The following is a 56,557-nucleotide window of genomic DNA, read 5'->3' as shown; positions in this document are numbered from 1 at the left end:
GGAACCAGCGGAGCGGGTATGAACGGTCAGGACTCCGTTCCAGCCTTCATGGTGGCTATGGCGACGCGTTTTGGGCTCTGGCACAGATCTTGGGGAGCGGTCGCGGAGCGTCACCGTTAGTAGGGTCATCTTACGGAAGTTGTTCGAATCCGATCAAAGTTACGGTTCACGGCTCCCGGGGCGGTTGGTGATGATGGCGCCGAAGTCGCGGACGAGCCCGACGGCGGCCTCCAGCCAGCTGGGGGAGGCTGCGCGTCCGGAGGAGTCCGAACGAGGCTCAGCCATGGATGGCTCGTGGTCGTACTGCTCCGGCGACGCTGGCGCTCTCTGAGCTGGCCGTGAAACGGCCGGTGAAAGACCCTTGGCAGCGCCCAAATTGCCATGCGGCCCCGTCCGTAGTGACAGGATGGAGACGCTGTCGATCAGCGCGGCGGGAGGGGGAGCGACGAGGTGACAGTGGTCGAGTACATGCTGATCGGAGGGGCGGGCGGGGCGCTGATCGAAGCAGTCGCCTTCTTCAACCGGCTGGGCGAATGGCGCGCGGCTCGGCTGACGCCAACGGGCAACATACGCAGGAACCCTCCCAGCTTTCTCAACTTCATTGACTTGCCGCCCGTGGTTGCCATCGCTGTGGCGCGACTGGTGCTCGGTGGCGCTGCTGCCACGGCGTACGGGACCAGTGGCCAGGCCACTGGGACATTGGGCGCCCTGACGGTTGGAGCCGCAGCACCCGCCCTGCTCCAACAGCTAGGTCAGATCCGCCAGATCCGCGAGGCGGTAACTCAGCCCGCGACTCAGCAGCCAGGCGTGCAGCAGACGCTTGCGGACACGTCGGCCAATACGATGGAAGAGCCAGCCCCGGAAGCTGCCGAAGAGGGTGGAATCGCATGAGCAGCAATAGCGGTGACGATCTGACCTTCAGCCGGAAGGTCGTCGGCGGCCTCATCGGGGCCATCACCAACACCCACAGTGTCGAGTCGTACGCCCGCGCCACGGGCCATGCCCATACTGCGGCTATGGATGAGGCCACCGCTGAACTGCTGCGCGCAGTGCGGGAACTGCAGGCTGATCTGCAACGGGTGCGCGCCACTGAGCAGACGGCCGCCCTGGTCGCGGCGCTGGCCGAAACCGAGGAGGAGATCACCATCACGGGGCAGGCGGGACCGATACGCCGGGAACGCCTGCGGGAACTGCTTTCGGACTCACAGGCGTTGATGAACATTTTGGCTTCAGCTGGTGCGTTGGCCGGGTTGCTGGGGATGTGAGCGGGTGTTCTGCGAGAGTTCGGTGGTTCTCGTCGCGCTGAGGGCGGTTTGTTCGGTCCAGGGCGGCTAGGGCGTCCATCGGGTGGCGCTCGGGGAGGCGGTGGGGCCGTCACTGGAGCAGGACCATTTTGCGGAGCAGTTCGAATCCGGCTCGTCCGTGCAACTGCCTCTTGATCTTTTTCACCCTGTTCACGGCGCCCTCGGTGCCGCCTGAGCTCCAGTGCACGGTGAGTCCTGCGATCACGGCTTCCAGGTCGGTGGCGAGTCCATGGGCGAAGCCGGTGATCCCGGGCACCTGTGCGAGACGGGCGGTGTCGATCCACTCCGGCAGGTCGCTGCCGGTGCGATGGGCGAGCATCTGCGTGAAGTCCCGTACCAGGCTGAGGCTTTGATCCAGCTCGGGGCAGCTGTCGAGAACGGCCTTCAGCTGAGCGGTTTCGTCTTCGGCGAGCGTGTCCGGGTGGCGGGTGATCCAACCGACGACGGTGCGTACAGATAGCGTTGCGGCGGCGGGCGCCGGTGAGTCGGGCCATTGCAGGCGTCTGCGGGCCCAGTCCCGCAGGCTGGTGTAGGGCACTCGGTAGCCACGGGCGGCAAGTTCCTCGCGCAGATCCTTGATGGTGATCGTGCCGTCCGTCTCGTCGATGCGCTGTTGCAGATAGGGCTGGTGCACGTCGAGGCGACTGGGGCGGGTCCGGCGCCCGGTGACCATGTCCTGCCAGCGGGCGGCCCGCGCATACCGCTGGACGGTGTGTCGTCCCCAGCCCAGGTGACGTGCGATGGCCCGCAACCCCATTCCCTCTCTCAACAGGCCGTGGACCAGGGCATGATGGGCGCACGTTCGCTCGGCGCGACTACCGGTCGGCACCAGAGTGCCGGGCAAATCGGCCTCGCTGTGGTCGGTCTTCGAGTCCACGGCCGCGTGGTCCACCGACAGAGGCACGACGGTGCGCAGGCAGTCGCGATGCGCTGCGGTCACCTTCTCGACAGCCTGGCCGAGGTTCTGGCAGTCGAGCTCAACAAGGTCGCGGCTGTAAACCAGAGGCGGTCTAGTCCGCCCGCCTTGCCCGTATTCCGGTGTTCGCGGCGGCCGTTCCTTGTGGGTCAAACGACCGGCACACTCAGCGGCCGAGCCGGGCTACGGTGCCCGTGGTACGGGGCTGACAGCGGAACGCAGGGTGGGCGGGTGTGTGATCCGGTGTTAACTCCGGTGTCGAGAATGTTTGTTGACACTTTGACCACCGCTGTCCGCCGCATGACAGTTATGCGGCCGCCTCCCGGGGGCCCACCGGCCCCTGTCTCATCGCAGCACGTTTCCGTTCCACCACATCAAGCGAGTGAGAGGAAACAGCAATGCGTCTCAGATCCATGATGGCCGCCACTGCCCTGGCGGGCGCGGCGGCGTTCGGGGCCGTTGCCCCGGCCGAGGCGGCGCCGAGCACCGCGTCCGGCAACGTCGGCGTCCAGTACGTCGTAAACGCGGTGTTCTACGAGCACAGGAACTATGGCGGTTCGACGTTGACGTCGGCCGGGGACTACGGCTGTGACACCAACAGCGACGTGGACTGGCAGCGCAGCTCGATGCCCAGCGCCTGGAATGACGAGGTCTCGTCCTGGCATGGTTTCTCGAACTGCCAGGCCAGAATCTACGAGTTCACCAACTTCGCCGGAGCGTCTTACGGGGCCTACACCAACTCCAACTACGTGGGCGACGCGATGAACGACGAAGCCTCCTCGTACAAGCACTACTGACGCATCCCGCAGCACACAGCCGATCCGCAGCTGAACCGTCCGGTCGTCCGGAGGGGGTAGTCGCGGTCGTGCACCGTAAGCGGTGGCGCCGACGGCCGATATCCGCCGGCGCCACTGGGCGGAAGTTTCCCAGAAGGTCTCCCACCCGGAGGATTGGAGTCCAGTGAGCCGGATCCGGTTCCGCAGTGCGTCGTCGGTCGTGGTCCTGGCCGCTCTTCTCTCCGGTTGCTCGGGGGACGGTGACGGGAACGGTGGGCCCGTACCCGATCTCGGGGAGATACCGCGGGTGCGGAGCAGCGCCGACATACCCGATCTGCCGATGGACGCGTACACGCTCACCAAGGAGCAGTACCAGACGTACCTGAAGACACAGCGGTCCCTCATCCGGCAGTGCATGTCCCGCTTCGGCTTCGACTTCCGGGCCATGGACGCCGTACTCGACTCCGGGGAGGTGCCGGACCTCCGCCCCGACAAGACCCGTTACTACTTCGTCATCGACGCGGACACGGCCGCTGCGTCCGGCTACAGGGCGCCCGACCGGGACCGTCGCGTCGAGGACGACGACGGCGAGGGTGAGGACACCACGCCCACCGAGGCCGAGCGTGGCGTGCTGGTGGGCAGCAACGCCGGCGAGCGGCTCGGCGGCGAGCAGGTCCCGAAGGGCGGCTGTCAGGGCGAGGCGAACCACGAGACCCTCGGTGAGGACGGGACGGATGCCTTTCTCCAGGTGCCCAACGACCGCGTCGGACCCCGGTCCCGCGCGGACGCCGACGAGCGGGTCAAGGAGGTCTTCCGCAAGTGGAGCGCCTGTATGAAGGATTCGGGCTACGACTACGACGACCCGATGCAAGCGAACGACGACGACCGGTGGGGCCCTGCCGCGCCCGCAGGCCAGGCGGAGATCCAGGTGGCCAAGGCGGATGTCGCCTGCAAGCACAAGACCAACCTCGTCGGAGTCTGGTGGGCGGTGCAGGCCGCCTATGAGAAGCAGTACGTCGAGGACAACGCCGAGCGTATGGCCGATGTGAAGCGGACCATCGACGTCGTGCTGCGCAATTCGGCGCGACTGGCGGGCAGCGGTGTCTGAACAGAAGACCGACACGTCCGCGGATGCGGATTCCGGCACGGTGCTCGCACGGCGGAGGCGTCTGCTGATCGTCGTGGCCGCGGGGGCGGTGCTGCTGTCGGCCGGAGGCATAGGCGCCGCCACGATGGTCAAGTCCCCCGCGGAGCGGGCGGCTTCGCAGGGGCCGCCCCCGGCGGACGTGCTCACCGCCCCCGTCGAACACCGGGTACTCGAGGACTCCGTGGTGCTGCGCGGCACCGTACAGGCTGATCAGACCTCTGAGATCACGGCAGTGTCGGGCGGGGGCGGGGACGCGGTTCGCGCGGTGGTGACCCGGACCCCGCTGCGGGAGGGCGCCACCGTACGAGCCGGCTCGGTGCTGGTCGAGATCTCCGGCCGGCCGCTTTTCGCCCTGCCGGGAACCCTCCCCGCCTACCGGGACCTGAAGCCCGGTGCGCGCGGCGCGGACGTCGCGCAACTACAGCGCGCGCTGGACGGCCTCGGGCACGGATCCGCCGCCGATGAAGAAGGCGTCTTCGGCGCGGGGACCAAGCGGGCACTCACGGCCTTCTATGCCTCCCGTGGCTACGAGCCGCTGCCCGCCGGAGCCGACGGCGGCGCTGAACTGACCGCCGCGCAGCGGGCAGTGACCCAGGCCGAACGCGCCTGGGAGGACGCCCCGAAGGGCAAGGAGAAGACCAGAGCAGCGGAGGACCTGGCCGCCGCACGCGCCGAACTCGCCGCACTGGCGGCGGCCGACGGTCCGATGCTGCCCGCCGCCGAGGTGGCATTCCTGCGGGGATTCCCCGCCCGGGTCGACCGGCTGCGGACGCGGGTCGGCGCCGAGACCGCGGCCGGTGCGGAATTCCTCACCGTCTCCGCCGGTGACCTCGTCGTCCAGGGTGAGCTCGGGCCGGAGCAACACGATCTCATCCGGGCGGGGCAGCACGTGGAGATCCTCTCGGAGGCCACCGGCGCCACGGCCGAGGGCACCCTCGCCACGGTGTCCGACGAGGCGAACCAGGATGACGGCGGCGAGGGCGACGGGGACGGCGCGGGGGAGGGCAGCGGGGGCGGGGGCGGCTACCGGGTACTGGTCAAGCCCGTGAAGAGGCTGCCCGCCGAGCTCGCCGGGCAGGATGTCCGGCTGACCGTGACCGCAGGCTCCTCGCGGGGAAAGGTACTGATCGTGCCGGTCGCCGCGATCTCCGCGGGCGCGGACGGCAAGACCGTCGTCACGGTGTACGGGGCGGGCGGACAGCGGCGCCGGACGGAGGTGGCCACGGGCACCGAAGGCGACGGATTCGTTGCCGTACGGCCGCTCAGCGGGGGCCGGCTGCGCGCGGGCGACCGTGTGATCGTCGGCGTGGCAGGCAGGGAGGGTGAGGGAGCCGGATGACCGTACCCGTACCCGCCGAAGCAACTGTGCCCGTTCTGGAACTGCGCGCCGCGGCGCTCACCTATCCGGGGCCGCCGCCGGTCGAGGCCCTCAAGCCGTGCGATCTGCGGATCGAGCGCGGCGAGTACGTCACCGTCGTCGGTCCCTCCGGCTCCGGGAAGTCGACCTTCCTCAACATCGCCGGGCTGCTCGACACCCCGACCGCGGGCGCCTGTCTGCTGGACGGCCATGACACGGGCTCGCTGAAGGACGCCGAGCGCACGGCACTGCGCGGGCGCCGGATCGGCTTCGTCTTCCAGTCCTTCCATCTGCTGCCCCACCGCAGTGCTCGCGAGAACGTCGAGCTGGCCATGGTGTATGGGGGACGCGTGCGGCGCGCCCAACGGGCGGCGCACGCACGGGAGGCGCTGGAGCGGGTCGGGCTCGGTCCGCGTGTCGACGCGCTGCCCACCCGGCTCTCGGGCGGCGAGCGACAGCGCGTGGCCGTCGCCCGGGCGCTCGTGGCCCGCCCCTCGCTGCTGCTGTGCGACGAGCCGACCGGGAATCTGGACACGGCGACCGCCGAGTCCGTGCTGCGGCTCCTCGACGAACTGCACGGCGACGGCATGACGCTGGTTGTGATCACCCATGACCCCGCCGTCGCTGCACGGGCGCGGCGCACCATCACCATCCGGGACGGCGTGCTGAGCGAGCAGAGTGAGCGTGCGGCATGAGGTTCCGCGTCAGAGCCGGCAAGTCCGGCAGAGCGTCCGAAGGGCCCGGGGAGCGGCCCGGGCAACGCGCCGGCGAGCCGCTGTCCGGAGATCTCCCGTCGGCCGTCGGCGCCGTCGGCGAGCGCTCCCGCTTCGCGCTGCGTGATCTGTTCGCCGAGGCCGTCGCCGGAGTCCTCCAGCGCCCCGGCCGCTCCGCCCTCACGGCGCTGGGAACCGTGCTGGGAGTCGGTACCTTCGTGGCCATTCTCGGTCTGACCGCGACAGCCTCCTCCCAGATCGACTCCCGCTTCAACTCCCTGACCGCGACCGAAGTGACCATCGAGGACACCGGTGGCGACCAGCCCGTCAAACCGGCCCTCTCGTTCCCCGGCGACGCCGACCGTCGTGTCGAACGCCTCCACGGCGTCGAGGCCGCCGGTGTCTACTGGACCGTCGATGCCCCCGCCGCCCGCCGGGTGCGTGCCGCACCGGTCGGGGACGGAGCACGGGGTGACGAGGTCCCGGTACTCGCCGCGTCCTCCGGCGTCCTCAGAGCCGCCCGGGCGACCCTCCAGCAGGGCAGGATCTTCGACTCCTGGCACGACAAGGAGCAGCAGCAGGTCGCCGTGATCGGCGCCGGCACGGCGGCCCGGCTCGGTATCACCACCCTCGACACCCGGCCCGCCGTCTTCATCGGCGAGATCCCCTTCTCGGTCATCGGCATCGTCGGCGATGTCGACCGCAAGGCAGATCTGCTGCTCTCCGTCGTCGTGCCGCGTTCGACGGCGACCGCGCTGTGGGGCCCTCCCACGCAGAGCCGGGCCGGCATGCTGATCTCCACCCGGGTCGGTGCGGCCGTCCAGATCGCCGAGGAGGCCCCGATCGCACTGCGCCCGGATCAGCCGGGCCACTTCAAGGCCGTTCCGCCCCCCGACCCGCGGTCCCTGCGCACCTCGGTCACCTCCGATCTGGACCAGCTCTTTCTCGTACTCGCCGCGATCTGTCTGGTCATCGGAGCCGTGGGGATCGCCAACACGACGCTCGTCGCCGTGCTGGAACGCACCGGGGAGATCGGCCTGCGGCGTTCACTGGGCGCCAGGGGCCGTCACATCCTGGGCCAGTTCCTCGCGGAGTCCGGGGCACTGGGCGTGCTGGGCGGACTGGTCGGTACCTCGCTCGGGGTGCTCACCGTGCTCACCGTCGCCCTCGTACGGAACTGGACGGCCGTCATCCATCCCGGCACCGTCGCCGCCGCTCCGCTGATCGGGCTCGCCACGGGCGTGCTCGCCGGGCTCTATCCGGCCTGGCGGGCCTCCCGTATCGAGCCTGCCGAGGCATTGCGCAGGTAACACGGCCCGGCTGAACCTGTCGTGACCCCTGGCGACCCGCTCGCAGAACGTGCACCGCTTCCGTCGCGGAATCGCCCCCCCGCCGCACCGGCTAGTACGCCATCAGCGTGCCGCTGCAGTCCATACTCGTCGTCACCCACAACTGACCGGAGCCGGACGTCTGGCCCTGGACGCCGCGGACACGCACTACCTCGCTCCGCTTCGACAAGCTTCCACAGCTCAGGCGGGCGCGGCATGCGTCACTCTTTGGCACAGGCATATTCGCGGCAGATTAACGGCAAGGGTCGCCTCCCGTCGGCCCGACTTCGTGGCGGCGCTTGGTGCCGGGGGTTGGCGTCCCGTCCCTGATCGAGGGGCATGATCCATGGCTTGCTAGTCTTCGGCCATGTTGCGCTTAGATCAGGCGTCGCGCGCCCGCGTCGTAGTCGCGGGGATGGGCGATGCCGGACTTTTGGCCGCCATCAACCTGGTCCGCCATCGACGCCTCGTCGACGTGGTGGGTGTCTCCAGCAAGCCGGGCCTGATCAGTGGACAGAGTCTGGGGTGGCGGCTGGCCCGGCCCGAAGAATGGGTGACCCGGTTCAACATCTCCTACGACCGCTTTCGGGTCCTGGACCGCGCGCGCTTGGTGCATGGCTCGCTGACCGGCCTCGATACGGATGCCCGTACGGTCACCGTGAGGTCGGCTGACGGCACTACGACACGCGAACCGTACGACGCGCTTGTGCTCGCCACAGGCGTGAGTAATGGTTTTTGGCGTCAGCCCGAGCTGCAGGACCAGAGTGAGATCGACAAGGGGCTGCGCGACATGCACGCCCGGTTCGCCGCCGCTGATTCCATCGCTATCGTCGGTGGGGGTGCGACAGCGGTGGGCAGCGCTGCGCAGCTCGCCGAGGCGTTTCCCGCCGCACGGATCGACCTGTATTTCCCCGGAGATCGTGCCCTCACCAGCCATCATCCCGACGTCTGGAACGCGGTGAGGGCGCGGCTCGAACGGCTCCGCGTTCATCTGTACCCAGGTCACCGTGCAGAGCTGCCGGCCGATCTGTCACCGGCGGCGGGGCCCGTTACCTTCGTCACCGGCCAGCCCCCCGCCGAGGCAGGACTCGTCCTCTGGGCAGTCGGCCGGGCCCGCCCGAACACCGCATGGCTGCCCGAGGACCTGCTCGACCCGCACGGATACGTCCGCGTGGGCGCAGACCTGCGAACGCCCGATCACGACCGCATCTGGGCCGTGGGCGACGTAGCAGCCAGCGATTCCCTGCGTGGTTCGGCCCGCAACGGAGGCCCCGCATTGGTCGCGCGCAACGTCGTGGCCGCACTGCGTGGAAAACCCGGCCGTGACTTGCAGATCCGGGGGCACGCACAAGGGGCCGTTCTCGGGCCCCTGCAGGACGGTCTTGAGATCTTCTCCTACGCCGGCCGCCGCGTCCGCATACCTCGTCGACCCTATTTCGCCTTGGAGCGTTATCTGGAGGGCCCGTTCGTTTACGGCGGGATTCGCCCGGCTTCTTCGCAGGTAGCGGACTCCGTGAAGCAATAGGTTCTCTGACCTGACGGTCGGTGGGGTCTGCCCTCTCATGGTGGGTTTGCGCGGGGCTCTGTGAAGTGCGCTTTTACTGAGCTTGAACTCATGATTGGCGTTGAGGTGAGGGACAGACCCCCTGCCGGTCGAGGACGGCGCGCTTGGCGGAGTGCTGTCCCACTACTCGATGATCCATACCCCACCTGGAGAATTGCCCGCGCTGCTCGCCGAGCAGGTGCGTGTCCTGGCACCAGGGGGCCTGCTCCGCCGCCCACATCGGACGTGCCGAACGAGCCCTCGGCCTGGACTTCGCCGACGTCCGCTCCCGCGCCGCCGTCCACCTGGCCCTCGCCCTCACCAACGCCTGCACCACACCCGAACCCGACGAGCCCCAACCACCGCCCAGCCTGGACGACTTGCTGCACACCGAACGCGCGGCGGTCTGGGCCCGAGGGTTCCGGCCCCTGCACGCTCCGCAGCGCCGCACTCTTCAAGCGTGGATCGACGCCAACACCGACGCCCAGCAGGCCGCCGCCCGCCTCGGCATCAACCGCTACACCGTCCGCGCCCACCTCCGCACCGCCGAGGCCCAGCTGGGCCGCGATCTGCTCACCTCTGGCGCCGGCATCCACGACGTCGTCCACGCCCTCCATATCGACGCCGCCCGGGTGATATGAGCATCGTGCACAACCGGCGCCCGCAATTGAGCACCCTGCACATTGGTCCGCGGATAAGGCGTCTCCTACGGTCGTAGTGACGGACCGTCGATTGCACGTGCGCACGCCTGCTGACCGATTTCGTTCAGAGGAGTTGGGATGACCCGAGTACGCCGTGTTCTCGCCACGTTTGCCGTAGCAGCGGCTTTCATGGGCGCTGCTGCTGTCCGTCGTTCACAACTTGGCCATTCTCGCGAGAACGTGTCTTCCATGAGTCGGACCAGGGGCTGATTTGCCCTCGGCCTTGGGCGTATGACCGCTCGGCGGGTGGTCGGATCTTTCACACCGTCGTGCTTGGAGAGCCGACTGCTGGCCAACCTGGTAGGCAGTCCCCGCGGAAGGGGTAATCATGGTGACGATGAGATCGCTGCGGCCTTCGGTGGCGGTCTCCGGTGAGCGTGAATGCCAAATCACTGGTTCCACAGGCCCGCTGTCCAGCGGCCCCTGCCGGGACATGAAGTGGGCCGGAGTTGCGTTACCTCGCCTGGCAATCTGCATGGTCCACCTGCCTCGTTACCGGGACTGCCCGGGCCGACCCGCTTGGCTTGGGAATCGAAGTGGTCATCGCCACCGACAGCTGCGGCACAGGCTCAGCGCGGCCAGAACAACGACCGGGGCGTCGACGGGATGCTCCGGCATCCGCATGATCAGCGGGGCGAGCCGAACGGCGCGCCGTCGCGGTACCTCCGAATGGGAGGCCTGCTCCGCGGCGGCGCAACAACTACGTCGCTCGGGCACGTTCGCTACTTGCCCGGCTCAGCCGCACATGCCTAGTCGTATGCGGGGCGTTGCCCGGTAGTCAGGAATGTTGTGACCAGGTCGCTCGCGCACTTGTTGCCGCCGGACGGGTAGACGCCGTGGCCGCCCTGGTCAACGGTCACCATCGTGGCCCGCTTGCCCAGTGCTCCGCGCAGCTTCCTGGCGCCGGCCAGCGGTGTCCCGGGGTCACGCTCGTTCTGCACGAGGAGGATGTTCGAAGGTCCCCGGCGTCCAACCTCCACCGGCGGCTCAAAGTCCTTGTCCGGCCAGAAGGCACAGGGTCCGATGTTGGCAGTAGACCCACCCAGCTTCGGATACAGCAGGCGGTCCACTGCGACGTCACGCTGGTACTCGCTCACCTTTGTCGGCCAGCGCCTGTCCGCGCACAGCACATAGAGACGGGCTGCCATGGAGTTCGCCGCGTTCGGCGGCGGAGGGGACGACACCGGCTTGCCCTGGTCGAGTGCTTGCCAGGTCTTCGCCCACGCCGGCATGAGCGCGTCGGAGTAGAGGTGATCCAACGTCCTCCCGCGGAACGATGTCCCGTTGATGCCGCTGACCGGTCGTTCATCCAGTCGCTTGGCGAGTTCGAAGAACTTGGCGGTCACCTGCCTGGGAGTGGCGCCCAGTCCGTATTCGGGATGCGCGGCCACGAACTCCGCAAATTCCGGGAAGCGCTCTTCCATTCCTCGGCCTACCAGCCGGAAAGCCGTCACGTCATAGCCACCGGGCCCCAGGTTGCTGTCGAGCACGATTCGGTCACCCCGCCCCGGGAAGAGAGTCCCGTAGACCGCACCAAGCGAGGTTCCGTATGAGGCACCCAGGTAGGAGATCTTGCTCTCGCCCAGAGCCGCCCGGATGCGGTCGATGTCCCGCGCGGTGTTCGCGGTCGTGGTGTGCGGCAGCATCCACGCGCTGTCTGACGCAGCGCACTGCCGGGCGATGGTGCGCGCGTACTTCGCCTCCCGGGTGACATCGGCGGCGGTATGGGCGTATGCCGGAAAGGCACCCCGTTCCTGTTGCTGCTGCGTCAGATCACAGCTCACCGGTGCGCTACGACCCGCGCCCCGAGGATCGAAGCCGATCACGTCGTAGGAGTCCAGCACCCGAGTGGGCAACCCGAAGGCCGCAAGGATGCCTGGATAGCTGAGTCCTCCCGCGCCGGGGCCGCCGGGATTGGTCAGTAGTACGCCTCGACGTTTGGAAGGCACTTGGCTGGCCAGCCTGGAGACTGCGATTTCGATCTGGCGACCGTCGGGCTTGCGATAGTCCAGCGGCACCTCGAGCGTCGCGCACTCCACACGCGGCATAGCAGCTTCCTTTGGACATGGACCCCACTCCAGGGAAGCCGGTTCCGCGGCCGATGCGTCCGGCGTCGCCGGGGACGCACACGCCATCGCGGTCACCGCGACCGTGGTGGCGGCGAGGACGAGAGCCAGTGTCTTCCTGTGTGGCCGGCGCCTGCTTCGGTGGACACGACGATGCTGGCAGGGCTCCCCTGCAGTGTCTGGGCCAGCAGTTGGAAGCCCGTGCCTGCTCGGTGAATCTTCTGGTGATGCCGACAGAGAAATGGTCGCCTCCGAGTTGCTTCAGGGTCTGTTCCGGTAGCGGGTATCCACGGAGCCACGGCAGTCCTAGAGGAGCACCGCCGGCAGGCCCATGTCCTGGCCGACGGGCACCGGACGAACGCAAGGCATCCGAGGCGGAAGTCCGTCGTGTCCCCGGCACCATCCCAGTTCAGTGAATGATGTCCCACAGCGAAAGACTGTCTCTTAGTGACACATCCGGCGCATCATCCTCCGGTCGGTTCCTCCACCGACTTTGGTCTAAGGGCTCGCAGAGAAGCACCATGTTGATTCTCTGCGAGCCCTTGGCGAACATTCGCTCGGACGGCCTCTTCGATTGGTGTCGAACCCGTGTTGAGTTCGAGGATCTGCCGACCGATAAGGGGTTCGTGGAGCAGTTCGGCGAGGGTACTGGCAACGTCGTCGCGCGTGATCTGGCCGTGGAACTCTGCGGGCCCCAGGGACACGGTGTCGGCTCCTGGGCCGTCGAGAAGCAGGGAGGGTCGGAGAATCAGCCAGTTCAGGTCACTGCGGCTGAGCGCGATGTCTGCGCCCTTCTTCACAGCGAAGTAGTACTCGACCTCCTCGCCGAGGTCGCGTTCCCGCCATGATTCCGGGAGCACTGAGACCAGGGCAAAGCGCTCGACACCGGCCAGGCGGGCCGCCTCGATCGCTTTCGCGACCCCATCGCCGTCAATGGCTTTCGTGACCTGCTTGCTACCGCCATTCGAACCGGCGCTGAAGACGATCGCGTCGACACCTCTGAACGATTCCGCCAGCTCTTCCACGGTCATGCTGGAGAGATCGCCGACTCGTGCGTTCATGCCTCGCGTCGCAAGCTCGGCCTGCTGGTCATCTCGGCGAACGAGCCCGCGGACGGCGTCTCCTCGCGAGCGCAGTTTCTGCGCGAGCAGGCTACCGACGCCGCCGGTGATGCCGATAATGAAAACGTCCACTATGGATGCTCCGTTCACTGAAAGCAACTCAAGTTTCGCGTGGAGCGGGTACCCCGTCCGCCTGTCCGCTCGCCTTTCGCATGGCACACACATGGTCTGCCGCAAGAGAGCTGGCACGGACAATCACGTCCAACTGAGCAGGGTTGTACAGCTCCGACATAGCATGCACAAATGTCTGCGCGGTGACGTATCCGCTCTTGGACAGGCGCGAAGCAGGGTCGCTTATCCAGGGATCGTCGATGAGATTCCGCGCGAGCCTTTCCACCAGAAGTTGCCGCGTCTCCTCGTCTGCGTCCGCCGGCAATCGATCGATGTCAGCACTGAGGTCATCGGTGTCCGCCTCCACCATCTTCTGAACGCCCGCCAATGCGTTCTGGTCGTGCAGATGTACGTAGATGTGGATCATCGAGCTGTCGGCCTCGGACAGCCGAGATGCCACGGACTCGAATCCGGCGGGGACGTCCGCCGGCGCGCCGTCGCGGAGGATTGCCGCGATGTCTGTCCGTGCCTTCTGGACGCGTTCGATGCGCCTCTGCAGTTCGGCGTCGAGGTCGCGCAGAACACCCGGTGTGCTGTCACTGCCAGCGCTGACGTCATCGATCTGTGAGAGCGGCACACCGAGCTCTGCGAGACGTCGGATGCGCAGCAGACTCACCAGGTGCCGCACCTCGTACTGCTTGTACCCGTTGTGCCGGCGCTCCGGTTCATCGAGCAGACCGAGACGGTGATAGTGGCGGATGGCGTTCACCGTAGTGTCCGCCAGATCAGCGAGCTGGCGAGTGCTCCACGGCATGTCGTATCCCTTCCGCGTTCGAGGGGGGTATGTGGCGCCTCAACATCAGTTCGGCGTCACATACGCCCCTCGTCGGTGGCGATGACGCGGTTCCGCGTCATGAGAAGCCGTCAGGGGAACAGCCGGTCATCCACCGTCACTTCGAGAGGAAGTCGCGCAGCGCGGTGTTGACCTCGTCGGCGTGTGTCCAGAGCAGGCCGTGCGGCGCTCCTTCGACCTCGACGTAGTCGGCCTCGGGGAGCGCCTTGTGGAATCGGCGCCCAGTGGCGTCGATCGGGAGGATGTTGTCCTTTGTTCCGTGCAGGATCAGTGCGGGCTTTCCGCTCGCGCGGACCGCCTCGACGTCGGCGCGGAAGTCCTCGATCCAGGCCGGAACCACAGCGTACGCAGCCACCGGAGCGCTGCGGATCGCGACGTTCCAGCTACCGGTCACGACCTCCTCGCTGATGCGGGTGCCGAGGTTCTCGTCGAGGTTGTAGAAGTCCGCGTAGAACTGCTTGTACCAGGCGTACCGATCCGCCTTCGCGGTCGCGGCGATGTCGTCGAAGACCTCCTGTGGCACCCCGTCGGGGTTGTCGTCGCGGGCGACGAGAAACGGTTCGAGCGAGGCGAGGAAGGCGAGCTTCGCGACACGCTCATGACCGTAGCGACTCACGTAGCGGGCGAGTTCCCCGGTTCCCATCGAGAAACCGACGAGGATGACATCCTGCAGGTCGAGGGTCTCAAGGACCGTGTTCAGGTCAGCGGCGAAGGTGTCGTAGTCGTAGCCGGAGTTCACCTTCGACGACTGGCCGAAGCCCCGACGGTCATAGGTGATGACCCGATAGCCCTGGGCCAGCAGCTCGCGCGTCTGACGTTCCCAGCTGTGCCCGTTCAGTGGGTAGCCGTGGATCAGGACGACCGGCTGCCCAGAACCCTGATCCTCGTAGTAGAGCTCGACCGGCGTACTGTTCTCCGTGCCGACGGTGATGTAACCCATGATTTCTTCCCCTTCTGGCCGACGAAACGAACGCCGACCGATCTCTGCATGTGGACTGTGTGTCATCGGAGGTGGGTCAGAGGTTTCGCGGCTCCGCATCGGCCTGCGGTGGGGCGCGAATCTCACCATGCGTGTTCAACCGATCTGACCTCCTCCCGCGGTCGCAGTGTGTAGGTCAGCGTGATCCACGTCGTCTACGACTGTGACTCGGCCACCATCGCCGGGGTCGGGATCGGGCATGATCGCTTCTGGGTCGACGAGGTAGACCTCGTGACCATTCAGCGTCAGTCGGCGTGCGACCTCCAGCAGCACGCGCCGTGCCACGTCGTCGATCGAATGGACCCGTGTCAGGTCCAAAGCCACCCTGACGGCCGAAGGCGAAATGCCCTCGGCTTCCTGCACAACTCTCTCGGCTCCGGCAAAGCCGATGCCACCTTGCAGTTGCAGGACCCGGAGCGCGTTCGGTCCGCTGCCGACGACATGGTTGGACCGCACGACGGCGCGCGCAGTGGCGGGGACCTCCATCACATGCAGACCCATGTCTGAAGAGAATCGTTCGAACAGTGACACCCCGCGAACGCTGTTCCCGTGACTGTCCAGTCGTGGTGAGAACGTGGCAATGCCGATCTGTCCGGGGAGCGCGCCTATCAGGCCCCCGGCCACCCCGCTCTTTGCCGGAATACCGACCTGGGTCGCCCAGTCGCCAGCGGCGTCATACATTCCACAGCTGAACATGACGCTCAGCACCTGACGCACCACCGGTTCCGGCACCACCTGCTCACCCGAGAGAGGGTTTATCCCACGGTTGGCCAACGTCGCGGCCATCATGGCCAGATCTCGCGTGGTTACGAGCACGGAACACTGGCGGGTGTAGCCGTCCACGACGGCCCTGGGATCCTCGGTGAGGATGTTGTGACTGCGGAGCATGTGCGCAATGGCGAGGTTGCGGTGCGCGTTCTCCATCTCTGACGCACATACAGCCTCATCCATCTTCAGTCGACGACCAGCGAACGCCGATAGGCCGTGGAGCACGCGTTCCACACGCTCTGCCGGATTTAGGTCCCCCGCGCCGACCAGCGAGTGTACGGTGATCGCACCGGCGTTGATCATGGGATTGAGAGGACGCCCCGTATCGCTTTCGAGAGAGATCTCGTTGAACGGCTCTCCGGACGGCTCGACACCGACCTTGGCGAGCACAGGGTCGAATCCGCGATCAGACAGGGCCAACGCGTATGCGAACGGCTTGGAGATCGATTGGATTGTGAACTCGATATCGATGTCACCGGCACCATAGACCTCTCCGCCAATCATGGCAAAGGTCGCTCCGAGGCGCTTGGGGTCCGCTGCTGCGAGCTCAGGAATGTATCCCGCCAGCTCTCCGGACGTGTCCGACTCCACATCTCCCAATACCTCGGCCAAATAGTCGGGAATGATTGGCCGCATTCATCCTCCATGCACAATTGCAATCTTCACGCTGTGGGAACCGCGTTGCGTGCGCCCTAGTATCGGGCTGCACCTGACAGCGCTTCGCGGCGTCACATTGTCGATGCGACCAGGGAGATGACCTCACGTTTCGCCGAGTGTGGCGCGCGTGATTACTCCTAAGAATGTGACGAGATCGAGCTCGTCCGTCACGGATGCGCCGGTTTTGGCAGTCAATTCCTGAGTCATCTGACTGTCTTTCTTCAGAGAGCGTCACGCAGTGGCCGCAGTGCTCCGGTCCGGCCGAGGTTCCGTTTTCGGTTACGAGCGCTCGAAGAGCTTTGTCGGAGCAGGGGTGGCGGTAAGAGCGCGAAGCTGATCGATGTCGACGTTGGCTCCGAAGGCGGGGGTTCCGGGCTCGAGCTGGACGCCCGCTGCGAGGTCGCCGATGGTGAGTGGGTCGAATCCGAGCGTGTCGATCAGTGCAGAGACGACGGTCAGATCCTCGGGCGAGTCACCGGCGATTGCGATCGCCTTGCGCTCGAGGCTGCCGGCTGGACGAGCCTCGTCCTCAAGGTCGTGGTAGCCCATGTGGTTGAGGGCTTTCACCACACGGGCGTTCGGTAGGAACCGCTGAACGACTTCGCTCGAAGCGGTATTGGGCGGGAGGATCGTGTCGGGGGGACCATCGATCTCCCACCAGTGGTTCATCGCGTCGATGACCAGCTTTCCTTCCAGCTCCGGGACGGGGAGGCTGCGGTGTTTGCCGAGCGGGAGAGCCAGGACCACCACGTCGGCGGCATCCGCGGCCTGGGCCGGCCACACGGCGGTCGCTCCGGGGGTGAGGATTCTGACGGTAAGCGCGATCTTGGAGGGGTCACCGGACCCTGAGATCAGAACCCGATAGCCGGCGGTGACCGCCAGGCGTGCCAGGACGGTGCCGACTTTCCCGGCTCCCAGGATCCCGATGGTGGTGACAGGGTTGGTCATCGCGTCGCTCCCGCCGTGGTCGCGGACTGCTCGGCCAGAAGTTCGCGGACCCGCGGGATGACCTGGGTGCCGTACAGCTCGACCGAACGCAGACGTGCGGAGGCTGAAACGGTGCCGGCGGCGGAGTAGATCAAGTCGAACCGGCCCGCGTTCAGGACCCGGATGGCATGGGCGATCTTGGTCGCGACCGTCTCGACCGAGCCGACGTACAGAGACCCGCGGTCCACTTCGGCGTTGAATTCTTCCCGGCGGAGCGGCGGCCAGCCGCGCTCCCCTCCGATCCGGTCGCGGATCTCCTTGTACCCGGGGTAGAAGAGTTCCTTGGCCTCTTCGTCGGTGGAGGCGACGAAGCCGGGCGAATGCGTCCCGACCGGCTGTGCGGTCGTGCCGAACTCGTCGCTGGCACGCCGGTACAGATCCACGTAGGGCGCGAACCGGTCAGGGGCGCCGCCGATGATCGCGAGCATGAGCCGGAAGCCGTACTGGGCGGTGCGGAGCACGGAGTGCGGTGTCCCGCCAACCCCTACCCAGGTGTTGAGACGTCCCGAATCCGTCTTCGGGTACACGTCCGCATTGTGCAGGGCGGCACGCGTGGTGCCGTCCCAGGTGACCGGCTTCTCGTCCAGGAGACGATGGAAGAGGTCGATCTTCTCCTCGAACAGCACCTCGTAGTCCTTGAGGTCGTACCCGAACAGGGGGAACGACTCGGTGAAGGAACCGCGTCCGAGGATCACCTCGGCGCGGCCGTTGGAGAGCGCATCGACCGTGGCGAACCGCTGGAACACCCGCACCGGGTCGTCCGAGGACAGCACCGTCACGCCCGAAGCGAGCCGGATGCGCTTCGTGGCTGTGGCGATGCCCGCCAGTACTGTCTCAGGGCTGGAGATCGCGTACTCGGGCCGGTGGTGCTCGCCCAACGCAACAACGTCGATACCGACCCGGTCGGCAAGGACCGCTTCGGCCACCGCGGCCCGGATCGCCTGCGCGTGCGAAACGATTACGCCCAGGTCGCTTAGGGGCCGGTCTCCGAAGCTGTCGATACCGAACTCGATCTGCGAAACATCCATCGTGTTCAATTTATTTGACGCTTTCGTTGTGTCGGGGAGTGGTGGTGCGTGGTTCGTGACGACCGGGCGGGACGTCTGTCCCCGGTAACCTGCGCGAGTTCTCTGCCGGTCGGGCCCCGCGTGTCGTCATCGCCGGCAGCAGTTCGCGCGCAGACGGGAGAGGGGATCCTGTTCGCCGAACGTCCAATGCTCTGCTCCGCAGTCCGCTCGGCCACCCACACCACCTCCGCCGATCTAGTTGACACGTAAACCTTGACACCCCTTTGGTTTACATGTCAACTAGATTATGGCGTGGTGGGCGCAGCTGCACGTCAGTGAACTGGTGCTTGGTCCACCACAGGGCGGACCGGGGCCCGGTCGGGCAGTTCGCCGCCTGCAGCGGGCCGAACACGGGTACCCGGCTCCGGCTGGCGGCTCCCCATCATTTGGTTGACTCGTCATCTATATTAGCACCAGTCCTGAAGGACTGCGGAGACTCACCATGCTGGTTCGGCCTTCGTTGGGTTGCTGTTGGCGGGGAACGCGGTGATGTGAGCGGGTGTCTGGGGCCCGGCCTGTCGAGGGCGGGATCGTGTAGCCGTGCTCGGCCAGGAGGGGCTCGCCCTGGTGAGGGTGCTGCCGTTGACTCGTTGGCCCGAGCGCCGCGAGCGCGGACGCGTTCGCTTCCTCGCTGCTGGAACCGGCCTTGCTCGCGTGCCTCGTTGAGCTTTAGTCGGTCGACGAGTTCGTCCAGTGCCTGTGTGGGCACGCCGGTCAGCTCCGGGTACGCAGACATCAATGAAGGGAAAGCAGTGGTCTTCAAGCTCGATGTACCGGCCCGCATGGTTCGCGGTGACGTGGACGAAGGCTATGGCGCAGTGGCTGACGCCTTTCGCGAGAACTTCGCCGCACGCAACGAGATCGGCGCCGCCTGCGTCGTCTACCACCGCGGGCAGAAGGTCGTGGACCTCTGGGGCGGATACCGGGACGGGCGCAACCGTGCCCCCTGGGAGGCGGAAACGATGGTGCCGGTCTTCTCCACGTCCAAGGGCGTGGCAGCAGTGGCGCTCGCGGTGTTGCACGCACGTGGCCTGCTCGACCACGACGAGCGCGTGGCGACCTACTGGCCCGAGTTCGCCGCCGCCGGCAAGGGCGATGTCACCGTCCGTCAGTTGCTCGCTCATCAGGCCGGGCTGGCGGTGATCGACCGGCCACTCGAGCTCGGCGACCTGACTGGCTCCTGCACCCTCGCCACGGCCCTTGCCGAGCAGCGTCCGGCATGGGAGCCGGGCACCCGGCACGGCTACCACGGCCAGTCGTTGGGCTGGTACGAGAGCGAGCTCATCAGCAGGATCGACCCCGGGAAACGTCGTATCGGCCGGTTTTTCGCCGACGAGGTCGCGACGCCGCTTGGCCTCGACTTCCACTTCGGCCTGCCGCAGGACGCTGATCGCGATCGGGTCGCACGCATCCACGGATTTCGCTCCTGGGAGATGATGCTGCACCTGAGAGCGATGCCGGCGTCATTCGTCCGGGCATACGCGAACCCACGGAGCTTGACCTCCCGGGCGTTCGGCAATCCGCGGGTGCTGGGCACCGTGGAGAACTTCAACAGGCCGGATGTACAGGCCGCGGAGATTCCGGCGGCCAACGGCGTCGGCCAGGTGCGGTCGATCGCCAAGCTCTACGGCGAGGTGGCAACCGGCGGCACCGCCCTGGGCCTCACCGATGCCACGATGGACGCGTTGCGCATCGCTGCCACACCTCCGACGGACGGACTGTTCGACGAGGTGCTGCGCGTCGAGACGAGGTTCTCCCTGGGGTACGTCAAGCCGTTCCCGGCGTTCAGGTTCGGCTCCGGGTCGGACCGGGCCTTCGGGGCGATGGGCCTGGGCGGGTCGTTCGCCTTCGCAGACCCGGACACCGGTACGGGCTTCGCGTACGCGATGAACCGCACCGGATTTCGGCTCTGGGACGATCCTCGTGAAGTGGCGCTGCGGGAGGCGCTCTTCGCGCGGGTCCTCGGCGAGCGGACTCAGCGGCCCGACCCGGTCTCCGGGCGTTCTGGTGTCTGACTCGCAGGGTACGCGCCCACGGCGCGTCGACGGCCGCGGCGGCGAACAGCGTCTGTCAGAAGGGGGTGTCGGAGGCGGTCTGTCTGGTGCGGCACCGGAGACTCGCCGTGTGCTGGCGAAGTGCCCTCCCCAAGGGGCAATGCTCGTGCGAGAGCTGCATCGACGGCACGGCAAGTCAACGGGTTTGAGTTGGCGTACGGCGGTGTCGGGGCAGAGGGGGATGTCACCGCAAGGCACAGCGCCCAATCGAGCGGCGTGCGTCGCTCAGCGCGGGTGGCGGCAACCTCATGGGGCCTGCGCCGGAGGGTTGTCAGCCAGGTCGGACGCCGCTCGCAGCGGGGTCCGCCGTCTGAGGTGAGCTGCTCCAGAAGCACCTGGGGGTGTTCCACGTCTCAGAAGGCTTGCGCGAACACCGACTGCGAGTTGAGACTTCAACTCGTCTTCGAAGTTGTGATTGACTATCTGAAGGACGTGCCAGGGCCAAGCAACTCACCGGCCACAGCTACCGCTTCGACCTCGGCGATCTGAAGGTGCGCTTCACCTTCGATTCGCCGACCCAGGGCAGCTTCGTCGTAGAGCTCGGCGCGGGGCTCGCCCCCGACGGCCACGCCGAAACGGTGGCGCTGAACCTGCAAGAGATCCGCGAAGGCGTCTATCTGAACTCCTGGACCGAGGCGAGCGGAGTTACGGTGACGCACCTGGAGGACTTCGAGAACGGGAAGTTGTATTCCAACGTGACCGTCGACGGCAAGCTCTACTACTTCATCGGAACGATTAAGGAAGCCTGACCATGACCCAGTACGCCGCCCTGCAGGACGATGAGGCGAAACGCAACGTCGACATCGTGCTCACCGCGATGCGGGAGTTGTTCGCCGACAAGGACCTCACCGCGATAGACCGATACTGGGCCGAACCCTATATCCAGCACAGCCCGCAGATGCCCAATGGGCTCGACACCTTGCGCAACGTCGTTCCGAACCTGGAGGGCTTCTCCTGGGAGCCGCAGCGGATCGCCGCCCAAGGCGATCTGGTCTTCACCCACAGCATCGTCCACGGCTGGGCCCCGAACCCCGTGGCCATCGTGGACATCTTCCGGCTGGAAAACGAACGCATCGTGGAACACTGGGACGTCGTCCAGGACATCGTCCCCGCCGAAAAATCCGCCAACGGCAACACCATGGTGTAGGCCCGGCAGTTGGACAGGTCGGCACACCGGCGCAGGGGTAAACAAACAACAATCCCAGCGCGACGGAAATATCTCATCGCCTAAAGCTCGGCCACAGTTGTGCTGACCATGCGGCTAGGGGCAATGCTGGGCATCGCCCCTAGCCGCCGGTTACGCGAGTGACCGGGCGGTCCTCGGCCCCTGCCGGCGCGAGAACGTCCTCCGCTTCGGCGACTACACCATCGACCAATTCCACATCCCCTCGCCCGCCTACAACCCGACTCTCCAAGGACAGGAATCCGCGGTGATATCTGCAGTCGTTATGCCTGGGCCCGATGCGCCACTGGAGCTGCGAAGGTTTTCCCAGCCCGAGCTGGAGCCGGGCGCGATCCTGTTGCGGACTCTCGGCAGCGAGGTGTGCGGCACGGACGCACATCTGTGGAAAGGCCAGCTCGCAGGCGTGCCCTACCCGATCATTCCGGGGCACGTCAGCGTCGGGCAGATCACCGCGCTCGGCCCTGTGGACGTGCGGGGGGAGGTTGCGAAGGACGTGTCCGGGGTGCCCCTGGAAGTGGGGCAGGTGGTGACGTTCCTGGACGTGTACGGGACATGCGGGCGTTGCTGGTACTGCACTGTCGGCCACGCCACCACCCGCTGCCCGGCACGGAAGGTGTACGGGGTCACGTTGCCTGCTGACGAAGGCCTACTGGGGGGATGGGCGGAGTACATCTATCTCAAGCCGGGCGTTCACGTGATTCCCCTGCCCGACGAACTGGACTGGCGCGCGTTCCTCTCCGGTGGCTGCGGCATGCCGACAGCGCTGCACGCGGTGACTCTTGGCGAGATCGCCTTCGGTGACACGGTCGTGATCCAGGGCGCCGGACCTGTGGGTCTGTGCGCTGCCGTGCTCGCCCAGCTGCGGGGAGCCGGATCGGTAATCGTCATCGGAGGGCCGAAGGTCAGGCTGGACACGGCGGTCCGATTCGGTGCAGATGCAGTCATCGACATCGACACCACAACGCCCGCAGACCGGCAGGCGGCGATCCGGGAGGTGACCGGCGGACGCGGAGCCGATGTCACGATCGAGGCGACCGGGGTGCCCTCTGCGGTTCCTGAGGGCATGCGATTGACTCGGGACGCGGGTCGGTATGTCGTCGTCGGCCAGTACACCAACGCCGGTGAAGCGGCCTTCAACCCGCACCTGGACCTCAACCAGAAGCACCTGGACATCCGCGGATGCTGGGGCAGCGACGTCGGGCACATGTACCGTGCGATTCAGGTGATGGCGCGCTACAGGCGGCAGTTCTCATGGACCGACCTCATCAGCAAGGAATACTGTCTCGACGAGGCGCAGGCCGCGCTCGAAGACGTTGCTGCGCAGCGCGTGGTGAAAGCACTCATCATCCCTTGACCTGGCACAACCACCTACCGCTACCCGGACTCCCGGTACGTCAGATGACCGTGCGAGGCGCCAGATCGCTCTCAGAGCGCGGTCATCGCCACCAGCAACAGCACCAGACCTGCGGCGCAACCTGTTTCCTCGTCGGGCGTCCGCGATGCGACCAGCCTCAGGTGCATGGCCCCGTCCCTGCTGAGGGGCCCCGAAGATCCCGGACCAGCGGTTCAGCGGTGAGCCCGTCCGTCGCGAACCCGGCTGGCGGCCCGCGTACCTGGATGTCCTCGCCGGGCTGGCGCAGGGGTGACCTCCCGTGATCCGGGGAGCTGCGTCCCCTCACACGGTCAGTCCGGCTGCTTCTCCATGTGGTCCAGGACACGCTTGCAGATCTGGCCGAATGTCTTGAGCTGGTTCGGGGTCAGGGCGTCGATGAAGAGGCGGCGGACGTGCTCGACGTGCGGGGGTGCGGCCTCTTCGATGGCCCTGTAGCCGGCCGGGGTGGCGACGATGAACGCTCCGCGTCCGTCGTCGGGGCATTCCTCCCTGGCCACGAGCCCGCGTTTCGCCATCCGCGTGACCTGGTGGGACATTCGGCTCTTCTCCCACTCCACGTCTTTGGCCAGATCCAAGAAGCGCATCCGCCCGTCGCTCCTTTCGGTGAGGCTGACGAGCACGACGTAGTCGGCGGCGGACATTCCGGAGTCGGCCTGGACGCGGCGGGACAGCCGTCCGATGAGCGTCTCCTGCATACGGATGAAGCTGTCCCAGGCGGTCTTCTGTTCTGGGTCGAGCCAGCGCGGCGGTGCGTCCATGGGGGCAGTCTAACGAAATCGTTGACAGCTCATCTACTCGCAGTGGCGGTGATGCAACCCACGGCGCAGCCGCGTCCGTCGTGCCCGAGATGCCTCGGCTCAGACCCCGCCCTGGTGCACGAGCCGGAAGGCGCCGGGATCGGTACCCGTCGGACAGATGAAGAACGTGCCGAAGTTGTCCGGCTCGTCGTCAAGGGCGAGTGGTGCGAGCCGCCTCTCCCGCCGCTCGAGTTCCCGGGAATTGCCGGCCATGAGGTCGGGTAGCGCCAGAACGGGTCGCGGCAGATCGTCGTGTCACCACCGGAATCGTTCCGCCGGAGAACTGGGCTTCCCTACGTGGAAGCTGTCACCCGCGGAATGAAGGTGGCCAACCGCGGCCATGTCGGGACGCGGCGCCGAATTCTTCGGCCCCCGTGCTCGCACTGCGGTACGAGCGCCCCCGTCGCGGATTAAGTTGATGCATCAACATGATGGGGTTAGGCTGATGTCCTGGCTGACGGGATTCTGCCGAGTTGAGCGGGATCAGGCCCACGAGGAGGACACATGACGGTCGAAGTGAGCGACGTACCCGAGGCGAAGCGCTACGAGGCCCGTGTCGATGGAGAGTCCAAGGTGGCGGGCGTCGCGGAATACATCCGTACGACGGAACTCGTGGCGTTCGTGCACACCGAGGTCGAGCCGGAGTGCGAGGGCAGGGGAGTCGGGTCCGCGCTGGCCCGCACCGCCCTTGACGAGGCACGCGCCGCGCACCTGCGGGTGCTGGCCACCTGCCCCTTCTTCGCGGGCTGGATCAGCCGGCACCCCGAGTACCAGGACCTGCTGTACCAGTCCCGCAGCAAGGTCAGTGACTGAAGAGCCGAGCACGGCGGTGACGGAGGCGGGCATGAGCGGCGAATCCGAGCAGAGGGCATACCAGGCGGAGTCGATCACGGTGACCTTCGAGGCCAGGCGCTGCCTGCACGCCGCCGAATGCGTCCATGGCCTGCCCGAGGTGTTCGACACGGCGAAGCGCCCGTGGATCCAGCCGGATAAGGCTACGGCCGATCGCCTGGCTGACGTGGTACGGCGCTGTCCCTCGGGCGCGCTCCAGTACGAACTCGTGGACGGCGGGACGGAAGCCCCTGACCGGCCCACCACGATCACCCGCAGCTCCACCGGGCAGCTGACCGTGCGCGGTGAGCTGAGTGTGGACACGCCGCAAGGCTCGCGCGCGGAGACCAGAGTCACGCTGTGCGGCTGCGGGCAGAGCCGCCTCCAGCCGTACTGCGACCACGCGGGGCCCTGCGGTCAGTGACGCGGCCGTGTCCGCTTTCCCACATGCAGCACCCAAGACCTTGGAGTCGAGCAGATGTCCCTTGCAGTGCAGTTCGCCGAGTACGGCACGCCTGATGTGCTGCGTATCGTCGATGTTCCGCCGCTCACTGCGGGCCCCGGGCAGGTACGGCTCGCGGTATGGGCCGCCGGTGTCAATCCGATCGACTGGAGGATCTTGCACGGCTACATGCGCCAGGTGATGCCCCTCGACCTTCCGGGTGGTCTCGGTTCCGACGTGGCCGGCGTAGTCGACCAGGTCGGCGCGGGCGTCACCGCCTTCAGCGTCGGTGACGAGGTGCTGGGGGCTTCCACCACCCCCTCCTACGCGCAGTCCGCGCTCGCCGACCCCGCTGCACTGGTCGCCAAGCCGGCCTCCGTCCCGTGGGAGGTTGCCGCGACCCTGGCTGGTACGGGCATCACTGCCTGGGAGGTTCTCAACAAGCTGAAGGTCTCCACGGGTGAGACTCTGCTGGTCCATGCCGCTGCCGGTGGCGTGGGCACGTTCGCCGTGCAGTTGGCCGTTGCCCGCGGTGCGCGTGTCATCGGCACCGCGAGCGAACGCAACCATGAACAGCTCCGCTCCCTCGGAGCGGAACCGGTCACCTATGGCAAGGGCCTGGTCGACCGCGTACGAGCGATTTCCCTCCGGGGAGTCGATGCGGTCCTCGACGCCTCGGGTCGCGGTGAGATCCCGGACTCGATCGAACTCGCCGGCGGCCCGACACGCGTCCTCTCACTCGTGGCCTTCGACGCCGCGAGCACCGGCATCCAGATCCACATGACCGAGCCCGGAGCGGGCAGTCCCGAAGCGCTCCGGGACATACTCGCCCTCATCGAGGCGGGACGGCTGCAGGTGCCCATCTCGGGTACCTACCCCCTCGACGAGGTCGCGGCCGCGCTGGAAGTGAGCCAGTCCGGGCACCCGGGCGGCAAGCTCGTGGTACTCCCGGCGTAAGGTCACGGCCTTCCGCGACGAATGGCGTGCGTCGTAGCCCCGCGGGGGCCGTATTCAGCCGAGTCGTCGCAGGACCCCAGGCGGCCAATCTCCTGAAGCTACAACAGCGGCAAAACGATGACAGCCCTACCCGGGGTCCCCGGGTGTCCCGACCTTACGAATGACGCGGATCAACCCATGAAGAAAGGAATGGATACGGTGACGGATCTTGCGGAATCCATCGAGTCGATGGAGCAGCTCGCAGTGGCATGGCGTGCGATGGTGCTCGACCGGGATGCGGATGCGGACGTGCGTGACCTCCCCGGCATCGCAGTCCGGTGGGCAGACAGTCGGTTCGCGTTCTGGAACGCCATCACCTTGACCGATGTAGGCGCTGACGCGAAGCTCTTTCGGCAACGCCTGACCCAGACAGCAGACATCATGCGGGCGAAGAATTACCCGGGCTTCCTGTGGCTATTTGAGGATCTCCTCGACGACGGGGCCCGCGCCACGCTGGAGGAAACGGCCAAGCAGGCAGGACTGCAGTACGCCTTCCCCGGCACCGGTATGGCCGGCGACCTCCTTCCCATCCCCGATCCTGTTCACCCGGACCTGACGTTTGTGCGTGTGACCACCGATGAACAGCTTCAGGCGTACGCAGACATCAATTCACGCGGCTACGGTTTCCCCCTTGAGGACGGCCGCGACGGACTTGTCGGCTCCGCGCTTTGGAAGAACGAGGTGCATGCGTACCTGGCCATGCGCGGCGACCTTCCCGTGGCGTGCGCCGGCACCATCGCAGCAGAGGGCCGCCTCTTCGTCGTACTGGTTGCCACGGAACCGGAATGGCAGCGCAGAGGCTATGGCGAAGCAGTCACGCGCAAGGCACTGTACGAGGGCTCCCGGGCCACCGGGCTGACTCGCGCCACCCTGCACGCGACCGTTGCCGGGGCGCCCGTCTACCCGCGTATCGGCTTCAAGCCGAACTCCCCGATTCAATTCTTCAGTTTGCAAAGCTAAAAGCGTGTTGCACAAGGTCGTGAACTGGGCATCTCCGCTGTATTGCTGGGGGTGTTGAGGGCTGAGAGGGTGTGCGTGGAGACGCTCGCCGGGCTGCAGGTGACGCAGTTTGCGCGGCTGCTGAAGGTAGTGCGGGAGCGGGGCGGCAACGGCACGCTGCTGTGCCGGGCATGGAGCCTGCCGCTGGCCGAACGGGTGCTTATCGTCGCGGTGTAGCACCGCACGAACCTGAGCATGCGGCAGCTGGGGCCGCTGTTCCTGCTATTCGGCGGGCAGGCCAGTTGCCCCACGGTTGCCGGTACAAGCGTCGGTTGACTAGTCAACCAAGTAGGTGGTTGCCTTGCCGCAGAAGTCTCCTCCTCGTGCGGAGGAACGACGATGCAGCGACCATCCCGAGGAGGAGCGATGGCACCTCGCGTAGCGGACAACCCCGGACGATCGCGTTTCGAGGTCTTCAACGGCGACGAACTCGCCGGCTTTGCCGAGTACCACCGGTACAGGGACGAGATCGCCTTCATTCATACGGAGATCGACCCGCGGTTCGAGGGCCGAGGCCTCGGCGGTGTACTGGCCCGCGCAGCCCTCGATGCGGCCAGGGAACAAGGGCTCGGAGTGCTTCCCTTCTGCCCCTTTATCCGGGGCTGGATCGGCAAGCACCCGGAGTACACCGACCTGGTGCCGCAGGGGCAGCGGGCGCGGTTCGGGCTGTGAGGCGGGCCGTGCCGGCGACGGAGCAGACCGAGACGTCCGATGCCGTCCAGCCCGTCTACGTACGAGCCGCTGCCGTCGTCGCCACCAGCTCCGGATCGGACTACCGAGTGGACGTACGCGCCGGCCGCCACCCACTGGCCGCCGACGAGCCGGAGTCCGTCGGTGGGGCCGACACCGCGCCCACCCCCGTCGGCCTGCTGTTGTCGGCGCTGGGATCCTGTACGGCCATCACGCTGCGCATGTACGCCCAGCGCAAGCAATGGCCCCTGGGTGAAGTCCGGGTGCACCTGGCGTACGAGAAGGGGCCGGACCGAGCGGTCCGTATCACCCGGCGCATCGAGCTGGCGGGCGACCTCGACGACGACCGGCGTGCACGGCTGCTGGAGATCGCCGACCGGACTCCCGTCGCGCGAGTGGTACGCGGTGAGACACCCATCGTGCACGCGCCCGAACGCCCGGCGCGCCACAACCCCCTACCGCGGCCCGCCGCCGCAGAAAGGACGCAGTCGTCATGAGTGACCTCGACCTCCGGCCCGGCCTTCGTGAGTGCGGGGCCGGGCCGATGTGTCCGGGCGGCCCGTCGGGGAACTGCTGAACCCGCGCGAGGCAAGCTTGGGCGCCACGGTCGTCCGTAGACTGCTGCCGAATCTGGGGCGGCGGATGGTGGGCGCCTGGTGCTTCGTCGACCACTACGGCCCCGATGACATCGCCGACGAGGCCTGCATGCAGGTGCCGCCCGGGCCGAGGTCGCGTTCGGCGAGCCGACTGGCAGCTTGCTCAGCCGCCCGGCATCCTCGATCCTCTGCCGACCGCTGCTGCAGATCTGCGTGCCGGCGTCGAGCAGGCCGTGTGAGCCATCGGGGTCGACCGCTCTCATCACCGTCGACGCCACATCTTCACCGGTCCCTCCGGCCGCGCCGGAATCCCGCCTCAGTCGACAGCGCTGGTCACGGCGACGGCGCTTCCTACCGAGATCGCCACCAACGTGCGCGTCACGGCGGTGTTGACCGCGTCCGCTCCCCAGGCTCCCTTCTCGAATTCCTTTGCGCGCTCGTAGACCTTCCCCGACCAGGGAATGGTGGGGTGCAGGCTGGGCAGGCTGCCACTGGCGGAGATGAGCCCGATCAGCACCGCAGTGCGATCGTTGGGCGTCCTCCCGTCCACCAATGCAGCGCGCACCTCGCGCAGGACTTCGGCCTTGTGCCGGGTATTCGCGACAGACAGGGAAGTCGTGTGGAAAAGGCCCAGCCTTCGCTTTCGCTCCCGGTTCACCATGCCCCGGTCGACGAGTCGGTCGAGGACCGGGCTGCGCAGCTCCCCGCCGATCTCGACAAGTAGCGTCTGGACGCCCCGTGTGCGTTCGGCGGTTTTCCGGTACGCGGCCTGGAGCAGCGGATCCACGACCGAATGGCCGGAAACGGCGTGCACCTTGAGGCCGGTCAGTCCCGTGTCGCCTTCAGTAACCGTCACGTTGCCGCGGAGGGCGAGCTCGGCCAGCATGGCCCCGCCGAGCGTGTAGTACAGCGTGCCCTCGCCGGCGATCGCGCCGGATGTGTCGTCCATCAGCGTGAGCAGCAGATCCTCGACGATCAGCATCTCGTTCTGCATGGTTTCTCCGTAAGCAGTGGGGTGCTCTGACTGTGGAAGGCAGACGCCTCGCGGAGGCGAGGCGCGCCGGAGCGGTGCCGGTGGCAACTGCGGTTCAGCGGTCAGGCGTCACGGCAAAGCCGGCCGGGCTTGCAGGGAACTGCACAGTGTTCACAGCTGCATTGGCGCCCGGGTACGGCGAGCGTCGGCCATCAGTGGGGCGGTCGTCGGCGGGGCTGTCAACGGCCAGGGCAGGGCTGGCGTTCTCGATCGTGATCTTCTGCTTGGACGGAGTGTCGAGCCAGTCGCGGGTCTGGACGGAGCCGATCTCCACGGCGCGGCGGATTCCGGCCGCCAGCTTCCAGGCGGTGGACCTGAGGTCGAGGTCCAGGTCCTTCTTGTCCAGCCGGAAGACCTGCTCGTCAAGCATCACGGCGGTGCCGTCCTCGGCTCTTCGCGGTCATGGTGATCCGGGGCGCCGGTGATCCAGGCGAACTGCTCTCGCCGGCGCGACCAAACGAACTAGCTGGACATAGTCCTGCCCTCTTCTGCTGCTTCACTTGGGTGTTCGCCGGCGCTGCCCTGGGGCCGGTCCTCGGAGGCGCCGCCCATCGTCCAGGTAGCTGCCGCCGAGGCTGAGGTGACATGCTTGTCCGCGGCCGGCCATGCCTTCTGGCTGCGCCAGGCGCCGGTCTGCACCGCGTACGCGGGACAGGTCTTTGCGGGCTTCTTGCCCGTCAGGTACTGGTCGTAGAAGGCCATGGTCTCCTCGAACCAGCTATCGCGTCCCATGGCCGGCCGCCCGTCCTGCCGGTATGCGGTGCTTCCTCATCGCTCTACGATCTCCTGGGCACCTCGCTTTCGCCATGGCGGTCTGTCACTACTTCCCATTACAAATGTCACTTCAGCGTCAGCACGATCCGCCGAGTCGGGCGACCTGCCGGACTGCGCGGTGTCGTGCACGCGCAGGCATCCGATGCCTCAACCCGACCAGGCTGCCCGAGATCGCCGACCACATGGACACCCACGGCGCCGACAAGGTGGTCGGCCTGCCTGTCGTCATCGCCACCTCCTTGCAGGAGCTGAAGGCTCTCGGCTCCTGCTGTCCGTCCCCGGCTCTGGGGCACTCGTCAAGGTCTGGCGGCTGAGCCGTCTCCAGTGGCGATCCCTGGCACCCATGAGCTTAAAGTGGACGCATCAACTATATTGGGGCTGTCGAGAGTCACACGAGACAGGTGTGCAGCCCGAGGGGAGAAGTCCGGCGATGCGGAATCTGACCGTGGCTCAGCAGATGGTGGACATTCTGCGGCAGGCGGGCGTGGAGCGGATCTACGGCGTGGTGGGTGACAGCCTGAACTCGGTGGTCGACGCGGTGCGTCGTACCGACGGCATCGAGTGGGTGCACGTGCGCAACGAGGAGGCCGCCGCCTTCGCTGCGGCAGCGGAGGCACAGCTGACCGGCAGGCTCGCGGTGTGTGCCGGAAGCTGTGGCCCCGGAAACACGCATCTGATCCAGGGACTGTACGACGCGCACCGCTCCGGTGCGCCCGTGCTGGCACTCGCCTCGCACATCCCGTCCCACCAGATCGGTACCGGCTTCTTCCAGGAGACGCACCCGGAACGGCTGTTCACCGAGTGCAGCGACTACTGCGAGATGATTGGCACGCCCGAGCAGATGCCCCGGGTTCTGCGGATCGCCATGCAGCGGGCTCTTGGCAACAGCGCGGTGTCGGTCCTGGTGATACCGGGCGATGTCGCGCACGACGAGGCTGCTCACCCGACGGGAAGCAGTGACCTGGTCACTGAGCGCGGCCGGGTCCTCGCGCCGGACACACAGGTCAGGGCGCTGGCCGAGAGGCTGAACGCGGCACGGAAGGTGATGCTGTTCTGCGGTGCGGGAGTGCGGGACGCGCACGCCGAGGTCATGGCGCTCGCCGAGAAGGTTGCCGCCCCCATCGGGCACACCCTGCGGGGCAAGGAGTGGATCCAGTTCGACAACCCGTACGACGTGGGCATGAGCGGTCTGCTGGGCTACGGCGCCTGCTTCGACGCGATGCACGAGGCCGACCTGGTCGTCCTGCTGGGCACCGACTTCCCGTACAACGACTTCCTGCCGCAGGCACGGACCGTGCAGATCGACCACGATGCGGGTCGCCTCGGCCGTCGTACTGTGCTGGAACTCGGGGTCCACGGCGATGTCCGGGAGACGCTGCGGGCTGTGCTGCCGTTGGTCGAGGCGAAGCGGGACCGTGCCTATCTGGACCGGATGCTGCACCAGCATGCCAGGTCGCTGGAGAAGGTGGTCTCGGCCTATACCCACGACGTTGAGCGGCACACCCCGATCCACCCTGAGTACGTGGCCTCGGTTCTGGACGAACTCGCAGCCGACGATGCTGTGTTCACTGTGGACACCGGTATGTGCAACGTGTGGGCGGCGCGTTATCTGACCCCGAATGGGCGGCGACGGGTGATCGGTTCGTTCCTGCACGGCACGATGGCCAACGCGCTGCCGCACGCGATCGGCGCGCAGTTCGCCTACGCCGGGCGTCAGGTGATCTCGATGTCGGGTGACGGTGGACTGGGCATGCTGATGGGCGAGTTGCTCACGGTGAAGCTGCACGATCTGCCGGTGAAGACGATCGTCTTCAACAACTCCTCCCTGGGCATGGTGAAGTTGGAGATGCTGGTCGAGGGGCTGCCCGAGTACGAGACCGACCACGAGCCGGTGGACTATGCGGCGATCGCGCGCAGCGCGGGCATCGAGGCGATCCGTATCGAGCGCCCGGGGGATGTCGTCGAAGGGCTCAAGCGGGCGCTCGCTCACGACGGACCGTTCGTGGTCGACCTGGTGACCGACGCCAACGCGCTGTCGATGCCGCCGCACATCTCGGCCGCCCAGGTCAAGGGATTCGCCTTTGCCGCGGGCCGGACCGTGCTCGACGGCGGCGTCGGCAAGATGCTCGACCTGGCCCGTGCCAACCTGCGCAACATCCCCCGTCCCTGAGATTGTCGCCGCACCCGCATCGGGACACCCCCGGCACCGACTTGTCGGTGACATACCGGCCACTTTCGCCGTCTGATTCAAACCTGCTCCCAGGTGGGAGGGACACCGGTCGTCACGCCTGACGGGACCTCATATTGACGGCCCGATGCCTGCACGCCACCGATCACCCCCTTGCGCGGGGTCTACGGAAGGGAATCACCATCCATGAGCGAGGAAACGCCGACTCCTGACCTCCGTCACGGTCCGATCCGGAGAATCGTTGATCTTCTGAGGGCACATCATGAACGGGCGAAGCAGCAGCACCAGGAAGCAGACATAGCCGATTCGATCGCCGGTGCCGCTTTCGACGTGGGGGCCGACATCGCACGCCCAGTCGCTCTTCCGCACGAGGGCGCCGGTTTCGACGCTGAAAGTGATCTCGGGATCGTCAAGCAGCCACCGGAGTGGCGCGGATAGGAAGGCGGCGCAGGGGACAGGACGAGCAAGGCATCTGTCAACGGGTCATGAGGCAGATGCATGGCCGAGCCGGGTTCACCCTGCTCGGCCACCGCATCCTCCTCCAGTGACCACTACACAGTCCGGCGTTGACGGCGGCGCAGTCGAGTTCGAGGCCGTCCACGAACTCGCCGGTGAGGCGGGCGAGTTCAATCATCCCGGGGCAGGCGTCGGTGAGTTCGCGCAGGACCGCCTACGGCAGGGGGTGCCCGGCTCAGTGGTGCTGCACTGAGAGGAAGGGCTCGCCCCGGTGGTTCCCGGATCTGGCCACCCGGATCCATGCTCGGCGCCGCGGCGGGCGATCGGGGTCTGTCGGAACACCTCAGCGCCGTAGACCTCCGTGAGGTGAGCTTGGACCTCGTGGTCACGGGGCACGGCTATCTACGCCAGTCCCACGTCGGTGAGGACGGTCTTGCCGTGTTTGCCGTTGCGGGAATTGCCGCCGTTCTTGCCGACCGGATCGTGCTTGTCATAGCCGAGGTGGTCGGTGCTCTCGCCCTCGAGGGCGGAGTCCATAAGCCGCTTGGTCAGCTGCTGCAGCAGCCTTGAAGGGAGTCAAGTACGGCTGCACCGCTTTGTTGGGGGACGAGCACGCGGTTCAGCGCTTCACGGGATCACCTACGGCTCCGCCTGTCGCCCTGCGGATGGCCTGAGCAATCCATGCGGCAGTGTCCCCGAGCTGAGCAGGATCAACGCCTTCCAGGAGCTTCGCGCCGACGTCCTCGTTGATGACGCGGAGTGCGGCGGAAGCTGCTGCGGCGTGGAGACGCACGTCGATGTCCTCGACTGGAAGCTTGAGTCGTTGAGCGATGATACGGACCATTTCCCGCTCCACCTGATCGCACGCCATCAACCAGGCCGTCCGGATGGCCGGCTCGTCGTCGGCCAACCGGATCATCTTGACGGCCAGCCCATTGTCAGCCACGTCGATCGGCGTCGCCTTCTGGGCCAGCTTTGTCGCCTCCACGACGAAGTGGACCTCCAGCGGCAATTCAGGCGGCCAGCTACGCAAGATGGCCAGCTCAGAGTCGACACCTCGCATCACGATGGGCTCGGCACAGCTTTCCTTGCTGCGGAAATGACGCCAGATCGTGCGAGTGGACAGCCCGACCGCCTCAGCGATCTGATCACCACTGGTCGCAGCCACGCCCTGGTCCCAGAACAGCCGCGAGGCCTCGCGGGAGATCTCCAGGCGGAGACGGTGCCGCCGTTGGTCACTCATTCCCCCTTTGGTGCGCTTGGTTGCGACCGCATCAGCCACATGCCTCTCCCCCTTGAACTGTTGGTGAGTGCCATAATGACATTCAGTGACACCAGGCGGCGACGCAGGTGCTGACAGAGCCAAACGGGGCAGTGAGCCAGTCCGGTCACCTGAGCGGCAAGCTCGTAGTAATCGCAGCCTGGAGCTTGGGCCTGCGTAGTCAGGCCTCCGCCCCGTCGGCCGAAGGTTCGGCGCGCCTGACAGAGGTCCAGTGGGGGCGGGTAGGTCTCGAGGGTCAAGTGTGGGACCGCTTCGGTCGGGGGCGCCCGGCAGTACGGCGGTGCTCTGGGTAAGCGGGCCGAACTGGGCGTCTGGCCGGTCGCGTTGTGCTACTCGGGTGACTTTCGCAGCGATCAGGGCTGAATCTTGCCCCACACGTTGATTAATCAACCAGAGTGCGCTTCAGTTGATCCATCAACAATGTTTCCTTGGGGTAGAGGGAATGGCATGAGTGGGAAGAAAGTCGTCGCGGTCGCCGGAGTCACGGGTGCACAGGGAGGCGGTGTCGCGCAGGCGATCCTCGCCGATCCGGACTCGGGGTTCACGGTGCGTGCGCTGACCCGGAACCCCGACTTCCCCACGGCCTAGAAACTCGTGCAGCTCGGTGCGGAGGTCGTGCGGGCGGACTTCCATGACGAGCCGACCGTGCACGAAGCGTTCGAGGGTGCCTACGGCGCGGGTCGACGTTGGAGGACACCCGCGAACTGCTGCCGGTGCAGGACGAGCGGATGCCCGTCCTGCAGGAGAAGTGCAACGTCCCGCACTTCGACGTCAAGGGCGAGGGTAACGAGCTGTTCCGGAGGCCGGGGTGCCGACTACGTTCCTGAACACCACCTTCTACTTCCAGGGCTTCCTGTCGACGATGGGTCCCAAGCGTGCCGAGGACGGCGTACTGACGCTGACCCTGCCGCTCGAGGACGGCAAGCTGCTGGCCGGCGGGCTGGGCGTCCCGGCAGGCGAGGAGATCGCCAACATGTTTCAGTACTACGGCGACATCGACAAGGAGTTCCCCGGCCACCGTGACCTGCACCTTCTGCGGGAGATCAACCCGGCGCTCCAGAGCTTTCCACGACTGGCTCGCCGAGAGCGCCGTGAACATCCAGGTGGGTTGAGTCGCTACCGTCGGCGGGCCATGCCCCCGACGGTGCTGCCTTTCCGGCTGGCACCCTCGGAATGCCGAATGAGGGGAACGCGGCTTCACCGGCGCGATGTCGTGCCGCTGAAGGGGAAGGAACAGAGGGACTGGGAGTTGCCCGCTTGGCGGGGCTCCTTCGGCTGGGGTGGCATCGCTGGTCTGTCGACCGAGTCAACCGTTGTGAACCGAGGGGCCGGGCCGTCGACGAGCGGCCGCGGCTTCTTCATGGAAGAGCGGTGCGTAGGTTGACGGCGCAGGAGCAGCGTGCGTGGCGGAGCTTTGTCCGCATGCATGAGAAGCTCATGGACCGGTTGTCTCGCTTGTTGCAGACGGAGTCCAACGTTTCGCCTGCAGACTTCGCCGTACTGGTCGAGTTGACGGACGTACCGGAGGGGCGGCGGTTTCTGGACATCGCCAGGGCGTTGGAGTGGGAGAAGAGCCGGATGTCCCATCACATCGCCCGGATGGTGAAGCGTGGACTGGTAGTCCGGGAGAGGAGTCCCGAAGACGGCCGTGGCACGTTCGTAGTTATCACAGACGAGGGGCGAGCGGTGATCGAAGCAGCCGTCCCACGTCATGTGGAGGCGGTGCGCAAGCTCTTCCTTGACCACGTCACGCCGTCGGAGCTGCGGTTGCTGGCTCGGATCTGCGAGCGTGTGGTGGAGAAGCTGGACGAGGAACCATCCTGTCTGGATCCGGTGGCCCGGCCTGCGCCATTTGGTCAGCACAAGCGTCGCCGCGGTGGTGGCTGAGAGCGGATTGAGCCTCATGAGGTTTGTGCGACTCGTCAACCAAGTCGTGTCTGCTCCGCTGGACTGGCCACGTCCAAGGTCGGCGGTGTGGCGGGCCAACGCCTCTACTTGTCGTGGCGCGGCGGTACGGGGTGCTTGCTCATGATCGACACGCGATTGAACGCGTTGATGGTGACCGCCACCCAGATCGCGGCTGAGATCTGGTCTGCGGAGAGAGCCTGTCGGGCGTCCTCGTAGGCGGATGCCTGGGTCGTGGCGTTCGCCGGATCGGTTGTGGCCTCGGCCAGCGCCAGGGCGGCGCGCTCCGAGGGAGAGAACAGGTCGGTGTCCCGCCATGCGCTCAGGGTTGCGAGTCTCTGCGGTGATTCACCGATGCGCAGGGCCGCCCTGGTGTGCGCGTCGAGGCAGTAGGCGCAGCCGTTGAGTTGCGATACGCGGACGTTGATCAGTTCCACGGTGATGCGGTCGAGCCCGGCCTCGGAGGCTGTTGCCCGGACCGCCTCCGAGACCTGCACCAGGGCATGGAAGGCCTTGGGGCTCTGTTTGTCGATGAAGATCCTGCGGGGTGGGGGGCTGTGGGTCTGGTTGCTCACGTCGGGCCTCCTTCGGGCCACGCTCACAGTGGCCCTCGTCGGTGCGGGTGCTGTCGCCTTCGGCCTGCCTTCGTGGCATCATAGTTGATGTGACAACCAGACTGGGGAGGTGTTCCCGTTGAGCAATCCGGAAGGCGATGTCGAGGCTCTGCGCTGCGGTGTGCTCGTCGAAGGCGACCGGTCGGCCGGAGCCGGCCGGGTCGATGTCCTGACGGCGCGTGACGTGCCCCTCGGTGGTCCACGTGCGATGCGCGTGCGGCGGACGCTGCCCCAGCGGGCGCGCACCCTCATCGGTGCCTGGTGCTTCGCCGACCACTACGGGCCGCACCAGGTCGCCGAGTCGGGCGGTATGGACATGCGCCCGCATCCGCACACCGGGCTGCAGACGGTGAGCTGGCTGTTCAGCGGAGAGATCGAGCATCGCGACACGCTGGGCACCCACTCCCTGGTCCGGCCCGGCGAGTTGAACCTCATGACCGGCGGATACGGCATCGCCCACTCGGAAATCTCCACGCCGGACACCAGGGTCATCCACGGCGTCCAGTTGTGGGTCGCGCTGCCCGAGGAACACCGCGACGCCGCCCGGGACTTCCAGCACTACGTGCCCGAACTCGCGCAGGTCGAAGGGGCCGAAGTCCGGGTCTTTCTGGGCTCGCTCGCCGGCCGGACCTCCCCCATCCGGGCGTTCACGCCGCTGCTCGGCGCCGAGATCGTCATCGAACCCCGCGTGGCGCTCACTCTCGCCGTGGACACGGCTTTCGAGCACGGCCTCCTCGTGGACAGCGGGGACATCCGCCTGATCGACACGGTGCTGCGGCCTGCCGAACTCGGCTACGTCCCTCGCGGCGCGGACACCCTGACGATGGTGAACGAGACCGACGCCCCGGCGCGGGCCATCCTCCTGGGAGGACCTCCCTTCGGGGAGGAGATCGTCATGTGGTGGAACTTCATCGGTCGCAGCCACGAGGACATCGTGAAGGCCCGCGAGGACTGGGAAGCCTCCTCCGAACGCTTCGGCGTCATCGAGGACTCTCCCCGAGGCCGCCTTCCCGCGCCGGCCCTGCCGAACGCCGTCATCACACCGCGCCGCAACCCACCGACCCGCTGACCCCCCTTTGCGAAAGGCACACCATGAGCGAGTCCTCCACCACCACGGTCGTCGAGCGTGCAGACGCCGATCGCCGGTACGAGATCCTGGTCGACGGCCGACGTGCCGGTCTGACCGCCTACCGTGACCTGGGCGTGCAGCGTGTCTTCTTCCACACGGAGGTCGACGAGGCCTTCGCCGGCCAGGGGCTGGCCTCGCAGCTGGTCCAGCAGGCACTCGTCGACGTGCGCGCATCCGGAATGCGGATCGTCCCGGTCTGCCCGTACGTCGCCAAGTTCCTCAAGCGACACGACGAGTTCGCGGACATCACCGACCCCGTCACACCTGATGTCCTGCGGTGGCTGAGGGCACAACTTGGCTGAGTATCCATTGTCCGTCTCGGCCTGGCCGGCGGCGGCAGCTCGTCGGTGGTGATGCGGGCGCCACGAATTCGTAGCGCGCAGAGGTTGCCCGCGCCCCTGGAGGTTGACAGCCTCCCCCTGAGCAGTTGACACCATGCGGCAAATTGACACCAAGTGACAGCAGTGTTTGAGTTCTCGCGGTTGTCGCGACGCGCCGGCTCGTAGGGATGGCTCGTGCGTGGCGCGGGACGCGCGGCGGTGAGGGACAGCGGGATGACGCTGGACGACGCCGCATACGTACTACTTCAAGATGTCCCGGCCGGTCGTCGTGGTCCGGCAGCAGGCCGGAACCTGGTGAGGAGGGCGATGGCGACGGCGACGTACCCCACAGTTCTTCACCGCTCCGGCGGCGCAGCAATCGTCAGGCCGATGAGACAGAGCCCTTCGGCCGTGGAGCGGTTCGGGCGGTTAAGACCGCGCTCCATGCGAGGGCGACCGATCGACGGCAGTTCACAAGGTTGGAAGATACGGAAGTACCTACGCCCATGTCTGTCGACTCCCATGGAAGCGTGCTGGCCGCACTGCGGAGAGAATCCTTCACCGGGCGCGCCGCCGAACTGCGGCTGCTGCGGGAGCTGATGCGCAACGAGGCCCGGGGCTGCTTCGTGGTGTGGCTGCACGGCATGGGGGGTGTCGGCAAGAGCACCCTGATGCTCCGGTTCGCAGACGAGGCGCGGATGCAGGGCACGATCGCACGCACGATCGACATGCGCTGCACGGATGCGACACCGGATGCCTTCCTGGCCGCGCTGGAGGCGCAGGGACCGCCGGAAGAGGCGCAGTTGCTGCTGATCGATTCCGCGGAGTCGCTGGGTCCGCTGGAGTGGTGGCTGCGCGAGGAGTTCCTGCCCCGTATGCCCACGCACCTGCTCGTCCTGGTGGGCTCGCGCCGGCCCCCGGAGACCGAGTGGCGCACCGACCCGCAGTGGTGGCACGCGCTGCGCAGCGTGCGGCTGTCGGGCATGGACGACGCCGAGGCGTTCCTGCTCCTGCGCAACCGGGATGTGCCGGAGTCCTCGGTGGCCGACATCGTACGGGCCTCGCACGGACTGCCGCTCGCTCTGGTGCTCTTCGCCGACGCCAGGGAAGCATCCGCGGGGACAGCCGGGCCGAGCGGCGAGCGGGAGCTGTACGACTCGCCCGACCTGGCACGGGAGCTGTTGAGGCTGCTGCTGCGGGAGACCCCGTCACCGGCCAGGTCCGACGCGCTCCAGGTACTGGCGCTGGCCCGGGTCACCACCGAGGAACTGGTCCGGCGCACCCTGGATGTGCCGGTGGCGGAGGCCCAGCTGCTGTTCGCATGGCTGCACGGACTGTCGTTCGTGGACAGCACCGCCGCCGGTCTCATACCGCACGGGCTGGTGCGAGAAGCGCTGCTGGTCGATCTGCGCTGGCGCGATCCGGAGAAGTACGAGCGCCTGTTCCGTCGGCTGCACGCGCATCTGGCAGAACGGCTGACCCAGCGCACCGGTGGCCGTTGGGCGTTCGGTGCCGGCCTCGCCCACCTCGGGAGGGCGAGTTCCGTCGTCCGCGAGGCGGCGGACTGGAGCGGTGCGGACCGTTTCCAGTTACGGTCCGCACTCTCGAAAGACCTGCACCCGGTGCTGGCTGCCATAGAGAAGGAGCACGGTGCCGCTGCCGGCCGTCTCGCCCGGCAGTGGTGGGACCGACAGCCCTCGGCGTTCGTCGTCGTTGAGGACGACCGTGGTGACCTCGTCGGCACACTCGTGGCGCCCTGTCTGGAAGCGGGTGCCACGAACCTGCCCGGCGATCCGGTCGCGCATGCCGCGCTCGAACACATGAAGGGCCGGTCGTCATCGCTGCGACGCACGGAGCGACTGCTGCTGGGGCGTTGGAGCACCGGCAGCGCGGTGGCGACGTGCTTCGCTCTCACCACCTTGTGGGCGACCACGCCAGGTCTGGCGGTGAGCTGGACCTGCGCGGCACGGGAGCAGGAGGAACTGTCGCGGCTCCTCAGTCTGTACGACCAGCAGCCCGGGGAGACGGTCACCTGCGCGGACGGTGAACCGATCCTCTCGTTCGTGCGGGACTGGCGCAGCATGCCGTTCGCCCGCTGGGCGGAGGCACTGAGCATCCGGCTGCTGGCCGACGAGCCCGCAGTGGCCTCCGCTCCGGCCGCCGAGCCGGCGGCACCCGCCATGCCGTGGCCGGAGTTCGTGGGTGCCGTCAAGTACGCCTACCAGAAGGTCTCGGAGCCGGAGCAGCTGGCGCACAGTGCGCTTCTGCGTACCGGGCTGGTGGCGTCCGATGCCGGCCCCGCCGAGCTGCGCCAGGTACTCACGGAGACCGTGGCGCAGTTGCGGGCGCAGCCCGGCCGGCGGCAGTTGGCCGACATCCTGGAGATCACCTATCTGAGCGGGCCACGCAGCCAGCAGGCCGCGGCCAACCGGGCGGCGCTGTCCTTCAGCACCTACCGGCGTCGGCTGTCCGCCTCGCTGGTGAAGGCGGCGGAACTGCTGCGGGAGCGCGAGCTGTACGGTCCGGTGCCGCGATGAGCCGGATCAGGCCCGGTCCGCCCGCTTCGCGTACCGGCGGCGGTCTTCGTGTCCCGGGACCGGCCTCGCGCGGCCCCCCGGTGCCCGGTTGCCCGGATAGGGATCCGAGAGCCGCGTCCGGGGCGGAAACGGAGCGGGCGGGACGGACGCTTCGGCACACACACCGTTGAAGCCTCTGCGAGTTGGGAACCGCATTGACTGAAATCGACCAGGACGAAACGAAACGGCGGCAACGGGCACGGTTCGCCGACGCATTGACGACCAGTGCCCAGCAGCCGGGAGAGCGCTCCCGCATGGGGACCCGGGTCGCCGGCGCGGTCGCCGTGCTGGCACTCGCCGCGGGCGCCACCCTGGGGGTGGGCGCGTGGCGCAGTTACCAGGCCGACGAGGAGGCGCAGAAGGCGGAGCTGGCGGCCGAGCAGGCCGCGGCCCACGAGAAGCTCACCAGATCCCCGTCGCCGTCCACCGAACCGAAGGTGACGAAGGAGGAGACGGAGACGAAGAAGGAGACGGTGACGGAGCCCGGCACGAGCGTCGAGCGACGGGTGCCCGACCCCGTCGTCATTCCGTCGGCCTCTCCGACGAAGAAGCGGACTGAGACGCGGGCGGAGGACGTGGCCAAGGCCGAACTGCAGAAGCTGACGGCCGTCTCTCGCACGGTGCTGCTGAAGAACGTGTTCACCGGGCTGTGCGCCGATATCCCGTTCAACGAAGCGGGCAAGAAGGGTGAGGAGGTCAACCAGTACTACTGCGACGGCACCGACCAGGACAACCAGCTGTGGAGGATGACGTCCCCTCGTCCCGACGCGGGCCCTGGCGGCAGGGATCTCGTGCAGTTCGCCAATCTGAAGGACGGTCTGTGCATCGACCTGCCGACCCGCGGGGGACAGCCTTCGGGGACCGGGCTCATGGAGGCCCACTGCACCGGAACCATGGGCGACAACCAGCTGTGGTGGTTCGATCCGGCCGGGGACGGCAGCGTCATGATCCGCAATTACGCCAGCAACCACCTGTGCCTCATGGTCAATGGAGCGGGCGCCGAGAAGAAGGAGCCGGACCAGCGGCTGGTGATCGGCTCGTGCGGTTCGCCGGACGACACCCGCTGGCGACTGATCGAATGACCCCGGCCGGCTGACACAGTCCGGGTGACCGCTCCAAGTCCGGGCGGGAGACGGCGTCCCCAGGCGCTCGGCTGGGGTTTCCAGCCGAGCGCCTTGCGTGGTCCGCCGGTGCGTTCGGCGGCGACGGTGTCCAGGTCCTTTGGGGCGGCACCCGTCGGGCCGGAGGGTGCCGTGAACTCGGTCCGCGCACCGTAGAAGATCTGGAAGTGACGTAACTTACCGATTAGGCCAATGAGTTCAGTTCGCTACAGTCATGCACAGAAAATCGCTCACCTGCTGAAGTGGGCCGCCGGATGGCAGGGAGACCTGAGAGGGGAGAGCGCGTGGTCCTACTCTCTCCGGCTGGGTGGTTCACATGCTCTGCTCAACGGGTGGATGAATAACGCCAAGTTGACGTCCACCCTCACCCAGGAAGAACGGGACCTCATCAACGCGGCTCGCCAGGCGTCGAAGCACAGCAGGGCGAGAAGAGGATTCAAAGACGACAGGCAGATGGAACGGACCCGCTAGGCCCATCGCCGCCGCCTCCGTCGGCAGGTTGTCGTGGAATTGCCGCTGACGCTGCGTACCAGACTGCCCATGAACGACAGGATGTGCGGATTCGCTTTTGCTGTGCAGCCCCAATGTCGTTGTTTCGGCCATTTTGCAGCCCGGCTTGGCCGGGGTGCGAAGGTCTATGCGACCGCGCGTCGCCGCCCTCCTCCTCTTTCGAGCAGCCCTTGAGCACTCGCGCGCGCATCAACTCACACGTGGTCAGCACGGCCGGGGCGAGGCGAAGGCGCGAGGCCCGGGCGCACTGGGCACGTCCCACTTGTTGTGTTCAGAAGGTGCCCAGGTTCTGCTCATCTGGCCCGGTCATCGTTGCGGCGATGTTTGACTACGGGACAACGGTCGAGAAGGGCGGATTCCACTCATGGCTGTCGAGCCTTCCGTAAGCGTCGGTGGTGTGACGTACCGGGTGACACCGGAGTACCTGGCTGAGGCCTCCACCAATACGGCTACCACGGCGACTGAGATCGCCGGGCAACTGGCCAATCTGAAGGTCTATGTGACCAGCCTGGAGCAGAGCTGGCAGGGCATAGCCCAGGCCGAGTTCCAGAACTTGATGGCGAGGTACGACGTTTATGCCCGCATGCTCAACGACGCCCTGGACGGAATCTCCAAGGGACTTCAGGGCAACTATGTGAATTACAAGGACACCGAGCAGCAGAACCTGAACAACCTCACCCAGCTGGGTGAAGACGTTCCGAAGCCCCCGAGCGGCACGAACTTCAACTGATCCGCAGGCTGATCCATCCGCGTATCCAGCCGATTCATCCGCGCTTTCATCCGCAGGACCGGGCGCGTTCGAGGAGCGTTTCATGGCCAACATCGACGGCACGCCGATCTACGTAGGCGAAGGGCTCGAGGCCGCGGGCAGCACCATCAATGCCAGAGCCGGAGAGATCACCACAGAACTACAGCTGCTGAAAAACAAGTTGTCGCCGCTGGTCGACGCGTGGCGGGAGAGCGAGGCCGCCACCTATTACCAGGACATGCAGAACGGGTGGGACCTGGCGGCCAACGGCCTCTTCGGAGAGGACGGCGTGCTGGGTCGAATTGCCCACGCCATGAATGTCAACTGGAACAACTACAGCGACGCCGAGTGGTCGAATGTGTCCACCTGGCGGCAGTGAGGCACCGCATTCCTCACCCCATCTCTTTGCGGCTCCCCTCTCCGAACACCGAAGGAAACGTCCGTGCCCGATGAACGCTGCCGGATCACCGTGGTCGGCGAACGCAGGCAGGTCGACCTGGCACTCCCAGCCCAGGCCCCGATCGCCGAGTACGTCCCGCGACTCGCCACCCTGTGCGGCCAGCCCGAGTCCGAGGGCATGCCTCCGGTCTGGACACTCGAGCCGTCGGGAGGTTCCCCGATGGCCCCCGGCGACACGCTGTCGGGGGCAGGCATCGTGGACGGTGCCACCTTGTACTTGCGCGACCAGCGGGCCGCGGAGCTGAGCGAGCTGACCGTCACCGACCTTGACGAACAGATCGCGAACGCCCGCGAGGACGGCGGCCTGTGGAGCGCCCGCCGGCGTGCCCAGAGCGTTCTCGGCGCCGGTCTGGTGGTCATGGTGATCCCGGCCGCCTGGCTCGGCGCGTATCGGATCGCGGGCGTGGCCGTGCTGTTCTTCGTACTGGCCGCGCTGTGCTCGGCGCTGCTCGCCTGGTACTCCGAGCGCAAGAACTGGCCGCTGCCGCGTCCGGTGCGCCAACTCCTCGCGCTGGCCGCCTGCCCGCTGCTGGCCTGTGCCGGCCTGGGAGCGCCGGTCCATGGCCCGGTGGTCACTCCGCTCTTGGTGATGGGCACCGCGGTGATCGGCGCGCTCGCCGGAGTGGTCGCCTTCCCGGCTCCTGCCACGGTGGTGCTCCAGACTCTGACGCTGGTGACCACGCTGTTCGTGGCACCGCTGGTCGTGCTGGACGCGAGTCTGACCAGCTCGGCGGCGGTGGTGGCCCTGGTGCTGTTCGTGCTGACAGGGCTGCTGCCCCGGATCACCAGCCAGATCGCGGTGCTCGTGCCCGATGGTCCGGACACCGGCGCCCCCGCCCTGGGCAGCGCGGACGTCGCCGCCGTCGTCCGCCGGGGCAATGGGCTGCTCACCTTCCTCAGCATCGTCACCGCGACCGTCCTCACGGCCGCTCTGCTCACCTTGACCACCTCACGGGACGTGTACGCCCTCTTCCTGGTGGCCTGCGTCAGCGTCGGGCTGCTGCTCCAGGCCGGCTCGGTGCGCGTGCTGTCCAGCGTGATCCCGCTGCTGTCCGCCGGAGTGCTGGGGCTGCTCGCGCTGGCCGTGCGGGTGCCCGAGTACCTCTTCGACTCGCGCACCGCGGGCCCGCTGGCCGCGTTCGCGGCGGGTACCGTCCTGGTCGCCTGCGGGCTGTTCCTCGCCTTCGGCGCGGCCCTGCGTCCCATCGAGCCGGAGCGGCCCACCTGGCCCGGGGCCGTCGTCACCGCTCTCGTCGTCGCCGCCCTGCCACTGACCGCCGGTGTCTTCGGCCTCTTCGGCTGGCTGGCCAACCTCGGCGGCGACCTGTGACCGAGAGGCGGACCGGTCGACCATGCGTGGGGTGAACTCGGTCGCACAGCGTGTGGCACTGGGCAGTTGGGGCGCGCACCGCTCCATCGGTGCGGCCGTCAGGGACGCCAAGCCCGGCGGGGTGATCACCGTGCAGGCCGGGACGTACACCGAGGGCCTGGTGCTGGACAAGGACATCGTCCTGGTCGCCAAGGGCACCGTACGGCTGGTCGCGCCGCGCGGACCGGCTGTCACCGTGCACTCGGGCCGCGCCGAACTGCGCGGGTTCACCCTCGTCTCCCCGGCGCCCCGGGAGGCCGCGGTGCTGCTGCGCGGCGGTGAACCGGTGCTGCGGGACTGCGAGATCACCGGCGGTCGCGTCGAGGTCGCCGCCGCGGCGGCTCCGTTGCTGAGCGGCTGTTCGGTGCGGCAGGCGGAGGGCATGGCGGTGCGTCTGACGGGCACCAGCCGCACCACGCTGGAGGCCCTGACGGTCGGCGGCTGCACCGGGGACGGCGTGGTCGTCGAGGACGAGGCGGCCCTCGAACTGACCGACGCGCTCGTGGACGGCGTCGCCGGACGCGGCATCGTGGTGACCGCCGGGGCGCACGCGGCTCTGACCCGCTGCGAGATACGCGGCAGCGGCGGCGCCGCCGTCCTCGTGGACGGACACGCCTCCGCGTCGCTGCGTGAATGCCGCCTGTACGAGGCGGGCGGTCAGGGGGTCTGGGTCCGCGGCACGGCGGGCCGCCCTCCGGGCCCGCAGCGCCACCGGCGGTGGGACGTCGGTCCCTCCGGCGAGGACCAGAACCCGGTGGCGGCCTCCTCCTCGGCCGATGCCGCAGGCCGCTCCGCCGACAGAACCCAGGGCGTACGGCTGCACGACTGTGAGATCTTCCGCACCGGACGCTCCGGTGTACTGGTGGAGGACGCAAGCGCGATCGTTGTGGACGGCTGCCACGTGCACCACACCGCTGGTGCCGCGGTGCTGGTCACGGGAGAGGCCGTCGCGGAACTGGTCTCCGTCCGGGCCGTGGACTGCGTGGACACCGCGCTGGTCGTCAGCGCGACCGGGAACGCCACCGCGCGCGACTCCACCTTCGCCCGCACCGGTGCCAACGGGCTGTACGCGACGGGCGAGGCCGAGGTCTCACTGACCGGATGCACCGTGCGGGAGACCGCCTACACGGCCATGCATCTGGGCGGCTCGGCGCGGGTCAACGCACGGGACTGCGCGATCGGTGGCACCCCCGAGCACGGTGCGCGTGTCACCGAGCGGGCCGAACTCCTGGCGGAGCGGTGCGAGGTGACCGACGTCGAGCTGACGGGGCTGTGTGTGGAGGGCGGCGACGCGGCCCTGCGCGACTGCCGGATAGAAGGCGACCGCGACGGCGTACGCCTGATTACCACCCACCGGCCGCTGCTGGCGGACTGCGCCGTCACCTCCATCGGTGAGACCGGTGTCCGGGTCGGCCGGGACACGGGCGCCCTGCTGGAGAACGTGACGATCACCGGTGCCACCACAGGCCTGCTCCTGGAGGTGGACAGCACCGTCCTTGTGGAGGGCGGAGCGGTACGCGAGTCCCGGGGCAGCGGCGTCGTCGTGTACGCGGGCGCTCGTCCCACGGTCCATGGCCTCACGGTCGCGTCCGCAGCCAAGAACGCGCTGTACGTCGGCGACGGCGGCGAAGGCGGCTACGACGACTGTCACTTCACCGGGAGCCGTTTCCCCGCCGTCTACGCCGGTGCCAGCTCCCGGATCGTGCTGCGCCGCTGCGCCGTGGACGGCACCGAGACGGACCTGCTGCGGGACGAGGAGGCCGAGGTGTACGCGCAGGATTGTCATGTCGAGGATGTCGCCGATCCGGTGCTGCCGACCTTGCCGCCCCCGGCGGCGAAGCAGGGGAGTACTCCGATGCCCGGCGTCCGTAGGGCGGTGGGCACCAGCGGCACCGCGGGGGAGGGCGAGCAGGACCCCGAGGCTTCCGAGGCGGCCGCGGCGAAGCTGGAGGAACTCCGCGCGGAGCTTGACCAGTTGGTCGGCCTGGAAGGTGTCAAACGCGACGTGGTCACGCTCACGAAGCTGATGCAGATGGTCAAGGCCCGCCAGGACTCCGGGCTCGCCCCGCCACCGCTGAGCAGGCACCTGGTCTTCGCGGGGAACCCCGGCACCGGCAAGACCACCGTGGCCCGCCTCTACGGCGGCTTCCTGGCGGCGCTCGGTCTGCTCAGCCGCGGTCACCTGGTCGAGGCCGACCGGGGAGACCTGGTCGGGGAGTACGTCGGGCACACCGCGCCCAAGACGACCGCCGTCTTCCGGCGCGCCCTGGGCGGGGTGCTCTTCATCGATGAGGCGTACTCCCTCGTGCCCCAGGGCCAGTTCACCGACTTCGGCTCGGAGGCCGTCTCGACGCTGGTGAAACTGATGGAGGACCACCGTGACGAGGTGGTCGTCATCGTCGCCGGATACCCGAACGAGATGAACCGGCTGCTGGAGTCCAACGCCGGCCTGGCCTCACGCTTCACCCGCACCCTGCACTTCGACGACTACTCCTCGTCCGAGCTGGTGCGCATCGTCGAACACCAGGCCGACAGCCACCAGTACACCTTCGCGCCGCAGACCACCGCCGCGCTGCACGACTACTTCGAGATGCTGCCGCGCGGCGGACAGTTCGGCAACGGACGCAGCGCCCGGCAGGTCTTCCAGCGGATGACCGAGAGGCACGCGCAGCGCGTGGCCGAACTCGGTCTGAGCGCCGTAGATCTCGCATCCGCCGACGAGGAACTGCTCACCACTCTCCTGCCCGTGGACCTCCCCCCGGAAGAGGTTCTCTGAGCAGGACGGCGCGGCAGGACGCCAGAGGACTTCGGACCGGGTGAAAGACAGGTGTCTCCCAGATGGCAGAACAAAGCACGCAGGACTGGCTCGCGAACCTCGCGGCCCTGAAGGAGGCGATCGGCGCTGTGGGGCGGGAGTCGGCGGAGATCACGACCGGCATGGCGTCGATCGCCACCAAGATGAACGACATCGGCACCTCTTGGAACAGCCCGTCCTACGCCACGTTCGACGACATCAAGTCGTGGTTCCTGACCTGCCAGCACGACCTGGAAGCACTGATGGAGGACATCCTCCGCCGCATGAACACCACTTACTCGAACTACCACAACGCGGAGGGCACGAACTACGACAACGTCACCGACGGGCCGACGGATGGCTGAGCGGCGCCCCGCTCCGCACTTGCGGAACGGGGCGGCGCGGCCTGTCGGTTCGGGCCTAGGCCGGAGGAGCGGGAAAGCGGGATTTGCGGTCGGCCTCCGCGTAGACCTGTCCGGAGTGGTTGAGCAGCGCGATGTACTCGCCCAGTTTCTCGATCGTGGCGCCGACCTCAAGCAGCGCGCGCTCCATGGCCGGGTTCATCTCGGCGGCGAACGTCTCGCCGGTCGCGGCGAACGGGTTGGCAATGGACTCGCCTTCCTGCGGGTCGTACGACATCGAATTACTGTTGTCTCCCCCTCTCTCGTACCTGTCCGTGGCGCCCTGTCCGAAGACGGTGTCCTTGACGGCTGCGACCAGGGCGCGGACCTCCTCGTACTTGTCCACGGCGCCGCGTGCCTCGGTGAGCATCGACTTCTCCGCGGTGCGCAACGCGCCGAGGTCGACCCTCAGATCCCCGGAGGGTTCCTTGATCTCCTCCGGCGGCGGTCCGTCCCCGCCCCCCGACAGGTCCGTCGGGTCGATGTTGAAGGAGGGCGGCACGTCCCAGGCGACCTCTGGATCCGGTACCAGGTGGCTGAGGTCCTTGCCGTTGTCCTCCGAGGGATCGGCGGCCTCGTCGCCGTCCTCGTCCACCATCTCCGGCTCGGGAAGCGGTGTTTGGTCGTACTGCGAGTCGATCGGTTCGGTCACGGTGTCTCCTTCGTCTTCTCACGCGTCGAGAACCGCCGCCAGGTTAACCACTTATGTGATGAATTGTCAGTACGGTCCCCCTATCGCACCCTTGAGGGGATCACCCCATACCTCCCGGATCACCGGATCATCACCCGAGGAAGGCGAGTCATGGCTGACAGCGAAGCCGCCAACTACGACATCTCCGTCATCGATGTGTCCCCGGCCGGCCTGGACGTCACGGCCAAGGCGCTGGTCGCACTCTCCAACTCCGTCGCCGAGCGCATCGGCACCATCCACACCACGCTGAACGGGCTGCGCGTGGCATGGCAGGGCCAGGCCGCCTCGGACGCCGAGAAGGTGCAGAACGAGTGGACGCGGGTCATGACCGAGCTGTTCGGCACCGAGGAGGACCCGTCCCTGGGGGTCCTGCCCGCGCTGGCGGACGGAGTCGGCATGGCCTGGGGCAACTTCAGCGCGGCCGAGCAGGGCGTCACCAAGATCTTCACCGAGTTCCTCACCAACCTGACCGCGACGGGCAGCGGCGGCGGTGATCCCGAGGAGGTCACCGACACCAACCGGACAGCGGTCACTATGACCTTCCCCTACTGAGTACCGCCTTCTCCCACTCCCCGTGTCCAACACCCCGAAGGCAGCTAGGCAGTCACCGTGAGTCGAATCCCGTTCCACCGCCCCGTCCGGATGGCGCCCCCACCGGTGCCGGAGGGCATGACGAAACTGGCCTCACCGCCCCAGAAGCCCCAGCCGCAGGGCGCGGCCGGATGGCTGATGCTGCTCCTGCCGCTGCTGTCCAGCGTGAGCATGGCCGCGTACATGGTGGCCTACGGCAAGGCATGGATGATCCTGCTGGGGTTCGCCTTCGTCGTGGTGTCCGTGGGCATCACCATCGGTGTGCGGATGCAGCTGCGGAGCAGTCGGCGCCGCAACCAGTTCCGGCAGCGGGAGCGGTACCTGGAGTACCTGGCCGGTGTACGCAAGCGGGCTCAGCTGAGCAGGGTCGGCCAGAAGGCCGCCGACGCCTGGCGGCATCCGCACCCCGAGCGGCTGTGGGCGATAGCCACTCAGCGGCGCCGGGTGTGGGAACGCCGCCCCGGTGACACCGACTTCCTCCAACTGCGGCTCGGCACCGGCACGGTGCCGCTGGCCGACGCGCTGCGCGTCCCGGAACAGAGCGATCCGACCATCGAGGTCGACATCGAGTGCCAGCACGCCGCCGCCGAACTCGTCGAGGCGCACAGCACGGTGGACGGCCAGGCCGCCTGGCTGGACCTGCGGGCGTCCGGCGTGGTCAGTCTGCTGGGGCCGCGTCCGCGCACCCGTGAGCTGGCCCAGACCCTGCTGCTGCAGCTCTCGGTGCTGCACGCCCCCGACGACGTGCGGGTCGCGGTCGTCACCGGCGGCAACTCCGCCTGGGACTGGGCGAAGTGGCTGCCGCACACCCAGGACCCCGACCCGCGGACACAGAGCCGAGAGCAGGAGGTCGTTCCCCTGCTCGCCGACGACCTCGCCGGACTCCACGATCAACTGCGGGCCGCCCTCGACCAAGCGGTCGCGGCCCGCGCCGAACGCAACGGCCGTCTCATCGCCCAGCGTGACAGCGGCCCGCGCCGCCACCTGGTCGTCTTCCTGGACGACTACGAGCCCGGGGCCTCCTGGGCCCGTTCCGCACTCCTGGCCGACCTGTTCACCGAGGCGGGACCCGACCTGGGGGTGCACGTGGTGTGCCTCGTGGAGGAGGAGGGCTCCGAACCGGGCCGGGTCGACGTACGTGCCCGTACGGACGCACGCGGCGGACTCGTCCTGGAGGGACGCATGCCGGGCCTGTACGCGGCGATCGAGAGGGGTGCCGTCGACGAGCCAGCGCCCGCCGTCCTGGCGGCCACCGCACGTGCGTTGGCGCCGCTGAGGCTGTCCGGCGAACGCGAACAGGTCCTCGCCGAGGACGTCTCCCTCTCGGGGATGCTCGGCTTCGCGGACATGGCGGCCTTCGACCCGGCCGCCAGGCGGCGCAGCCCCGACGCGAAGAACCTTCTCAGCGTCCCCATCGGGGTGACCGGCACCGGCGAACCGCTGCACCTCGACCTCAAGGAGTCGGCGCAGGGCGGTATCGGCCCACACGGGCTGGTCGTCGGCGCCACCGGGTCCGGCAAGAGCGAGCTGCTGCGCACCCTCGTCACCGGTATGGCCATGGTGCACGCGCCGGAGCACCTGGCCTTCGTCCTCGTCGACTTCAAAGGCGGCGCCACTTTCGCGGGCGTCACCGAACTGCCGCACGTATCCGGCCTGATCACCAACCTCGCCGACGACCTCGCACTGGTCGACCGGATGCGCAAGGCCCTGCAGGGCGAACAGCAGCGCCGGCAGCGCATGCTGCGGGAGGCCGGGAACGTCGACTCCGTGCGCGAGTACCAGCTCCGTCAGGCCGCCGGTGGCACCGACGTCAACGGCAAACCGCTCGACCCCCTGCCCTACCTGTTCATCATCGTCGACGAGTTCGGCGAGCTTCTCTCGCAACGGCAGGACTTCATCGACCTGTTCGTCCAGATCGGCCGGGTCGGGCGCTCGCTCGGCATGCACCTGCTGCTGGCCACCCAGCGCCTTGAGGAAGGCAGACTGCGCGGCCTGGAGTCCCATCTGTCCTACCGGATCTGCCTGCGGACCTTCAGTGCCGCCGAGTCCCGTGCCGTCATCGGCACCGCCGACGCCTACGCGCTGCCTCCCATCCCGGGCTCCGCCTATCTGAAGGTCGACGAGTCGGTCTACGAGCGCTTCCGCGTCGCGCACGTGTCGGCGCCCTACCGCGAGCAGGACTCCGACGCCGCTGCCGTGGTCGCCGAACCGGTTCCCTTCGCCGTGCACGGAGACCTCGCCCCGCTCGCCCCCGAGGAGAGCGAGGCGACCCGCTCGGAGTGGACCCCGGACGGGGGCGCGACCGAGCTGCAGATCGCGGTCGAGCGACTGGTGAACAAGGACGTCCCGGGCCACCAGGTGTGGCTCCCCCCGCTGCCCGCGCACTTCGCCCTCAGCTCGCTGCTCGGTGAGCCGGAGGTGGACCCGGAGCTGGGCCTGCGCTGCTCCCTGTGGCCCTACGGGGGCCGGCTGGTGTTCCCGATCGGCGTGATCGACGTGCCCGTGCGCCAGGAACAGATCCCCCTCACGGCGGATCTGACGGGACGACAAGGGCACATCGCGCTGGTGGGCGCCCCGCAGAGCGGCAAGTCGACCTTCCTGCGCACCGCGATGCTCAGCGCCATGCTCACCCACACCCCCGAGGAACTGCAGTTCTACGCCATCGACATGGGTGGCGGCTCGCTGCACGGACTGAGCGACGCACCCCATGTCGCCGGCATCGCGGGCCGCCGCGACGAGGAGCGGGTGCGCCGGGTGCTGGCCGAGGTCAGCCGACTGGTCACCGCGCGCGAGCGGATGTTCCGCGACCTGCGCATCCAGTCGGCGGCCGAACTGCGCACCCGCCGCGCCGAGGGCGACCTGCCCGAGGGCGTGCGGGCCGCGGACATCGTGCTGGTCGTCGACAACTGGGCCGCTCTGCACACCTCCGACGACAACGCCGTCACCACCCTCACCGACATCGCCGCCCGCGGCCTCGGTGTCGGAGTCCACCTGTGGCTGACCGCCAACCGGTGGGCGGAGATCCGCGTCGGCCTGCGCGACAACATTCCGGGCCGTCTCGAACTGTGGCTCAACGACCCCTCCGAGTCCGAGATCAGCCGCCCCGCCGCCCGTGCCCTGGGCCAGAGCGTTCCAGGCAGAGGGCTGGCCTCACCCGGCCTCACCCACCACATCGCGCTGCCCCGGCTGGACGGCGTGGACGGCACGGACGGCATCGCCGACGCCGAGCGCCGGCTGGTGTCCAGGATCGCGCAGAGCTGGCAGCGGCCCGCGGCCCCGGCGCTGCGCGTACTGCCCGACCGGATCACCGTCCGCGAGTTGTCGCCGGCCGCGGCGCCGACGCCCGCCGAACGCTGGGAGGGCCACGGCGCCCCCCTCGGCGAACGCGAGGTACCCGTCGCGCTGCGCGAGTCCGACCTGGCTCCCGTCGGACTCGATCTGACCTCGAGCGACCCGCACTTCGTGGTCTTCGGCGACTCGGGATCCGGCAAGACCGCGTTCCTGCGTGCCTGGATGCGCGGTCTGGCCGCCCGCCACACCGCCCACGAGCTACGGTTCATGATCGTCGACTACCGGCACAGTCTGCTGGGCGTGGTGGCCGACGAGTACATCGGTGCCCGCGGCGGCAGCTCCGACCTGGTCGCCGGACAGGTCGGGGCCCTCGCCGAGACCCTGCGCTCCCGGATGCCTCCGGCCGACATCACTCCCACCCAGCTCGCCGAGCGCGGCTGGTGGCAGGGCCCCGAACTGTACGTCGTCGTGGACGACTACGACCTGGCGGCGGGCAGCATGGGACGCGGCCCGCTGGCTCCGCTGGCCGAGTTCATCCCGCAGGCGGACGAGCTGGGCTTCCATCTCGTACTGGCCCGCCGGGTCGGTGGCGCCGCGCGAGCCCTGCTGTCGGACCCGCTGCTGAGCAAGCTCAAGGAGATCGGCTCCGGCGGCCTGCTGCTGTCCGGCGACCACCGCGAAGGGGTCCTCATCAACGAGCAGCGCGCGTACCGCCGTCAGCCCGGCCGCGGGACGCTGGTCCGCCGGGGCCACGAGCCCACCCTCGTCCAGGTCGCCATGGACGAGCGGGACGTGTCGGCCGAGGAGTCCGCGGCGCCGTCCAGCACCGGTGCCGGTGATCGGCGGGGCGGCGAACCCCGCGCCGAAGACCCGCCCACGACGAGAGCACAGCCCGTGACCCGGACCTAGCCACCTGCACAGACCGCCCGGTGCGGCACCAGTCAGGCGACCGTCGAACACATCACGCCCAGGGAGGGCGGCCCCACCATGGAAGACGCGGAATCCGTACTCGGCGACATCAAGATCGAGGAGATGTACGCCCTGGGCAACGCCTGGATCCAGCTCGGTGACGCTCTTCACGAGCGCCGAGTCGCCGTCAACGGCCACGTCGACGGCATCGGCATGACCGGGGCGGCGGGCGATGAGGCGCGCCGGGCGTGGGAGGAAGGGCTTGCCCTGACCTTCGACGCCGCAGCCGAGAAGGCATGGACGATCGGACAGACGATCAACCGCTACGCCGACGAGTTGCACAAGGCGGCCGAGGAGTACGCGGAGCAGCTCAACGCCGCCATGTGGGCGAATATCCTGGGCGTCATCGCCGGGCTCGTCCTCATCGGCCTCGGCCCGCTCCTCGCACGGGTCCTGTCGATCGTCGGTTCGCTGCTGGCCAGGCTCATCCCCGTCGTGACCGCGATCGGGAGCCGGCTCGGCACCGTGGGGGGCGCGATCGCCGGCGCCACCGGGGGCGCCGTCGTCGGTGCGGGGGTCGAGGTGGCCTTCGACCTCGGTCTCGGCGCGCTGGGCGCCGAGATCGCGGGTGCCGACTTCGAGGTGAACTGGACCGTGGCCATCAGTGCGATCATCGGGGCGGGCTTCGGCGCGCACGGCGGCGGCATGATGGGCTGGCATTACGGCGGTGGGGGGCGCTCCTTCGTCCCCACGCCCACTCCTGGTGGCGACGCCCCGCCGGCGTCAGTGCCCCCCGGTGTCACCCCGTCCACCGTCAAACCCATACCGGGTGGCGGCGATGGGACGGTTCCGCCTCCGTCCCGGACGCCTGGCGGCGACCTCTCCCTGCCCACCCCCGACAGCCCGGGCAGGGGAGACGGATCGCTGGCTCCCCCTCCGTCCGGCGGCAGGGACGGCGTCTCCGTCAAGGACAGCCACCCCACCAACAGCGGCCCCGGCAACGGACGTTCGGGCGACCTCGGTCTGCCCGCCCCAGCGACGAGGACCGACGGTTCCTCCACGGCACCGCCCCCCACTCCGCTACCGGGCCGCGGGAACTCGGGGACGACGGAGACCCCCGGCTCGACTCCCCAGCCGGGCCCCGCCGGACGCGACAGCGTCACCACCCCTGCCCCGCAGCCGCCGGTCACCACGCATCCCGTCGGCTCCGGGGACGGGGCCGGCGTCACCCCGCCCGCCGGGAAGCGCCCCGATGGCCCCCCGGTCGCTCCGGACTCCCGGGTCACCCCGGACTCCCAGCCCGGTAGCACACCGCCCAGGAACCACGGTTCCGATTCGCCTGTCGCGTCCAGCAACCGGCCGCCGGGTAACCGCCCTGGCAGCCCGAACCGGTATGACGACTCGGTTGATTATGTGGGTGGTCCGCAGAACAACCCGCATCGGACGCAGGGGAACAAGCCGGGTGCGGCGGGGGAGTCTTCCAGGTCTGGTGGTTCGGATCCCATGGTGAATCCGGGGCAGCTGTTGGGGGATGGTCAGCGGGTCGAGCCGCGGGGGGCGGGGGGCAAGTCGGGTGCGGCGGGGGAGTCTTCCAGGTCTGGTGGTTCGGATCCCATGGTGAATCCGGGGCAGCTGTTGGGGGATGGTCAGCGGGTCGAGCCGCGGGGGCCGGGGGGCAAGCCGGGTGCGGCGGGGGAGTCTTCCAAGCCGGGTGGTTCTGGTGGTTCGGATCCTGTCGGTAACCTGCGCGCCGACAACGGCAGTGACAGTGTCACTTACATCACGACACACTCTTCGGGCGACCAGCCCGCCGGCCAGAGGAGCGCCCGGTCCGGCGGAGACGATGCTCGTGCGTCGTCGTCCCGCACCTCGCAGTCTTCCGGGAACGGTTCCAGGAACCTCAGCCCCGACGAATCGGGGCAGGGTCCGGCCGGCCGTGACGAAGGGCGCGACTTGTCCCCGGCTGAGGCCAGGAAGCCGGATGCCCAACTCGCGGATGCGCGCCGTGATGACGGCTCCGCCACCGAACAGCGGCCCGCCTCGGACCGGCCCGTCACGGACCCCCTCGTCTCATCGGGGCACCGCGGCTCCGGCATAACGGCCGGGGACAACGTCCGTCCGTCCTCGCCCGACAAGGCGCGGCCTTCTGGGAACGCCGCTGACTCGAAGGCCGAGCCCACGCGGCCGTCGTCGACAGGCGACACCGTCACCCACTCGGCCAGCACACCGGACGGTGACCGGCTCAGCGCACCCAGGGCAGGGAACGGCCCCGTCAGGGACGCGGACCGGTCGCCTGCGGAGGGTTCGGGAGCGGGTGGGAAGTCGTCGGGGAGTTCGCGTTCTGGTAATAGCCGGATTGTTGGGCTGAAGGACCTTGCGGACCGGTCGCCTGCGGAGGGTTCGGGGACGGGTGGGAAGTCGTCGGGGAGTTCGCGTTCTGGTAATAGCCGGATTGTTGGGCTGAAGGACCTTGCGGACCGGTCGCCTGCGGAGGGTTCGGGGACGGGTGGGAAGTCGTCGGGAAGTTCGCGTCCTGGTTATGACCGGCCCGCTGGGATCGCTGACTTTCCCGGTAGGTCGCCCGACGGTGACAGGGGTTCGGGTGCCGGTGGCGGTAACCTGCGCACCAATCGCGGCAGTAGCAGTACCACGCAAGTCGAGACACCGTCCCCGGGTAAGCGCCCTGGAGCTGGCAGGGGTGCTGGCCCCCGGATCGATACTCGGCCTGGTGCGGAGGACGGCCTTTCGTCCTCGTCCACCAAGGAGCAGTCCTCGGAGACGACAAGCCCGAAGTCGGACCAGAGCACGGCGGAGTCCACGTCGGCCCCCACCTCGTCGCGGCCGGAGTCTGGTGCGGGGTCGCCGAGTCCGTTCGCTGCTGACGGTGACAAGGGTTCGGGTGCCGGTGGCGGCAACCTGCGCGCCGACAACGGCAGTGACAGTGTCACTTACACCACGACACACTCTTCGGGCGACCAGCCCGCCGGCCAGAGGAGCGCCCGGTCCGGCGGAGACGATGCTCGTGCGTCGTCGTCCCGCACCTCGCAGTCTTCCGGGAACGGTTCCAGGAACCTCAGCCCC

Annotated in this window: 53 protein-coding genes and 5 pseudogenes; 39 read left to right on the top strand and 19 right to left on the bottom strand. The window is 67.9% G+C overall.

What is annotated here, in order from left to right:
• Window positions 1-159: 159 nt before the first annotated feature.
• The gene (locus tag ACTWQO_RS04065; RefSeq protein ID WP_443235808.1) at window positions 160-285 is read right to left on the bottom strand and encodes a hypothetical protein; all 126 of its coding nucleotides are present in this window, start codon (window positions 283-285) and stop codon (window positions 160-162) included.
• Between the two features lie 165 nt (window positions 286-450).
• Here ACTWQO_RS04065 and ACTWQO_RS04060 point away from each other — a divergent pair, with 165 nt between their 5' ends.
• Together ACTWQO_RS04060 and ACTWQO_RS04055 are read left to right on the top strand one after the other, a co-directional pair.
• The gene (locus ACTWQO_RS04060) at window positions 451-891 is read left to right on the top strand and encodes a hypothetical protein (protein WP_443235807.1); all 441 of its coding nucleotides are present in this window, start codon (window positions 451-453) and stop codon (window positions 889-891) included.
• Complete coding sequence (locus tag ACTWQO_RS04055; RefSeq protein WP_443235806.1) at window positions 888-1,265, top strand: hypothetical protein; 378 nt, start codon at window positions 888-890, stop codon at window positions 1,263-1,265. The genes ACTWQO_RS04060 and ACTWQO_RS04055 overlap by 4 nt, the downstream gene beginning before the upstream one ends.
• A gap of 109 nt (window positions 1,266-1,374) precedes the next feature.
• Here the strand turns inward: ACTWQO_RS04055 and ACTWQO_RS04050 are convergent, their stop codons facing one another.
• Window positions 1,375-2,244, bottom strand: a complete 870-nt coding sequence (locus ACTWQO_RS04050) for a transposase (RefSeq protein ID WP_443235805.1) — start codon at window positions 2,242-2,244, stop codon at window positions 1,375-1,377.
• 374 nt (window positions 2,245-2,618) lie between these two features.
• Between ACTWQO_RS04050 and ACTWQO_RS04045 the strand changes: the two genes are divergently transcribed.
• The 8 genes and pseudogenes from ACTWQO_RS04045 (at window position 2,619) to ACTWQO_RS04010 (ending at window position 9,725) form a co-directional block, all read left to right on the top strand.
• Entirely contained in the window at window positions 2,619-3,017 is a 399-nt protein-coding gene (locus ACTWQO_RS04045) for a hypothetical protein (protein ID WP_443235804.1), read from the top strand.
• A gap of 163 nt (window positions 3,018-3,180) precedes the next feature.
• A complete protein-coding gene (locus tag ACTWQO_RS04040; protein ID WP_443235803.1) occupies window positions 3,181-4,104 on the top strand; it encodes a hypothetical protein in 924 nt (307 codons plus the stop codon).
• Window positions 4,097-5,482, top strand: a complete 1,386-nt coding sequence (locus ACTWQO_RS04035) for a peptidoglycan-binding protein (protein ID WP_443235802.1) — start codon at window positions 4,097-4,099, stop codon at window positions 5,480-5,482. Before ACTWQO_RS04040 ends, ACTWQO_RS04035 begins: the two co-directional genes overlap by 8 nt.
• A complete protein-coding gene (locus ACTWQO_RS04030; RefSeq protein WP_443235801.1) occupies window positions 5,479-6,195 on the top strand; it encodes an ABC transporter ATP-binding protein in 717 nt (238 codons plus the stop codon). The genes ACTWQO_RS04035 and ACTWQO_RS04030 overlap by 4 nt, the downstream gene beginning before the upstream one ends.
• On the top strand, window positions 6,192-7,523 hold the full coding sequence (locus ACTWQO_RS04025; protein WP_443235800.1) for an ABC transporter permease: 1,332 nt from the start codon (window positions 6,192-6,194) through the stop codon (window positions 7,521-7,523). Before ACTWQO_RS04030 ends, ACTWQO_RS04025 begins: the two co-directional genes overlap by 4 nt.
• A gap of 385 nt (window positions 7,524-7,908) precedes the next feature.
• Window positions 7,909-9,066 (top strand): NAD(P)/FAD-dependent oxidoreductase, encoded by a 1,158-nt coding sequence (locus tag ACTWQO_RS04020; protein WP_443235799.1) that lies wholly within the window; start codon window positions 7,909-7,911, stop codon window positions 9,064-9,066.
• Window positions 9,067-9,181: 115 nt separating this feature from the next.
• Window positions 9,182-9,313, top strand: a pseudogene (locus ACTWQO_RS04015) (class I SAM-dependent methyltransferase); the annotation flags it as partial.
• Window positions 9,288-9,725, top strand: a complete 438-nt coding sequence (locus ACTWQO_RS04010) for a helix-turn-helix domain-containing protein (protein WP_443235798.1) — start codon at window positions 9,288-9,290, stop codon at window positions 9,723-9,725. The pseudogene ACTWQO_RS04015 and the gene ACTWQO_RS04010, both read left to right, overlap by 26 nt.
• A gap of 809 nt (window positions 9,726-10,534) precedes the next feature.
• Here the strand turns inward: ACTWQO_RS04010 and ACTWQO_RS04005 are convergent.
• The 8 genes and pseudogenes from ACTWQO_RS04005 to ACTWQO_RS03970 all read right to left on the bottom strand — a co-directional run.
• Entirely contained in the window at window positions 10,535-11,920 is a 1,386-nt protein-coding gene (locus tag ACTWQO_RS04005) for an alpha/beta hydrolase (protein WP_443235998.1), read from the bottom strand.
• Between the two features lie 395 nt (window positions 11,921-12,315).
• Window positions 12,316-13,044, bottom strand: a complete 729-nt coding sequence (locus tag ACTWQO_RS04000; RefSeq protein WP_443235797.1) for an NAD(P)H-binding protein — start codon at window positions 13,042-13,044, stop codon at window positions 12,316-12,318.
• Between the two features lie 28 nt (window positions 13,045-13,072).
• Window positions 13,073-13,837, bottom strand: a complete 765-nt coding sequence (locus tag ACTWQO_RS03995) for a MerR family transcriptional regulator (RefSeq protein ID WP_443235796.1) — start codon at window positions 13,835-13,837, stop codon at window positions 13,073-13,075.
• 136 nt (window positions 13,838-13,973) lie between these two features.
• The gene (locus ACTWQO_RS03990; protein WP_443235795.1) at window positions 13,974-14,816 is read right to left on the bottom strand and encodes an alpha/beta fold hydrolase; all 843 of its coding nucleotides are present in this window, start codon (window positions 14,814-14,816) and stop codon (window positions 13,974-13,976) included.
• A gap of 135 nt (window positions 14,817-14,951) precedes the next feature.
• Window positions 14,952-16,259 carry a glutaminase gene (locus tag ACTWQO_RS03985; RefSeq protein ID WP_443235794.1) on the bottom strand — a complete coding sequence of 436 codons (1,308 nt, stop codon included), beginning with the start codon at window positions 16,257-16,259 and terminating at the stop codon, window positions 14,952-14,954.
• A 300-nt stretch (window positions 16,260-16,559) separates the two neighbouring features.
• The gene (locus tag ACTWQO_RS03980; protein WP_443235793.1) at window positions 16,560-17,228 is read right to left on the bottom strand and encodes an NADPH-dependent F420 reductase; all 669 of its coding nucleotides are present in this window, start codon (window positions 17,226-17,228) and stop codon (window positions 16,560-16,562) included.
• Window positions 17,225-18,295: an LLM class flavin-dependent oxidoreductase gene (locus ACTWQO_RS03975; protein ID WP_443235792.1), complete on the bottom strand. Its 1,071-nt coding sequence runs from the start codon at window positions 18,293-18,295 to the stop codon at window positions 17,225-17,227. The genes ACTWQO_RS03980 and ACTWQO_RS03975 overlap by 4 nt, the downstream gene beginning before the upstream one ends.
• Window positions 18,296-18,771: 476 nt before the next feature.
• A pseudogene (locus tag ACTWQO_RS03970) lies at window positions 18,772-19,058 on the bottom strand (ISAzo13 family transposase); the annotation flags it as partial.
• Between the two features lie 94 nt (window positions 19,059-19,152).
• Between ACTWQO_RS03970 and ACTWQO_RS03965 the strand changes: the two are divergent.
• From ACTWQO_RS03965 to ACTWQO_RS03950, 4 genes are all read left to right on the top strand, one after another.
• Window positions 19,153-20,349 (top strand): serine hydrolase domain-containing protein, encoded by a 1,197-nt coding sequence (locus tag ACTWQO_RS03965; protein WP_443235791.1) that lies wholly within the window; start codon window positions 19,153-19,155, stop codon window positions 20,347-20,349.
• A gap of 530 nt (window positions 20,350-20,879) precedes the next feature.
• Complete coding sequence (locus tag ACTWQO_RS03960) at window positions 20,880-21,137, top strand: MoaF-related domain-containing protein (RefSeq protein WP_443235790.1); 258 nt, start codon at window positions 20,880-20,882, stop codon at window positions 21,135-21,137.
• Between the two features lie 2 nt (window positions 21,138-21,139).
• Window positions 21,140-21,535: a nuclear transport factor 2 family protein gene (locus tag ACTWQO_RS03955; protein ID WP_443235789.1), complete on the top strand. Its 396-nt coding sequence runs from the start codon at window positions 21,140-21,142 to the stop codon at window positions 21,533-21,535.
• A gap of 283 nt (window positions 21,536-21,818) precedes the next feature.
• Window positions 21,819-22,925, top strand: coding sequence for a zinc-binding dehydrogenase (locus ACTWQO_RS03950; protein WP_443235788.1), 1,107 nt, complete (start codon window positions 21,819-21,821; stop codon window positions 22,923-22,925).
• 329 nt (window positions 22,926-23,254) lie between these two features.
• Here ACTWQO_RS03950 and ACTWQO_RS03945 read toward each other — a convergent pair whose 3' ends face one another.
• Together ACTWQO_RS03945 and ACTWQO_RS03940 are read right to left on the bottom strand one after the other, a co-directional pair.
• Window positions 23,255-23,722: a MarR family winged helix-turn-helix transcriptional regulator gene (locus tag ACTWQO_RS03945; protein ID WP_443235787.1), complete on the bottom strand. Its 468-nt coding sequence runs from the start codon at window positions 23,720-23,722 to the stop codon at window positions 23,255-23,257.
• Between the two features lie 99 nt (window positions 23,723-23,821).
• Window positions 23,822-23,974: a hypothetical protein gene (locus ACTWQO_RS03940; protein WP_443235786.1), complete on the bottom strand. Its 153-nt coding sequence runs from the start codon at window positions 23,972-23,974 to the stop codon at window positions 23,822-23,824.
• A 291-nt stretch (window positions 23,975-24,265) separates the two neighbouring features.
• On the opposite strand from ACTWQO_RS03940, the gene ACTWQO_RS03935 reads away from it, so the two are divergent.
• From ACTWQO_RS03935 to ACTWQO_RS03900, 8 genes and pseudogenes are all read left to right on the top strand, one after another.
• Window positions 24,266-24,574, top strand: coding sequence for a GNAT family N-acetyltransferase (locus ACTWQO_RS03935; protein ID WP_443235785.1), 309 nt, complete (start codon window positions 24,266-24,268; stop codon window positions 24,572-24,574).
• A gap of 31 nt (window positions 24,575-24,605) precedes the next feature.
• Window positions 24,606-25,016 (top strand): (4Fe-4S)-binding protein, encoded by a 411-nt coding sequence (locus ACTWQO_RS03930; RefSeq protein ID WP_443235784.1) that lies wholly within the window; start codon window positions 24,606-24,608, stop codon window positions 25,014-25,016.
• A gap of 54 nt (window positions 25,017-25,070) precedes the next feature.
• The gene (locus ACTWQO_RS03925; protein ID WP_443235783.1) at window positions 25,071-25,991 is read left to right on the top strand and encodes an NADP-dependent oxidoreductase; all 921 of its coding nucleotides are present in this window, start codon (window positions 25,071-25,073) and stop codon (window positions 25,989-25,991) included.
• A gap of 198 nt (window positions 25,992-26,189) precedes the next feature.
• Window positions 26,190-26,990 carry a GNAT family N-acetyltransferase gene (locus ACTWQO_RS03920; protein ID WP_443235997.1) on the top strand — a complete coding sequence of 267 codons (801 nt, stop codon included), beginning with the start codon at window positions 26,190-26,192 and terminating at the stop codon, window positions 26,988-26,990.
• A gap of 42 nt (window positions 26,991-27,032) precedes the next feature.
• A pseudogene (locus ACTWQO_RS03915) lies at window positions 27,033-27,203 on the top strand (IS5/IS1182 family transposase); the annotation flags it as partial.
• 192 nt (window positions 27,204-27,395) lie between these two features.
• Window positions 27,396-27,701, top strand: a complete 306-nt coding sequence (locus ACTWQO_RS03910; protein WP_443235782.1) for a GNAT family N-acetyltransferase — start codon at window positions 27,396-27,398, stop codon at window positions 27,699-27,701.
• An 8-nt stretch (window positions 27,702-27,709) separates the two neighbouring features.
• Window positions 27,710-28,216, top strand: coding sequence for an OsmC family protein (locus ACTWQO_RS03905; protein WP_443235781.1), 507 nt, complete (start codon window positions 27,710-27,712; stop codon window positions 28,214-28,216).
• Window positions 28,213-28,445: pseudogene (locus tag ACTWQO_RS03900) on the top strand (pirin family protein); the annotation flags it as partial. The gene ACTWQO_RS03905 and the pseudogene ACTWQO_RS03900, both read left to right, overlap by 4 nt.
• A gap of 186 nt (window positions 28,446-28,631) precedes the next feature.
• Here the strand turns inward: ACTWQO_RS03900 and ACTWQO_RS03895 are convergent.
• The 3 genes from ACTWQO_RS03895 to ACTWQO_RS03885 form a co-directional block, all read right to left on the bottom strand.
• Window positions 28,632-29,309 (bottom strand): GOLPH3/VPS74 family protein, encoded by a 678-nt coding sequence (locus tag ACTWQO_RS03895; protein ID WP_443235780.1) that lies wholly within the window; start codon window positions 29,307-29,309, stop codon window positions 28,632-28,634.
• A gap of 94 nt (window positions 29,310-29,403) precedes the next feature.
• Entirely contained in the window at window positions 29,404-29,721 is a 318-nt protein-coding gene (locus ACTWQO_RS03890; protein ID WP_443235779.1) for a hypothetical protein, read from the bottom strand.
• Window positions 29,722-29,810: 89 nt separating this feature from the next.
• The gene (locus tag ACTWQO_RS03885; RefSeq protein WP_443235778.1) at window positions 29,811-30,080 is read right to left on the bottom strand and encodes a hypothetical protein; all 270 of its coding nucleotides are present in this window, start codon (window positions 30,078-30,080) and stop codon (window positions 29,811-29,813) included.
• Window positions 30,081-30,552: 472 nt separating this feature from the next.
• Here ACTWQO_RS03885 and ACTWQO_RS03880 point away from each other — a divergent pair, with 472 nt between their 5' ends.
• The 3 genes from ACTWQO_RS03880 to ACTWQO_RS03870 all read left to right on the top strand — a co-directional run bounded on the left by ACTWQO_RS03880 (window position 30,553) and on the right by ACTWQO_RS03870 (window position 33,019).
• Window positions 30,553-32,292: a pyruvate dehydrogenase gene (locus ACTWQO_RS03880; RefSeq protein WP_443235777.1), complete on the top strand. Its 1,740-nt coding sequence runs from the start codon at window positions 30,553-30,555 to the stop codon at window positions 32,290-32,292.
• Window positions 32,293-32,496: 204 nt separating this feature from the next.
• A complete protein-coding gene (locus tag ACTWQO_RS03875) occupies window positions 32,497-32,748 on the top strand; it encodes a hypothetical protein (RefSeq protein WP_443235776.1) in 252 nt (83 codons plus the stop codon).
• A gap of 106 nt (window positions 32,749-32,854) precedes the next feature.
• The gene (locus ACTWQO_RS03870) at window positions 32,855-33,019 is read left to right on the top strand and encodes a hypothetical protein (RefSeq protein ID WP_443235775.1); all 165 of its coding nucleotides are present in this window, start codon (window positions 32,855-32,857) and stop codon (window positions 33,017-33,019) included.
• A 74-nt stretch (window positions 33,020-33,093) separates the two neighbouring features.
• On the opposite strand, the pseudogene ACTWQO_RS03865 reads toward ACTWQO_RS03870, so the two are convergent.
• Together ACTWQO_RS03865 and ACTWQO_RS03860 are read right to left on the bottom strand one after the other, a co-directional pair.
• Window positions 33,094-33,330: pseudogene (locus tag ACTWQO_RS03865) on the bottom strand (transposase); the annotation flags it as partial.
• A gap of 55 nt (window positions 33,331-33,385) precedes the next feature.
• Window positions 33,386-34,048, bottom strand: coding sequence for a TetR/AcrR family transcriptional regulator (locus ACTWQO_RS03860; RefSeq protein WP_443235774.1), 663 nt, complete (start codon window positions 34,046-34,048; stop codon window positions 33,386-33,388).
• A 447-nt stretch (window positions 34,049-34,495) separates the two neighbouring features.
• Here ACTWQO_RS03860 and ACTWQO_RS03855 point away from each other — a divergent pair, with 447 nt between their 5' ends.
• From ACTWQO_RS03855 to ACTWQO_RS03845, 3 genes are all read left to right on the top strand, one after another.
• Window positions 34,496-34,636, top strand: a complete 141-nt coding sequence (locus ACTWQO_RS03855; protein WP_443235773.1) for an NmrA family NAD(P)-binding protein — start codon at window positions 34,496-34,498, stop codon at window positions 34,634-34,636.
• A gap of 220 nt (window positions 34,637-34,856) precedes the next feature.
• On the top strand, window positions 34,857-35,432 hold the full coding sequence (locus tag ACTWQO_RS03850) for a hypothetical protein (protein ID WP_443235772.1): 576 nt from the start codon (window positions 34,857-34,859) through the stop codon (window positions 35,430-35,432).
• A 38-nt stretch (window positions 35,433-35,470) separates the two neighbouring features.
• Window positions 35,471-35,935, top strand: a complete 465-nt coding sequence (locus ACTWQO_RS03845; protein ID WP_443235771.1) for a MarR family winged helix-turn-helix transcriptional regulator — start codon at window positions 35,471-35,473, stop codon at window positions 35,933-35,935.
• A 104-nt stretch (window positions 35,936-36,039) separates the two neighbouring features.
• Here the strand turns inward: ACTWQO_RS03845 and ACTWQO_RS03840 are convergent, their stop codons facing one another.
• Window positions 36,040-36,528 (bottom strand): carboxymuconolactone decarboxylase family protein, encoded by a 489-nt coding sequence (locus ACTWQO_RS03840; RefSeq protein ID WP_443235770.1) that lies wholly within the window; start codon window positions 36,526-36,528, stop codon window positions 36,040-36,042.
• A gap of 118 nt (window positions 36,529-36,646) precedes the next feature.
• On the opposite strand from ACTWQO_RS03840, the gene ACTWQO_RS03835 reads away from it, so the two are divergent.
• The 9 genes from ACTWQO_RS03835 to ACTWQO_RS03795 all read left to right on the top strand — a co-directional run bounded on the left by ACTWQO_RS03835 (window position 36,647) and on the right by ACTWQO_RS03795 (window position 47,958).
• Window positions 36,647-37,636 carry a pirin family protein gene (locus ACTWQO_RS03835; protein WP_443235769.1) on the top strand — a complete coding sequence of 330 codons (990 nt, stop codon included), beginning with the start codon at window positions 36,647-36,649 and terminating at the stop codon, window positions 37,634-37,636.
• Between the two features lie 23 nt (window positions 37,637-37,659).
• Window positions 37,660-37,998 carry a GNAT family N-acetyltransferase gene (locus tag ACTWQO_RS03830; protein ID WP_443235768.1) on the top strand — a complete coding sequence of 113 codons (339 nt, stop codon included), beginning with the start codon at window positions 37,660-37,662 and terminating at the stop codon, window positions 37,996-37,998.
• Window positions 37,999-38,522: 524 nt separating this feature from the next.
• Complete coding sequence (locus tag ACTWQO_RS03825) at window positions 38,523-40,553, top strand: hypothetical protein (protein ID WP_443235767.1); 2,031 nt, start codon at window positions 38,523-38,525, stop codon at window positions 40,551-40,553.
• A gap of 293 nt (window positions 40,554-40,846) precedes the next feature.
• Complete coding sequence (locus ACTWQO_RS03820) at window positions 40,847-41,674, top strand: RICIN domain-containing protein (protein ID WP_443235766.1); 828 nt, start codon at window positions 40,847-40,849, stop codon at window positions 41,672-41,674.
• A gap of 913 nt (window positions 41,675-42,587) precedes the next feature.
• Entirely contained in the window at window positions 42,588-42,953 is a 366-nt protein-coding gene (locus tag ACTWQO_RS03815) for a WXG100 family type VII secretion target (protein WP_443235765.1), read from the top strand.
• Window positions 42,954-43,035: 82 nt separating this feature from the next.
• Window positions 43,036-43,350 (top strand): WXG100 family type VII secretion target, encoded by a 315-nt coding sequence (locus ACTWQO_RS03810; RefSeq protein WP_443235764.1) that lies wholly within the window; start codon window positions 43,036-43,038, stop codon window positions 43,348-43,350.
• Between the two features lie 63 nt (window positions 43,351-43,413).
• A complete protein-coding gene (locus ACTWQO_RS03805; protein ID WP_443235763.1) occupies window positions 43,414-44,760 on the top strand; it encodes an EsaB/YukD family protein in 1,347 nt (448 codons plus the stop codon).
• A 31-nt stretch (window positions 44,761-44,791) separates the two neighbouring features.
• Complete coding sequence (locus tag ACTWQO_RS03800; RefSeq protein ID WP_443235762.1) at window positions 44,792-47,575, top strand: right-handed parallel beta-helix repeat-containing protein; 2,784 nt, start codon at window positions 44,792-44,794, stop codon at window positions 47,573-47,575.
• 62 nt (window positions 47,576-47,637) lie between these two features.
• On the top strand, window positions 47,638-47,958 hold the full coding sequence (locus ACTWQO_RS03795; protein ID WP_443235761.1) for a WXG100 family type VII secretion target: 321 nt from the start codon (window positions 47,638-47,640) through the stop codon (window positions 47,956-47,958).
• Between the two features lie 55 nt (window positions 47,959-48,013).
• Here the strand turns inward: ACTWQO_RS03795 and ACTWQO_RS03790 are convergent, their stop codons facing one another.
• Window positions 48,014-48,646 (bottom strand): hypothetical protein, encoded by a 633-nt coding sequence (locus tag ACTWQO_RS03790; protein ID WP_443235760.1) that lies wholly within the window; start codon window positions 48,644-48,646, stop codon window positions 48,014-48,016.
• Window positions 48,647-48,796: 150 nt separating this feature from the next.
• On the opposite strand from ACTWQO_RS03790, the gene ACTWQO_RS03785 reads away from it, so the two are divergent.
• Window positions 48,797-49,237 carry a WXG100 family type VII secretion target gene (locus ACTWQO_RS03785; RefSeq protein WP_443235759.1) on the top strand — a complete coding sequence of 147 codons (441 nt, stop codon included), beginning with the start codon at window positions 48,797-48,799 and terminating at the stop codon, window positions 49,235-49,237.
• A gap of 57 nt (window positions 49,238-49,294) precedes the next feature.
• A complete protein-coding gene (gene eccCa, locus ACTWQO_RS03780) occupies window positions 49,295-53,476 on the top strand; it encodes a type VII secretion protein EccCa (RefSeq protein ID WP_443235758.1) in 4,182 nt (1,393 codons plus the stop codon).
• The last annotated feature ends 3,081 nt before the right edge of the window (window positions 53,477-56,557 follow it).

This window comes from Streptomyces sp. 4N124 (assembly GCF_052245395.1).
In the GTDB taxonomy this organism is placed as follows: domain Bacteria; phylum Actinomycetota; class Actinomycetes; order Streptomycetales; family Streptomycetaceae; genus Streptomyces.
Note: the sequence above shows the minus strand (reverse complement) of the source record. Positions and strands in the feature narration are given on the sequence as shown.

Coding starts and splice junctions, on each gene's coding strand:
- ACTWQO_RS03925 (WP_443235783.1), top strand. CDS start 25,071: ATGTCCCTTGCAGTGCAGTTCGCCGAGTACGGCACGCCTGATGTGCTG.
- ACTWQO_RS03955 (WP_443235789.1), top strand. CDS start 21,140: ATGACCCAGTACGCCGCCCTGCAGGACGATGAGGCGAAACGCAACGTC.
- ACTWQO_RS03995 (WP_443235796.1), bottom strand. CDS start 13,837: ATGCCGTGGAGCACTCGCCAGCTCGCTGATCTGGCGGACACTACGGTG.
- ACTWQO_RS04020 (WP_443235799.1), top strand. CDS start 7,909: ATGTTGCGCTTAGATCAGGCGTCGCGCGCCCGCGTCGTAGTCGCGGGG.
- ACTWQO_RS03830 (WP_443235768.1), top strand. CDS start 37,660: ATGAGCGAGTCCTCCACCACCACGGTCGTCGAGCGTGCAGACGCCGAT.
- ACTWQO_RS03825 (WP_443235767.1), top strand. CDS start 38,523: ATGTCTGTCGACTCCCATGGAAGCGTGCTGGCCGCACTGCGGAGAGAA.
- ACTWQO_RS04055 (WP_443235806.1), top strand. CDS start 888: ATGAGCAGCAATAGCGGTGACGATCTGACCTTCAGCCGGAAGGTCGTC.
- ACTWQO_RS03845 (WP_443235771.1), top strand. CDS start 35,471: ATGCATGAGAAGCTCATGGACCGGTTGTCTCGCTTGTTGCAGACGGAG.
- ACTWQO_RS03785 (WP_443235759.1), top strand. CDS start 48,797: ATGGCTGACAGCGAAGCCGCCAACTACGACATCTCCGTCATCGATGTG.
- ACTWQO_RS03855 (WP_443235773.1), top strand. CDS start 34,496: ATGAGTGGGAAGAAAGTCGTCGCGGTCGCCGGAGTCACGGGTGCACAG.
- ACTWQO_RS03930 (WP_443235784.1), top strand. CDS start 24,606: ATGAGCGGCGAATCCGAGCAGAGGGCATACCAGGCGGAGTCGATCACG.
- ACTWQO_RS03810 (WP_443235764.1), top strand. CDS start 43,036: ATGGCCAACATCGACGGCACGCCGATCTACGTAGGCGAAGGGCTCGAG.
- ACTWQO_RS03945 (WP_443235787.1), bottom strand. CDS start 23,722: ATGGACGCACCGCCGCGCTGGCTCGACCCAGAACAGAAGACCGCCTGG.
- ACTWQO_RS03940 (WP_443235786.1), bottom strand. CDS start 23,974: ATGGCCGGCAATTCCCGGGAACTCGAGCGGCGGGAGAGGCGGCTCGCA.
- ACTWQO_RS03985 (WP_443235794.1), bottom strand. CDS start 16,259: ATGCGGCCAATCATTCCCGACTATTTGGCCGAGGTATTGGGAGATGTG.
- ACTWQO_RS03875 (WP_443235776.1), top strand. CDS start 32,497: ATGAGCGAGGAAACGCCGACTCCTGACCTCCGTCACGGTCCGATCCGG.
- ACTWQO_RS03895 (WP_443235780.1), bottom strand. CDS start 29,309: ATGCAGAACGAGATGCTGATCGTCGAGGATCTGCTGCTCACGCTGATG.
- ACTWQO_RS03880 (WP_443235777.1), top strand. CDS start 30,553: ATGCGGAATCTGACCGTGGCTCAGCAGATGGTGGACATTCTGCGGCAG.
- ACTWQO_RS03990 (WP_443235795.1), bottom strand. CDS start 14,816: ATGGGTTACATCACCGTCGGCACGGAGAACAGTACGCCGGTCGAGCTC.
- ACTWQO_RS03935 (WP_443235785.1), top strand. CDS start 24,266: ATGACGGTCGAAGTGAGCGACGTACCCGAGGCGAAGCGCTACGAGGCC.
- ACTWQO_RS03975 (WP_443235792.1), bottom strand. CDS start 18,295: ATGGATGTTTCGCAGATCGAGTTCGGTATCGACAGCTTCGGAGACCGG.
- ACTWQO_RS03795 (WP_443235761.1), top strand. CDS start 47,638: ATGGCAGAACAAAGCACGCAGGACTGGCTCGCGAACCTCGCGGCCCTG.
- ACTWQO_RS03910 (WP_443235782.1), top strand. CDS start 27,396: ATGGCACCTCGCGTAGCGGACAACCCCGGACGATCGCGTTTCGAGGTC.
- ACTWQO_RS04005 (WP_443235998.1), bottom strand. CDS start 11,920: ATGGCGTGTGCGTCCCCGGCGACGCCGGACGCATCGGCCGCGGAACCG.
- ACTWQO_RS03820 (WP_443235766.1), top strand. CDS start 40,847: ATGGGGACCCGGGTCGCCGGCGCGGTCGCCGTGCTGGCACTCGCCGCG.
- ACTWQO_RS04065 (WP_443235808.1), bottom strand. CDS start 285: ATGGCTGAGCCTCGTTCGGACTCCTCCGGACGCGCAGCCTCCCCCAGC.
- ACTWQO_RS04025 (WP_443235800.1), top strand. CDS start 6,192: ATGAGGTTCCGCGTCAGAGCCGGCAAGTCCGGCAGAGCGTCCGAAGGG.
- ACTWQO_RS04030 (WP_443235801.1), top strand. CDS start 5,479: ATGACCGTACCCGTACCCGCCGAAGCAACTGTGCCCGTTCTGGAACTG.
- ACTWQO_RS03980 (WP_443235793.1), bottom strand. CDS start 17,228: ATGACCAACCCTGTCACCACCATCGGGATCCTGGGAGCCGGGAAAGTC.
- ACTWQO_RS03885 (WP_443235778.1), bottom strand. CDS start 30,080: ATGGGACGCGATAGCTGGTTCGAGGAGACCATGGCCTTCTACGACCAG.
- ACTWQO_RS04045 (WP_443235804.1), top strand. CDS start 2,619: ATGCGTCTCAGATCCATGATGGCCGCCACTGCCCTGGCGGGCGCGGCG.
- ACTWQO_RS03815 (WP_443235765.1), top strand. CDS start 42,588: ATGGCTGTCGAGCCTTCCGTAAGCGTCGGTGGTGTGACGTACCGGGTG.